50 protein-coding genes and 1 riboswitch (2 of these 51 only partly in view) are annotated in these 57,671 nt (G+C 39.5%); of the genes, 18 read left to right on the top strand and 32 right to left on the bottom strand.

Annotation, left to right across the window (positions count from 1 at the left end):
- Window positions 1-304, bottom strand: partial view of a glucuronate isomerase gene (uxaC, locus tag KZP23_RS19655; protein WP_226333469.1) — the 5' portion only. It extends 1,118 nt beyond the left edge of the window; the window shows 304 of its 1,422 coding nt (coding positions 1-304); the start codon lies at window positions 302-304; its stop codon lies beyond the left edge, outside the window.
- Window positions 305-689: 385 nt separating this feature from the next.
- On the opposite strand from uxaC, the gene KZP23_RS19650 reads away from it, so the two are divergent.
- Window positions 690-1,703 (top strand): LacI family DNA-binding transcriptional regulator, encoded by a 1,014-nt coding sequence (locus tag KZP23_RS19650; protein WP_226333468.1) that lies wholly within the window; start codon window positions 690-692, stop codon window positions 1,701-1,703.
- Between the two features lie 53 nt (window positions 1,704-1,756).
- On the opposite strand, the gene KZP23_RS19645 is transcribed toward KZP23_RS19650, so the two are convergent.
- Both KZP23_RS19645 and KZP23_RS19640 read right to left on the bottom strand, forming a co-directional pair.
- Window positions 1,757-3,433: a RagB/SusD family nutrient uptake outer membrane protein gene (locus tag KZP23_RS19645; protein ID WP_226333467.1), complete on the bottom strand. Its 1,677-nt coding sequence runs from the start codon at window positions 3,431-3,433 to the stop codon at window positions 1,757-1,759.
- A 31-nt stretch (window positions 3,434-3,464) separates the two neighbouring features.
- On the bottom strand, window positions 3,465-6,482 hold the full coding sequence (locus tag KZP23_RS19640; protein WP_226333466.1) for a SusC/RagA family TonB-linked outer membrane protein: 3,018 nt from the start codon (window positions 6,480-6,482) through the stop codon (window positions 3,465-3,467).
- 335 nt (window positions 6,483-6,817) lie between these two features.
- Between KZP23_RS19640 and KZP23_RS19635 the strand changes: the two genes are divergently transcribed.
- Window positions 6,818-8,035, top strand: coding sequence for an MFS transporter (locus KZP23_RS19635; protein WP_394370944.1), 1,218 nt, complete (start codon window positions 6,818-6,820; stop codon window positions 8,033-8,035).
- A gap of 80 nt (window positions 8,036-8,115) precedes the next feature.
- On the opposite strand, the gene KZP23_RS19630 is transcribed toward KZP23_RS19635, so the two are convergent.
- The 3 genes from KZP23_RS19630 to KZP23_RS19620 form a co-directional block, all read right to left on the bottom strand.
- Window positions 8,116-9,051: a hydroxypyruvate isomerase family protein gene (locus tag KZP23_RS19630; protein ID WP_226333464.1), complete on the bottom strand. Its 936-nt coding sequence runs from the start codon at window positions 9,049-9,051 to the stop codon at window positions 8,116-8,118.
- Between the two features lie 201 nt (window positions 9,052-9,252).
- Complete coding sequence (locus KZP23_RS19625; protein WP_226333463.1) at window positions 9,253-9,858, bottom strand: alpha-ketoglutarate-dependent dioxygenase AlkB family protein; 606 nt, start codon at window positions 9,856-9,858, stop codon at window positions 9,253-9,255.
- Between the two features lie 216 nt (window positions 9,859-10,074).
- Entirely contained in the window at window positions 10,075-10,923 is an 849-nt protein-coding gene (locus KZP23_RS19620) for a bifunctional helix-turn-helix domain-containing protein/methylated-DNA--[protein]-cysteine S-methyltransferase (RefSeq protein ID WP_226333462.1), read from the bottom strand.
- A gap of 627 nt (window positions 10,924-11,550) precedes the next feature.
- On the opposite strand from KZP23_RS19620, the gene KZP23_RS19615 reads away from it, so the two are divergent.
- The 3 genes from KZP23_RS19615 to KZP23_RS19605 all read left to right on the top strand — a co-directional run bounded on the left by KZP23_RS19615 (window position 11,551) and on the right by KZP23_RS19605 (window position 15,207).
- Window positions 11,551-13,905, top strand: a complete 2,355-nt coding sequence (locus KZP23_RS19615) for a TonB-dependent receptor (protein ID WP_226333461.1) — start codon at window positions 11,551-11,553, stop codon at window positions 13,903-13,905.
- Between the two features lie 243 nt (window positions 13,906-14,148).
- Window positions 14,149-14,475 (top strand): hypothetical protein, encoded by a 327-nt coding sequence (locus KZP23_RS19610; protein WP_226333460.1) that lies wholly within the window; start codon window positions 14,149-14,151, stop codon window positions 14,473-14,475.
- An 18-nt stretch (window positions 14,476-14,493) separates the two neighbouring features.
- Window positions 14,494-15,207, top strand: a complete 714-nt coding sequence (locus KZP23_RS19605; RefSeq protein WP_226333459.1) for a DUF4198 domain-containing protein — start codon at window positions 14,494-14,496, stop codon at window positions 15,205-15,207.
- A 398-nt stretch (window positions 15,208-15,605) separates the two neighbouring features.
- Here KZP23_RS19605 and cobC read toward each other — a convergent pair whose 3' ends face one another.
- From cobC to mgrA, 8 genes are all read right to left on the bottom strand, one after another.
- Window positions 15,606-16,154, bottom strand: coding sequence for an alpha-ribazole phosphatase (gene cobC, locus KZP23_RS19600; protein WP_226333458.1), 549 nt, complete (start codon window positions 16,152-16,154; stop codon window positions 15,606-15,608).
- Window positions 16,139-16,945: an adenosylcobinamide-GDP ribazoletransferase gene (locus KZP23_RS19595; protein WP_226333457.1), complete on the bottom strand. Its 807-nt coding sequence runs from the start codon at window positions 16,943-16,945 to the stop codon at window positions 16,139-16,141. Before KZP23_RS19595 ends, cobC begins: the two co-directional genes overlap by 16 nt.
- Window positions 16,946-16,979: 34 nt before the next feature.
- Window positions 16,980-18,020: a nicotinate-nucleotide--dimethylbenzimidazole phosphoribosyltransferase gene (gene cobT, locus KZP23_RS19590; protein ID WP_226333456.1), complete on the bottom strand. Its 1,041-nt coding sequence runs from the start codon at window positions 18,018-18,020 to the stop codon at window positions 16,980-16,982.
- Window positions 18,020-18,751: a Dph6-related ATP pyrophosphatase gene (locus KZP23_RS19585; protein WP_226333455.1), complete on the bottom strand. Its 732-nt coding sequence runs from the start codon at window positions 18,749-18,751 to the stop codon at window positions 18,020-18,022. Before KZP23_RS19585 ends, cobT begins: the two co-directional genes overlap by 1 nt.
- Before the next feature lies 1 nt (window position 18,752).
- On the bottom strand, window positions 18,753-19,265 hold the full coding sequence (locus KZP23_RS19580) for a bifunctional adenosylcobinamide kinase/adenosylcobinamide-phosphate guanylyltransferase (protein ID WP_226333454.1): 513 nt from the start codon (window positions 19,263-19,265) through the stop codon (window positions 18,753-18,755).
- Entirely contained in the window at window positions 19,262-19,618 is a 357-nt protein-coding gene (locus KZP23_RS19575; RefSeq protein ID WP_226333453.1) for a DUF5522 domain-containing protein, read from the bottom strand. Before KZP23_RS19575 ends, KZP23_RS19580 begins: the two co-directional genes overlap by 4 nt.
- A gap of 3 nt (window positions 19,619-19,621) precedes the next feature.
- A complete protein-coding gene (locus KZP23_RS19570; RefSeq protein WP_226333452.1) occupies window positions 19,622-21,535 on the bottom strand; it encodes a TonB-dependent receptor plug domain-containing protein in 1,914 nt (637 codons plus the stop codon).
- Between the two features lie 107 nt (window positions 21,536-21,642).
- Window positions 21,643-21,842, bottom strand: a riboswitch (cobalamin riboswitch).
- Between the two features lie 266 nt (window positions 21,843-22,108).
- Entirely contained in the window at window positions 22,109-23,098 is a 990-nt protein-coding gene (gene mgrA / locus KZP23_RS19565) for an L-glyceraldehyde 3-phosphate reductase (RefSeq protein ID WP_226333451.1), read from the bottom strand.
- 383 nt (window positions 23,099-23,481) lie between these two features.
- On the opposite strand from mgrA, the gene KZP23_RS19560 reads away from it, so the two are divergent.
- The 8 genes from KZP23_RS19560 to KZP23_RS19525 all read left to right on the top strand — a co-directional run bounded on the left by KZP23_RS19560 (window position 23,482) and on the right by KZP23_RS19525 (window position 33,804).
- On the top strand, window positions 23,482-23,895 hold the full coding sequence (locus KZP23_RS19560) for a hypothetical protein (RefSeq protein ID WP_226333450.1): 414 nt from the start codon (window positions 23,482-23,484) through the stop codon (window positions 23,893-23,895).
- A gap of 1,302 nt (window positions 23,896-25,197) precedes the next feature.
- Window positions 25,198-25,455, top strand: coding sequence for a hypothetical protein (locus KZP23_RS19555; RefSeq protein ID WP_226333449.1), 258 nt, complete (start codon window positions 25,198-25,200; stop codon window positions 25,453-25,455).
- A gap of 266 nt (window positions 25,456-25,721) precedes the next feature.
- Complete coding sequence (locus KZP23_RS19550) at window positions 25,722-26,402, top strand: haloacid dehalogenase type II (RefSeq protein WP_226333448.1); 681 nt, start codon at window positions 25,722-25,724, stop codon at window positions 26,400-26,402.
- 320 nt (window positions 26,403-26,722) lie between these two features.
- Window positions 26,723-27,295 (top strand): TetR/AcrR family transcriptional regulator, encoded by a 573-nt coding sequence (locus KZP23_RS19545; protein WP_226333447.1) that lies wholly within the window; start codon window positions 26,723-26,725, stop codon window positions 27,293-27,295.
- 126 nt (window positions 27,296-27,421) lie between these two features.
- Complete coding sequence (locus KZP23_RS19540; protein WP_226333446.1) at window positions 27,422-28,747, top strand: TolC family protein; 1,326 nt, start codon at window positions 27,422-27,424, stop codon at window positions 28,745-28,747.
- A gap of 25 nt (window positions 28,748-28,772) precedes the next feature.
- A complete protein-coding gene (locus KZP23_RS19535) occupies window positions 28,773-29,897 on the top strand; it encodes an efflux RND transporter periplasmic adaptor subunit (RefSeq protein ID WP_226333445.1) in 1,125 nt (374 codons plus the stop codon).
- Window positions 29,898-29,918: 21 nt separating this feature from the next.
- Complete coding sequence (locus KZP23_RS19530; RefSeq protein WP_226333444.1) at window positions 29,919-33,077, top strand: efflux RND transporter permease subunit; 3,159 nt, start codon at window positions 29,919-29,921, stop codon at window positions 33,075-33,077.
- Window positions 33,078-33,414: 337 nt separating this feature from the next.
- Window positions 33,415-33,804: a LytR/AlgR family response regulator transcription factor gene (locus KZP23_RS19525; protein ID WP_226333443.1), complete on the top strand. Its 390-nt coding sequence runs from the start codon at window positions 33,415-33,417 to the stop codon at window positions 33,802-33,804.
- A 7-nt stretch (window positions 33,805-33,811) separates the two neighbouring features.
- On the opposite strand, the gene KZP23_RS19520 is transcribed toward KZP23_RS19525, so the two are convergent.
- Entirely contained in the window at window positions 33,812-35,032 is a 1,221-nt protein-coding gene (locus KZP23_RS19520) for an S-adenosylmethionine:tRNA ribosyltransferase-isomerase (RefSeq protein ID WP_226333442.1), read from the bottom strand.
- Between the two features lie 125 nt (window positions 35,033-35,157).
- Between KZP23_RS19520 and KZP23_RS19515 the strand changes: the two genes are divergently transcribed.
- The gene (locus KZP23_RS19515; protein ID WP_226333441.1) at window positions 35,158-36,246 is read left to right on the top strand and encodes an o-succinylbenzoate synthase; all 1,089 of its coding nucleotides are present in this window, start codon (window positions 35,158-35,160) and stop codon (window positions 36,244-36,246) included.
- A 52-nt stretch (window positions 36,247-36,298) separates the two neighbouring features.
- Here KZP23_RS19515 and KZP23_RS19510 read toward each other — a convergent pair whose 3' ends face one another.
- Together KZP23_RS19510 and KZP23_RS19505 are read right to left on the bottom strand one after the other, a co-directional pair.
- Window positions 36,299-36,490 carry a cold-shock protein gene (locus tag KZP23_RS19510; RefSeq protein WP_186756632.1) on the bottom strand — a complete coding sequence of 64 codons (192 nt, stop codon included), beginning with the start codon at window positions 36,488-36,490 and terminating at the stop codon, window positions 36,299-36,301.
- 464 nt (window positions 36,491-36,954) lie between these two features.
- The gene (locus KZP23_RS19505) at window positions 36,955-38,019 is read right to left on the bottom strand and encodes a lactonase family protein (RefSeq protein WP_226333440.1); all 1,065 of its coding nucleotides are present in this window, start codon (window positions 38,017-38,019) and stop codon (window positions 36,955-36,957) included.
- 451 nt (window positions 38,020-38,470) lie between these two features.
- Here KZP23_RS19505 and KZP23_RS19500 point away from each other — a divergent pair, with 451 nt between their 5' ends.
- A complete protein-coding gene (locus KZP23_RS19500; protein ID WP_226333439.1) occupies window positions 38,471-41,020 on the top strand; it encodes a phosphoenolpyruvate carboxylase in 2,550 nt (849 codons plus the stop codon).
- A 55-nt stretch (window positions 41,021-41,075) separates the two neighbouring features.
- Here the strand turns inward: KZP23_RS19500 and KZP23_RS19495 are convergent, their stop codons facing one another.
- The 6 genes from KZP23_RS19495 to KZP23_RS19470 form a co-directional block, all read right to left on the bottom strand.
- Entirely contained in the window at window positions 41,076-41,564 is a 489-nt protein-coding gene (locus KZP23_RS19495) for a Dps family protein (RefSeq protein ID WP_226333438.1), read from the bottom strand.
- A gap of 324 nt (window positions 41,565-41,888) precedes the next feature.
- On the bottom strand, window positions 41,889-42,911 hold the full coding sequence (locus KZP23_RS19490) for a hypothetical protein (RefSeq protein ID WP_226333437.1): 1,023 nt from the start codon (window positions 42,909-42,911) through the stop codon (window positions 41,889-41,891).
- A gap of 11 nt (window positions 42,912-42,922) precedes the next feature.
- On the bottom strand, window positions 42,923-43,249 hold the full coding sequence (locus KZP23_RS19485) for a DUF3817 domain-containing protein (RefSeq protein WP_226333436.1): 327 nt from the start codon (window positions 43,247-43,249) through the stop codon (window positions 42,923-42,925).
- A gap of 29 nt (window positions 43,250-43,278) precedes the next feature.
- Window positions 43,279-43,869 carry a hypothetical protein gene (locus tag KZP23_RS19480; RefSeq protein ID WP_226333435.1) on the bottom strand — a complete coding sequence of 197 codons (591 nt, stop codon included), beginning with the start codon at window positions 43,867-43,869 and terminating at the stop codon, window positions 43,279-43,281.
- A gap of 86 nt (window positions 43,870-43,955) precedes the next feature.
- Entirely contained in the window at window positions 43,956-44,507 is a 552-nt protein-coding gene (locus KZP23_RS19475) for an acyl-CoA thioesterase (RefSeq protein WP_226333434.1), read from the bottom strand.
- An 82-nt stretch (window positions 44,508-44,589) separates the two neighbouring features.
- Complete coding sequence (locus KZP23_RS19470) at window positions 44,590-45,246, bottom strand: protein-L-isoaspartate(D-aspartate) O-methyltransferase (protein WP_226333433.1); 657 nt, start codon at window positions 45,244-45,246, stop codon at window positions 44,590-44,592.
- Between the two features lie 135 nt (window positions 45,247-45,381).
- Here KZP23_RS19470 and KZP23_RS19465 point away from each other — a divergent pair, with 135 nt between their 5' ends.
- A complete protein-coding gene (locus tag KZP23_RS19465; RefSeq protein ID WP_226333432.1) occupies window positions 45,382-45,975 on the top strand; it encodes a riboflavin synthase in 594 nt (197 codons plus the stop codon).
- A 63-nt stretch (window positions 45,976-46,038) separates the two neighbouring features.
- On the opposite strand, the gene KZP23_RS19460 is transcribed toward KZP23_RS19465, so the two are convergent.
- The 3 genes from KZP23_RS19460 to tamL are packed head-to-tail and all read right to left on the bottom strand — an operon-like array spanning window position 46,039 to window position 49,985.
- The gene (locus KZP23_RS19460) at window positions 46,039-46,623 is read right to left on the bottom strand and encodes a phosphatase PAP2 family protein (protein WP_226333431.1); all 585 of its coding nucleotides are present in this window, start codon (window positions 46,621-46,623) and stop codon (window positions 46,039-46,041) included.
- Between the two features lie 4 nt (window positions 46,624-46,627).
- Entirely contained in the window at window positions 46,628-47,533 is a 906-nt protein-coding gene (gene hemF, locus KZP23_RS19455) for an oxygen-dependent coproporphyrinogen oxidase (protein WP_226333430.1), read from the bottom strand.
- 34 nt (window positions 47,534-47,567) lie between these two features.
- Window positions 47,568-49,985 carry a translocation and assembly module lipoprotein TamL gene (gene tamL, locus KZP23_RS19450; protein ID WP_226333429.1) on the bottom strand — a complete coding sequence of 806 codons (2,418 nt, stop codon included), beginning with the start codon at window positions 49,983-49,985 and terminating at the stop codon, window positions 47,568-47,570.
- Window positions 49,986-50,000: 15 nt separating this feature from the next.
- Here tamL and KZP23_RS19445 point away from each other — a divergent pair, with 15 nt between their 5' ends.
- The gene (locus KZP23_RS19445; RefSeq protein WP_226333428.1) at window positions 50,001-50,744 is read left to right on the top strand and encodes a TrmH family RNA methyltransferase; all 744 of its coding nucleotides are present in this window, start codon (window positions 50,001-50,003) and stop codon (window positions 50,742-50,744) included.
- Window positions 50,745-50,757: 13 nt separating this feature from the next.
- Complete coding sequence (locus KZP23_RS19440) at window positions 50,758-51,762, top strand: bile acid:sodium symporter family protein (protein ID WP_226333427.1); 1,005 nt, start codon at window positions 50,758-50,760, stop codon at window positions 51,760-51,762.
- Window positions 51,763-52,004: 242 nt separating this feature from the next.
- Here the strand turns inward: KZP23_RS19440 and KZP23_RS19435 are convergent, their stop codons facing one another.
- The 6 genes from KZP23_RS19435 to KZP23_RS19410 all read right to left on the bottom strand — a co-directional run.
- The gene (locus KZP23_RS19435) at window positions 52,005-52,808 is read right to left on the bottom strand and encodes a queuosine precursor transporter (RefSeq protein WP_226333426.1); all 804 of its coding nucleotides are present in this window, start codon (window positions 52,806-52,808) and stop codon (window positions 52,005-52,007) included.
- A gap of 6 nt (window positions 52,809-52,814) precedes the next feature.
- Window positions 52,815-53,729: a ribonuclease Z gene (locus KZP23_RS19430; RefSeq protein WP_226333425.1), complete on the bottom strand. Its 915-nt coding sequence runs from the start codon at window positions 53,727-53,729 to the stop codon at window positions 52,815-52,817.
- A 2-nt stretch (window positions 53,730-53,731) separates the two neighbouring features.
- Window positions 53,732-54,109, bottom strand: a complete 378-nt coding sequence (locus KZP23_RS19425) for an STAS domain-containing protein (RefSeq protein ID WP_226333424.1) — start codon at window positions 54,107-54,109, stop codon at window positions 53,732-53,734.
- Window positions 54,110-54,173: 64 nt separating this feature from the next.
- Window positions 54,174-55,109, bottom strand: a complete 936-nt coding sequence (locus tag KZP23_RS19420; protein ID WP_226333423.1) for a phosphoribosylaminoimidazolesuccinocarboxamide synthase — start codon at window positions 55,107-55,109, stop codon at window positions 54,174-54,176.
- A gap of 121 nt (window positions 55,110-55,230) precedes the next feature.
- Window positions 55,231-56,538, bottom strand: a complete 1,308-nt coding sequence (locus KZP23_RS19415) for a toxin-antitoxin system YwqK family antitoxin (protein ID WP_226333422.1) — start codon at window positions 56,536-56,538, stop codon at window positions 55,231-55,233.
- A 23-nt stretch (window positions 56,539-56,561) separates the two neighbouring features.
- On the bottom strand, window positions 56,562-57,671 hold the 3' portion of the coding sequence (locus KZP23_RS19410) for an acetyl-CoA C-acyltransferase (protein WP_226333421.1). It continues 72 nt past the right edge of the window; only the last 1,110 of its 1,182 coding nucleotides appear in the window; its start codon lies beyond the right edge, outside the window; its stop codon occupies window positions 56,562-56,564.

Genomic DNA, 57,671 nt, shown 5'->3' with positions numbered 1-57,671 from the left:
TGGTGTAGGGGACGGTATAAGCCCATTTTTCAAACTTTTCTTGATCAGTGCCATTGCCGGTAATGTACTTTTCATTGATGCCCAGGGTCCTCATGGCGCGCCATTTATAATGATCGCCAGCTAACCATATCTGGGAAATATTTTCAAATTTTCTATTTTCTGCTAAGTCCTTAGGCGAAAGGTGGCAGTGGTAATCTATGATGGGCATTAGTTTCGCATAATCATGGTATAGCACTTTGGCCATATCAGATTGTAACAAAAAATCCTCTTGTATAAATTTAGTTGTTGTTTGGGTGGAATTCATAATATTCAAATGTTCACTTTGTTTTTTGAAAAGCTGCTGTCATATTCTTTTGATTAATACAGGGATAACTCCAAATAATTATTGGGTTTGGAGTGGACTTATCTTCCGATTAAATAAGAAATATCGATTTGAATGGGGTTTATAAAATAACATTTTTGAAACCGCCTAAACCTTAATTAGAAGCGCCATTTCAATAAGTAATAATAGCTAATGTTTGTTGGTTTTTTTAGAAATCGAGCCACTTTAATCACGGAATCGTTTTCGTATAAAAGCCCCAAGGTACAGTACAGTTTTGTCGTTGGGGATTTAAAATTAATTCATGGCAGAGATGTATTGGGGAATTAGTTTAAATTTGATATTGGATTAAACTATTTGTAATTGAATTATGGGTGGAGTAAACATCAAAATGTTGGCGGAGGCACTTCAGCTTGCCCCATCTACAGTTTCAAGGGCACTCAATGACAGTCATGAGATCAGTGAAAAAACCAAGAAACGGGTTTTGGCCATGGCGGATAAAATGAATTACCAACCCAATCCTTTTGCAAGGAGCCTCAGGGAGCATAGGAGTAAGACGATTGCCATGATCATTCCAGATTTGGTCAATAATTTCTTTTCCCAGGTCATCGAAGGAGTGGAAGAAATTACCCAGCAGTTTGGGTATCATTTGCTGGTCTATCATACGCATGAAAGTGTGGAGAGAGAAAAGGAGATTGTGAGTCATTTGTTGAATGGAAGGGTAGATGGAATCATGATGTCAGTATCCCATCAGACTAAAGAAACCGAGCATTTGCTTCGGGTGTTCCAAAAGGGGATCCCGCTGATATTTTTTGATCGGATTTGTAATAGTATTCCAACTACCAAATTTGTTACAAATGGTTATGAAAGTGGTTATGAAGGGACCAAGCATTTGATAGCGCAGGGCTGTAAAAAGATTGCCTTCTTATTGCTTTCAAAAGAGATATCAATAAGTCAACAGCGATTGAAGGGATATACAGATGCCTTGAAGGACAATGGTTTGGAGATGAATGAAGATTTGATCCTAATGTGTGGAAAAGAGGATCAACTCAATCATCAACTGATTAAAGATTTTCTAGTAGGAAAGGAAAGACCTGACGGGATATTGGCAGCAGTGGAGAAATTGGCCATTTCGACTTATTATGCAGCTAGTGAGTTGAAATTAACCATGCCTGATGATTTAAGGTTGGTTAGTTTTTCAAATATGAAAATAGCGGATCTGTTGAATCCCAGTTTGACAACTATTTCCCAGCCTACCCATGAATTTGGCCGACAGGCGGCGAGCCTTTTAATGAACAAGTTGACAAAGAAAAATGCGCCGGATTTCAAGGATGAAATAGTTGTTTTGCCTTCTACTTTGCATATAAGGAAATCCTCAAAATAAAAAATGGCCGCCCAATAATATGGGGCGGCCGATGGTTCAAGTTTTGAATTGAATTAATATCCTGGGTTTTGTGGGAAAGCATCATTGCCTCCCGCGGCCCTATCAATTTGATTTTGGGGTATTGGTCTCAATACATGGAAATCTTCTATATTAGGAGCTCCATTATCATTATAGCGTTTTACCCTTTCCACAAGGATTCCCCACCTTTTTAGATCTAGCCACCTTTTTTGTTCACCGAGAAGTTCTCTGGCGCGTTCTTCTGAAAGCAACTCAAAGGTCATTTCTGCCGGGGTGATTTCCATTTGGGCTTCCATTCCCGGCCAAGCAGCCCTTCTTCGAACGGTATTTATGGTAGCTGTGGCTTCAGCAGTTTTATCCTGCATCAATTGGGATTCAGCCAGTAATAAATACGTGTCTGCAAGTCTAAAAACCACATAATCTCTTCCTCCACCTTCTTGGGTCTTATCAGCTCTTCCAGGGTCCAAGTGTTTGTTTAAAGTAGGGTATAGTTTATCGGTATAGAGGCTTGGACTAAGTACCTGATAAGGTTTTTCGGCCCTTTCAGCTTCAGACATTTCATAGCCAGGGATATAAATGGCAGTATCACCTTCTGCAAATGTCACACTGGATTTAGACTGATCGAAGGTGGTATTATATGTTCCCGGTTTATTGGTTTTGAATACATGTTTGAAGGACTTGTTATACCTGCTGTCGATGTCCCTATTGGAGAAAATGGTGTTAAGGGTATATTCAGTAGGCCGATATCTTTTCCAAGGTCTACCATTGGCTACATCCCTTTCCATTCCAGGTTGCACATCATATTCCATCAGAAAATAAAGGTGGGTATTGTTACCGCCACCATTGTTCAGAGGATCCCGAGTATATTGTATGGAAAAAATAATTTCATCATTTATTTCATTTCCGAATTCATATACACTGGCAAAATCAGGTAAAAGCTGAAACCCATAATCATTGATGACTTTTTTGAAAAGGTCCTCGGCTTTGGTATAATCTTCAGTTTCCTGGGCCTCAGTACTGGCTTTGGTGAGATATACCAAGCCCAATAGATGTTCTGCGGTCGGTCTGGTGACACGTCCATAATCACTGGACTGCATATTGGGTTCCAAGTCCGGAATGGCAGATTCCAAATCATGGATAATGGCAGCATACATTTCAGGAACAGAGGATCTACTGACTTCTTTGCTGGGGACAACTGACTCGCTAAGCTGAAGGTCCACGCCACCAAAGAACTGGGTCATCAAGAAATAATGGTGTGCTCTAATAAATTTAGCTTCTGCAACTCTTTGGGCTTTGATGGATGCATCCATTCCGGTAACTTCTGGAGCCCTTTCTATAACGGCATTGCAGGTGTTGATACCTTCATAGAAATCGTCCCATAATTCTCTGACATGGCCATTTCTGGAGTCAAACTGAGAAGTATAAGCATTCATGAATTTCCAACTGCCATCGGATCCATTGGTGTAGGTGTCTGTTCCAAAGATGGTCAGATTATTCCCTCTTTCTGTCCCATAGAAGGACCTGAAAGAACTATATGCAGCGTTGACACCATCATTTAAGCCGCTTGGAGTATTCATATAATCATTTCCGATTTTCGAAATGACCTCTTCTTCAATAATTCCCTGACAGGAAGAAAAAGTTAAAATACTAGTTCCCAATATCCCTATAGCTGCCAGAGAGGATAGTTTGTTTTTGATTTTATGTCTATTCATTTTACTTCGTTTTTAAATCCAATAGTGCTGCTTAAAATTTGGCATTGATACCTAGGGTGAAAGAGGTGATTGCAGGGCTTATATTTTCATTTACTTCACCACCTCCAGTGCCTTGATCACCATCGATGAACACTTCAGGGTCGATTCCTTTGTGTTTGGTTCTGTATTCTGAGAAGATGAATGGTTGCTGTATACTGCTATATATTCTTAAGCTACTCATACCGATTTTTGAAGCAATCTCATCTGAGAAATTATAACCTATATTGATATTTCTAACCTTGATAAAGGTTCCGTCAAAATAAGACATGGAAGAGGCATATTTTGGACTTTCTTGGTTTTGGTTCGGTCTTGGGTAGTCATTGGTAGGGTTTTCCGGCGTCCAATAATTAACAGCTAGGTTATTATACCTGCCAAATAATGAATTGAAACTGTCGTGGAACCTGCTGCGTATCATAGCACCAAATCGACCGTAAATAAAGAATGATAGATCAAAGTTTTTATAATTGAACCGGTTGGTCATGCCTAGGACAAAGTCGGGGACTGCTGAGCCTAGGATTTGTCTATCATCAGCATTGATTTTTCCATCATTATTAAAGTCCTCTACCCTTATTTCACCGACATTGTCTCCATAAGCATTGGCTTCATCTTCTTGGTCGGATTGCCAGATACCGATTTTTTTATAATCATAGAAGACGGTCAAGGCTTCTCCGACAAATCTTCCTGCTGAAATATCGTCCCCATTGGGTAGTTCCAATATTTCTTCCCTGTTTCTATTAAAGATAAAATCAGTAGACCAGCTAAAATTGGTTTTGTCGATATTGACACTTGATAAGGTCAGTTCAATACCTCTGTTTCTGGTTTTGCCAATATTGGTCGTAAATCCTCCAAAACCAGTAGAGTTAGGCAAAGGCTGCGGAGCCAAAAGGTCTTCGGTAGTTGTGATATAGTATTCCAAACTACCAATGATTCTGCCAGCAAAGAAAGAGAAATCAGCCCCAAGATTAAATGTCGAAGAAGTTTCCCATCTAAGATTAGGGTTACCAATAGTGTTGGGACCGTAACCGTAAGCAGGGCTGTTACCAAATGCGTATGATGTTCTGTCCAGTAAAGGCTGGGTTTGGTAAGGGTCAATGGCTTGGTTTCCTATGGCTCCATAACTGGTTCGTAGCTTGATTTGGTCTATAAAGTCTGAAGTCCCAATAAATGGCTCATCGGTCAGGTTCCAGCCTAGGGCTACAGAAGGGAAATAACCAAATTTATTGTTTTCCCCAAACCTGGAGGAGCCATCTGCTCTCAAGGTGGCTGTCAATAAGTATTTGCCTTTAAAGTCATAATTCAGCCTGCCCATAAATGAAAGCAGGGTCCATTCGGTCAAATTGGTGTTGGCTGAGGTGATTTGACTAGCATCGCCAAGCCTATGAAATAGTTGAGAAGCGGCAGGTATTCCCAAGACGGCAATATCTGTTTCTTCATAATTGTCATTTTGAATGGATTGAAGTCCAGTAAATTTGAAGTTATGAATGTCATTTAGGCTTTTGGTATAGGAAATGATATTCTCTAGTGTATAGTTGAAACGGAAATTTTCGCTGATACTTCCCGTAGGACTTCCACCTCTTCTGGAGTTGGTCATAGATCCTGTGAAGCGGCCATTTCTATCTATGGTGATGTCAGGTCCGAAGTTTACGCGGTAGGAAAGTCCTTTGGAAATTTGCCATTCACCAAAGATGCTATTGAATATTCTATACCTTTTGGTTAGGTCCATATTGGCACCTGGAACAATTTCTGCCAGAGGGTTGGTCCTCAATCCATCAGATGTCGGTAAAAAGATAAGGTTACCTTCATCATCATAAGGTTTGCCAAGAGGATTTTCTTGCATGGCACCTCCAATAGGGTTAAAATTTTCTCCGTTTCTTTCACTATAAGAAACCAAGGTGGATGTGCCTATCTTGATTTTGTCATTGATTTTATGGTCAATATTGGCCCGAAAGTTATAGCGGGTAAAATCCTGGTTTTTTACCACCCCCTTGTCCTGAAAATAATTGCCCGAAACAAAAAACTGGGTCTTCTCACTTCCTCCTGATACGCCTACTTGATGACTTTGAATACTTCCTGTTCTTAGCAATGCCCCAATATAATCGGTGGTTCTGCCCTGAGCGATTCCTTCTAATTCTACCGGTTCGAATAGGGCTTCGTCAGCTTCTTGGGTAGCAGGTCCTTCGGGATAGTTGCCTGTTGCTCTTCTTGATTCTCTTTTGTATGCTGCAAAGGCAGGTCCATCAAATACCTCAATGGTTCCGAGTGATTGGTTCACTCCATAATAAGAATCCACTGAAACTACAGTTTTGCCTGCAGTACCTCGCTTGGTTGTTACCAAAACGACTCCATTTGCACCTCTGGAACCATAAATTGCCGTAGCAGATGCGTCTTTTAGCACTTCCATCGAAGTGATATCGTTAGGGTTGATATCATTGATGCCTCCTGCAATAGGGATGCCATCAACTACAAAGAGGGGATCATTACTCGCGTTGAAAGACCGACGTCCCCTGATCCTAACTTGGGGAGCTGCTCCAGGTTTACTCCCCGGAGAGGTTACGTCCACACCAGAGCTTCGTCCCTGCAAAGCTTGTCTTGCATCTGTGATGGGCTGTTCAGCTATTTCCTTTGCACCCACGGATGATATGGCTCCTGTAAGTTGACTTTTTTTAACTGTACCATACCCTACTACGACTACTTCTTCTAGATCAGAAAGGTCTTGTTCTAAGGTGATATTAATGGTGCTTTGGTTGCCTACTTGTACTTCTTCAGGCAGATATCCGATAAATGAGAACTGCAATGTACTTCCACTAGGGGCAGAGAGCTGGTATTTACCATCAATGTCAGCGGCTGTTCCAGTGCTAGTTCCTTTGATTAAAACAGCGGCTCCGGGGATGGGGAGTCCGCCTTCATCAGTTATGGTTCCGCTAACTTGGACATTTTGTCCAAAGGTTGGGACATACCAAACCAATAGTAATAGCATAAATGCTATTCTTGGGTAGAATCTGTTTTGCATAGTTATTATTAGGTTATTGTTAATTGAAATGAGATGAATATTTTCATCTGCATTTCTTTAAAACTAGTGATTGAAAAATACCATTTCAAGTCAGTGCTGTAAATAATTTACGGAATCGATTTCGTTATAAAAGTTTGTTTGTTTGGTTGAAATAGACTGAAAAAGTTATAAAATTGAATATAAACGGTATTTTTCTATCGTAAAATAGTATTGCTTTTCACACAGAAATGATGTCATTGAAAAATCCTATTTTAAAGTATAAATGGAGAATAGTTGCTTTATTGTTTATGGCAACTGCAATTAAGTATATTGATAGAAATGTTCTCTCTTTTACCATGATTGATACGAGTTTCAGAAAGGCCATGCTTGGTTTAGATACTGAAGGCTCCTTAAGTCAGGACCTAATTGATCAATTTAGGGTGAAAATGGGCTATGTTGATGCTAGTTTTAAATTCGCCTATGCAATGGGCTTTGTTTTGATGGGCTATTTGATAGATCAAATCAAGGTGAAAAGAGGCTATGGTCTTGCAATGCTTATTTGGAGTTTAGCAGGAGTTTTTACATCCTTCGTAAATAGCTTTAAAGGACTTGGAACCATGCGGTTTATATTTGGATTTGGGGAATCGGCCAATTTTCCCGCAGCCATAAAAACTATAGCGGAATGGTTCCCAAAAAATGAGCGTTCATTCGCGACAGGAATTTATAATGCAGGGGCAAATGTGGGAATAATGATTACCGTGTTTATGGTTCCGGTACTCATCATCCATTTGGGCTGGCGATGGTCTTTTCTATTGACTGGTTTATTGGGAATATTTTTGTTGATGGGTTGGTGGTGGATTTATAAGTCGCCGATGGAAAATAGTGGGATTCAAAATGAAGATTTGAAATTAATCAAGGTTACTGACGACGATAGTGAAGAGCATGTACCTTGGAGAAGTTTATTGAGAAAAAGAGGGACTTGGGCCATTGCAATTGGTAAATTTATGACTGATCCTATTTGGTGGTTTTACCTGACATGGTTACCCGATTTTTTTAACAGTAATGATGCTTTGGATAACAAATTGGAATTGACAGGCTTGGCATTACCTTTTATTTTCATATATTTCATATCTGATTTAGGCAGCATTTTATTTGGATGGCTTTCTGGTAAGATGATCAAAAGAGGTTGGTCAGTTAACAAAAGCAGAAAAACAATACTTTTGATTTGTGCATTACTGGTGCTTCCTTTGATTTTAGCGGCAAGGATTTCCAATTTGTATTTGGTAATATGCTTGGTTGCCATTGCTGCTGCAGCGCATCAGGGATGGTCAGCGAATCTTCTGACCCTATCCTCTGATATCTTCCCCAAAAAGGTGGTGGGGTCAGTAGTTGGTCTTGCAGGAATGATGGGGGCGATGGGAGGTACTTTGTTTGCGGCTTTTGCAGGTTTGGTCCTGGTAAAATGGGGCTACCTTCCGATTTTTGTCTTTGCCTCTGTTACCTATTTAATGGCATTGATATTGATACATATTTTAGTACCTGATATAGATAAAAAAGATACTTTGTATAAATAAGTTCAATTCCCAAATGAATATTAGCAAAGTAAAAATCCCGGGATATTGTCCCGGGATTTTATTTTTGTGTATAGATAGGATTATTTAAATGAATCAGCTTCGTGATAGGCTTTGATCAAGGCTGTTTCGCCTTCTTTTCCTGGAGAAGCATTTCCGTGCTCCATGCCACAGATCCCTTTGAATCCTTGAGCATCTATCCACTTAAAGACGTTTTGGTAATTGATTTCACCAGTGCCGGGCTCTTTACGGCCTGGGTTGTCACCGATTTGTATATAGGCAATTTCTTCCCAGCAGAGTTCCATGTTTTTAATCAGGTCACCTTCATTTCTTTGCATATGATAGATATCATAAAGGATTTTACAGGCAGGACTGTCTACGGCTTTGCAGATCAGATGACCTTGATTGGAGTGTCTTAAAAATAAGTCAGGATTGTCGCTCAAAGGTTCCATGACCATGGTCAAATTGTGTGGTTCGAAGACTTCTGAAGCCCTTCGGTATGCATCGATGACATGGGCAGTTTGTTGGTCAAGGGGTAATCTTCTCTCGAAATAGCCAGGCACCACGGTCATCCATTTAGCATTGACAATTTTGGCTACCTCCACCGCTTTTTCACACTCCTTTACAAAAGCTTCCTTGAATTCATCTTTTCCAGTAGTTAATCCAGTTTTCCAGTTAAAACCAGGGTCAATTACAAAGACCCCCATGGTCATATTGTTTTTTTCTAGGGCTGCTCCAATCCGTTTTTGGTCTTCAACCGAACGGTTCATCAGGCCATTGTCTTCAAGTGCAGTAAATCCTTGCTCAGCCATGAAGTTAATCTGGTCTACATAATCATTGCCTGCATGGTTCTTGAACATGCCAAAATGTGGGGCATAATTCATATTGAAAGCCCTTCTTTTGGGACTTTCGTTTTGTTTGGCTTCAGCAAGTGACATTCCACCTGTAAAAGTGGCCAACGCTCCGCTAAGAGCTGCATTTTTTAAAAAACTTCTTCTTTGGTTATTTAGGTTTTTCATGTTATACAATAGTTTGTGCAGATATTTTAAAGGTTATTAATCACTTATTTTAATTTCAAAATCCGACTAATATATATAGGAATATAGCCTTTCACAAGGTATTTCTTCTATCATTGTTTTAAAAAGTTATGATTGGTTTTGATCAATTCCATGGTGCTCTGGAGAGATTTTGGTGGATAAATTGATAGTGCTGAATGAATTTTATTGGTCTACGATGGTTCTAAAAGTCAAACTGATCCTGGGCCTAGTGACCTTTTTGGTGGGGGGAAGCCTGTGCAGCCAATGGCTTTGGGTGCTCCCTTTCATGACCAAAAGACTGCCATTTTCTAAGAGTATAGAAACAGTTTGCTTGCTGTTTTTATGTTTGAGGGTGAATTTGCGCTCTGCTCCCAAGCTCAAAGAGGTGATTACTGTGTTTTCACCCAAGGACTTTTCGCTGTCGCTGTGGTAGGCCATTCCTTCTGTACCATTATGGTAGAGGTTGAGGAGACATGAATTGAAGATGACACTGGACTTTTCTTCTACCAAGCTTTTCAAATGTTTCAGTTCTTCTGTCCAGGGGAGGGCTTTCTTGCAGGTATTGGAATAACTGTATGTATAGGGTAGGTCGCCATACCAAGCAACCTTTCTTTTGGTGATATAATGCTTGCCATAAATTATGGCCTCATCATGTTGCCATTCAATATTGGACATTAACCTTTCAAAGAAAAACAGTGATTGTTGATCGCTAAGGATTTTTCCATAATAATGCACTGTCCCGTCATATGGTAGCAGGTTTGAAAGGCTGTTCTGATTGAATAGGTCCATAATTTGAGGTACGAGGTTTGAAGTGGGAAGTTTGAGGTCAGAAGAGGTGAATTTGAATTATTAAGTCCTAGGGAGGAGGAATGATGACTTCATGCTGTTTCAGGATATTTAGGGTTTCACTCCCATTGGTTTTGGTGTTGGAATTTCAAATTCCTAAAAGCTCTATTCACTTTCCATGATACTTAGGGTATTAGATTCAAAACCAGATTTTAAAGTCTAATGTCTTTTGTCTATCATTGCTGCTTCCCAGCCAATAATAGCTGTTTTTCTTGCTGGTCCCCACATATAGCCACCAAAGATACCACTGGCTTGGATAACCCGGTGGCAGGGAATAAGAAAGGCCACAGGATTACTTCCAATAGCTGTTCCCACGGCCCGGGAGGCTTTAGGATTGTTGATTTTCTCAGCGATTTGTCCATAAGTAGTAAGTTTACCCATCGGGATTTTCAAGAGGCTTTCCCAAACCTTCAGTTGAAAGTCGCTGCCCTTAAGGTGGAGTTTGATTTGATCCATTTTGGTCCAATCTTGCTGGAAGATACGCAGCGCATTTTGCTGTAACTGGTCTTCTCGATTTTTGAAACTGGCATTGGGGAAACGGCTAACTAAACCCTCTATTGTGTAAGGCTCATCTTCCAGAAAAGCCAAATAACAAATTCCTTTTGAGGTGGAAGCCACTAGAATTTCACCAAAGGGTGTTCCCGAAAAACTATAATTGATCTGCAAGTTGGTACCACCATTTTTATATTCTCCAGGGGTCATCCCTTCAATATTGACAAAGAGATCATGCAACCTTCCAGTTCCAGAAAGTCCAGCTTCCATACTGGCCTCCAAAAGGTTGGTATTGGTTTCTCTGAGGATCTTTTTGGCATGTCCCAAGCTAATAAATTGCAGGAACTTCTTTGGACTAACGCCTGCCCATTCCGTAAAGATGCGCTGAAAATGGAAAGGGCTTAGGCTAGCTTCTTCAGCTATTTCATTTAAGTTGGGCTGTTTTTTGAAGTTTTCTTGGAGATAGGAGAGGGCTTCTGCTACTCTTTGATATGTAATATCTTCTTGGCTTTTCATGTTTGATTATTCCTTATGGATCAAATGTAATAAGGAATCCAACAAGACACCACCCGAAAATTGCTGTGTTGATAAATATAAAATGATAAATAATAAGAATAAAAACTTAATCTGAATATCTGGTATTGAACCAATATATTTTACACTCCAAAACAGGCTCCTCAAGGCAGCACTGATCTCACAGAAATGATTGATTGGACCTACCTACCACTGGCTAGATGCCGGGAATCCCCGACGCAGGCTGGAAAGGCTGTGGGCAATCAGATGACTGGTGTGAATACGGTCCAATATTAATGAATTTAACATTTTTAACATTTATGCTTTAACCCATGTTAAACCCCAGATTAAGCCGTGTTTATCCCGTGTTTTAGCCGTATTTATCTTATTAGAAACTTAAGCTCGTCTTAGGCTTACCCCCACCTTAAGTCCTAGAAAAGCTAAGGAACATATTATCATGCTATTTAAAAACTACTGGTGCCTTTAAGGATATATATACCTAAAATTCCTTTTGACTATTGTTTGTTCATTATCATAGAAAAATACTATTTAAAATTAGTCTAAATAACTTTAAGGTTCCGGTTTTAGATTATAGATTTGCCTTTAATTAAAATTAATCTAAATAAGAACATGAAAAGACTATTACTTTTAATGCTTTTTCTATGTACCGGAGAGGTACTGTATGCCCAGTCTACGGGCACAATAACTGGCCTTGTCCAGGATGAGGTTGGGAATCCTTTACCTTATGCATCGGTGATCTTGGAAGGAACTTCATATGGGGCAGCTACAGGTGAAGCAGGGGACTATCAATTCACTGCACCGGCAGGGAATTATACCTTAGTAGTGTCAGAAGTAGGGTTTGCTTCTTTTCAGAAAAGAATAAGTATAAAAACTGGACAGGTCAATCAACTACCTGTGGTGGTATTGAAGGAAGCTCAGGAAGTATTGGGAGAGTTTACAGTAAGAGGCCAAAGGAGTGAATATAAAGTAGATAAAGCCTCTGGTAGTTTGCGCTTAAATACCCCATTGATAGAGGCTCCGCAGAATATTCAGGTCATCACAGCTCAGTCATTGGAGGACCAGCAGATTATGGATATGGCAGATGGTGTGTTACGGAATGTCAGTGGGGCCACACGTCTAGAGCATTGGGGTAACCTATATGCACGTGTAAACATGCGCGGCTCCCGGGTAGCTGCTTTCAGAAACGGTATGAATGTGACTTCTAACTGGGGACCTTTGACAGAGGATATGAGTTTTGTAGAGAATATAGAATTTGTAAAAGGGCCTGCTGGATTTATGATGTCCAATGGGAATCCAAGCGGTATATATAATGTAGTGACCAAAAAGCCAACCGGTCAGACAAAGGGGAGTGTTAACCTAACTTTGGGCAGTTTTGATCTGTATCGCGGTGCTTTGGATTTAGATGGAAGGTTAAGCAAAGATGGAAAATTACTTTATAGACTAAATGTAATGGGACAGTCCCAGAATTCTTTCCAGAATTATACCTTTCAAAACAGGTACAGTATAGCTCCAGTGTTAAGTTACCAGTTGGATGATAAAACCAAACTGACACTGGAATATGCTTACCAGCATGTCAAGATGTCCAATGTCGGTTCAGCTTATGTTTTTTCTACAGAGGGATATGGTATTTATGATCAAAGTTTTACCATTGCTGAGCCAGGTCTTGACCCTACTAAAATCGACGATCACAGTATTATGGCCAACTTGCAACATGATATTAATGATCATTGGAAAGTAACTGGACAGCTGGCTTACTTTAACTATAGTCAAGAAGGAAGTTCGATGTGGCTGAATGGTATAGAGGGCACTAATTTACAGCGGTATGCATCCATTTGGGATGCCTTGAATGAAAGTGCTTATGGACAGGTTTATCTCAATGGAGAGGTAAAAACAGGTGGAATCAATCACCGTGTTTTGGCAGGATTGGACATGGGAACCAAAGAATATTTGGCTGATTGGAGTCAATCTCATCAACTGGACACTGAGGAAATCCCATTTGATTTGGAAAATCCATCTTACGGCTACCCGGCAAATGGTTTACCGAAGTTTGATCGCAGTATGAGCTTAAAACAAAGGGCCAATACTTCTGTGATTTTACAATCTTATTCAGGATTTTATGCGCAGGATGAGTTGGGGTTCTTTGACAATTCACTAAGGCTGACCCTCGCAGGAAGGTATACCTACGTTTCGCAGAACTCTTACGGTACTACGGTAGAAGATAGTAAAATAACGCCAAGAATTGGTTTGAGTTATACAGTGGATAATCAGACCGCTGTATATGCACTTTATGATCAGGCTTTTGTGCCACAGTCTGGTGTGCTAAAGAACGGTAATCCGGCCAAACCAATAACGGGTAATAATATGGAATTGGGCTTGAAACGTGACTTTTTCGATGGGAAATGGAGTACAGGTCTTTCTATTTACAGAATTTTCAAAGACAATGAATTGGTTTCAGATCCTGAAAATCCTACGGCTCCCTATTCCCTTCAAATGCAAACCAGAACCCAAGGGATAGAGTTTGATGCTAGGGGAGAGTTGGCCCCAGGCCTGGTGCTAACGGCCAACTATGCCTATACCGATTCAGAGATTACAGAAGATGAGAGAGCAGGAGAATTTTCCCAAGTTGGGCAACCCGTAGCAGGTTTTGCTAAGCATCTCGCCAATGGTTGGTTAAGCTATTCGCTCCAAAATGGTAGTTTGAAAGGTTTTGGCATCAGTGCCGGTTTTACTTTCCAAGGAGATAGGACTACTTGGAACTGGCCTGGAGATGGCCAGATGGCACTCCCTGATTATTTTAAATTGGATGGAGGACTGTCTTGGGAAAACAATAATCTCATCATCAGGGCTAATGTCTTCAATGTGCTCAACAAGTATCTCTATTCTGGATCAGCCTATGCTACTTACTATTATTATCAGGCAGAGGCCCCAAGAAATGCCCGTTTGAGCGTTGGATTTAAATTTTAATCATTCAGGTTGCTTTCCATGCGGAATGAGAGGGCTGTTGGTCCGATGAAAAAGGTTAATCGGAAACTAAAACAAAACATATAAACTGATAATGAATTAACAGTATTCGAGAAAAGTGAAAATTTCAATATTCAATATAAGATTTTAAGTCCTGTGATGGGAGGGAGATGGTTTGTATATCCAAAATCAAGTATTCTTTCCCGCACAGGCCCAAATTAATTTTTCAACCTTAAGTGATGAATTATGAATTATTGCAGTCCTGAAGTATTGATGATGAAAGATGATTTCATTCTTACCAGATGTGAACACTGTGGTCGTATGGGGATGATGTTTGGCCAATGTATGGTTGGTTTCAGCGAAATAGACTTTAAGGGTTTTTGTCTGTATATAGATGAACTTTCATTTGATGGAAACTATAGTCCATTTTATGATGGAGTGGATAGGATTGTATTGGAAACATACCATATGGATATCCAATTTTCATTGCTAGAGGAGGACTTTTACAGGTTAAAATCTTATTTGCAGGAAGCACAAGTGCAAATAAAAATCAATGATTTATTAAGAAACTAACATTAAAAAAAATAACAGATGAAAACTAAATTCAGCTTATTATTGGCCATGGCTTTATTGATCAACTTAGGCAATGCTATGGCACATGCATTATGGATCGAAACAGCCATCAAAGGAAAAAAGGGAGAAGCACAAGAAATCAAAATTTACTATGGTGAGTATGCAGAAGGGGTGATAGAGCAAGTGGAAGATTGGTATTCAGATGTAAAGGAATTTGAGCTTTGGTTGATCGACCCTGAGGGTAACAAAACCCTTTTGGAAACTGAAGAAAAAAAGGATCATTTTACCAGTAGTTTTACTCCTGAGATGGATGGAGTGTACCGTCTTCAGATAGGACATGCTGCCCAGGATCTAGGAGGGGAGTATCTCTATCAATTCAATACTGCCACACAAGTAAGTGTCGGAAAAGTCAATGAGATGGGCCTAGAGGGAGCCAAAACAGATTTGGCTTTGCTCTTGTCTTCACCAGTTAATGGAAAGCTGAAAGAAAGCCTGTCATTTAAGACCTACTTTAAGAATAATCCTAAAGCAGGAGTGAAAGTTGCTGTGGCCAGTCCAGAAGGTTGGAGCAAGGAATATGAGTCAAATGAAGAAGGCGAAGTGACCATTGATACACCGTGGAAAGGGCAATACCTCATTGAAGCGACTTATACAGAAGAAGTATCCGGAGAGCATCATGGGGCCCCGTATGAATTTATCTGGAGATGTGCCACCCAAAGTATAGAAAAATAGGTTTGTAATTTTTTAACTGACTGACGACCCCATCAAAGTGAAGACTTTGGTGGGGATTTTTTTTAATAAATAGCTGTTCGGGATTCCAAATCCCGAACAGTTTCTAATAAGATCTAAAAGTCCTAATATGACCGAATCAATAGAGATTGACTTTGGAACTATTATCTTTTTCAATATTGATCTGATTAAGAGGCGATTGTTGAATAGTGATCTTACTATTGGTCATTTTTAGGTCAAATAATCCCGTTCTTATAATTTGAGGATTTTCTTTTTATGGTTTCGGGGATAGGGGTTTCTGATTTTCCTGTGGTTGGTGTCCTCTTTCTTGCACATGGCAGAAACTGATCAGTCAGAAGCTGGGTGGAATTTGCAATTCCGCCTATCGTGTAAAGATGGGGCTAAATAGATTGCACATTATCTAATTGAAGCCTAATTATTTCTCCATATTCCACTTTTAGGTCAAAGGAATCTTTTAAAGCAATATTATTGACATGTGCATGCATGGCCCGAATGGGCCCGGCATGCGTGACAATAGCAATAGGACCAGCCGGCAATTTGTTTAGTTCATTCAAAAAATCAATGCCTCTGTTTGAAAGTTTATGGTAGGATTCTCCATTGGGGCAGGGGGTATGGACAAAATCTTCCATCCATGGATTGAGTTCTTTATGAGGGATTTTATTCCAAGCTTTCATTTCCCAATCCCCAAAATCAAGTTCCTTGAGTCTATGGTCTTCTATTATGAAATTCCCAAAGAGTCCGACGGCAAGTTTTTTACATCTTTTTAAAGGACTGGAATAGATGGATTGGAAATTGATATTTTGGGGAAGGTTTTCTTCTACCAATCTTAAGTCCTTTTCAAAACTACTGGCCAACTCCAAGTCCGTTTGGCCATAGCAAATCCCCTTTTCTATGGCCGGTTGTGTATGCCGTATCAGGAAAATTTCCATATGATCAATAGACTCAGGTAAAAGATGACCTCGGTGATCTGTTGTACAGCTCCTAAGGTGTCTCCAGTAAAACCACCAATCCATTTATTGAACCAGCGGCCTAACCACCATTTTGTGATAAAGCAAGGAATCAATACTAGGAAAACGATATAATTTTGGAATAGTGCCAGTGGTAGAAGTCCGGTTATAGTAGCCACAAAGAGGTCCATATTATTGATTTTTTCCTTGGCCATTGGTTTAGATTTACTACCGATCGTATCGTTTAATTTGGCATATTGATGAGTTTTGAAAAAGGTCAAAGCCATATACCTACTGATGGCATGTCCTGATATAAAACAGGCTAGTAAAGACTGGTAGAACTCAAAGGAATAGGCATTTCCCTTGGCCCAATTGACCAATTCCATCAATGCCAGAAACTTTACAGGTAAAAGTATCAATAGTCCAAGTACACCATAGGTGCCCAACCGGCTGTCCTTCATAATGCTAAGGATCTTTTCTTTGGTCCAGCCTCCTCCAAAACCATCAAGTGTATCTGCAAAACCATCTTCATGAAAACCTCCTGTCAACAGCATGCTAATTCCCATGGAGAGGAAAATGGTGATTTTGACCGAAAGGAAATTCAAAAAGAGCAGTACGATCAAACCGGAAATTCCACCGACTATCCAGCCTATCATAGGGAAATATTTCCTGGATAGATTCAAATACTCCTCGGAGTGGTCTACCCAACTAGGACAGGGAATACGGGTATAAAACATTACTGCAGTAAAGAAAGCCTGTATCTCTTTCTTCATATGAAAATATTAAAGGTTTTAATCAAATTGGTTCTTAAGTCTTGCTTACGCCGGCACTTTCAAAACTGGCCATTTCATTTAGAAAGGTACAGGCTGCAGCAATAACCGGATAAGCAACAGCTACTCCAGACCCTTCACCAAGCCTCATTTCCAGATTTAAAACTGGTTTTGCTTTTAAGTAATCTAACATGGCCCGGTGTCCCTTTTCATTGGAACAATGGGTAAATATACAATAGGCTTTGATGGCAGGATGCATCTTATGGGCTAGCAATAGTGCAGCAGTGGAAATAAAACCATCTACCATGATGATCATCTTTTTTTCGGCTGCCTTTAACATAGCCCCACATATTTGAGCAATTTCAAATCCCCCAAAACTAGCTAAAATTGCCAATGGATCTTCACTACTAGTATGAAAATCAACGACTTTTTCTAAGGTTTCAAGCTTTTTCTTTAACTGCTCAGGATCGGTTCCAGTACCTAAACCTACACAGTCCTTTAGGGGGAATTTACAAACGGCCTGCATGATCAGAGCAGCGGAGGAACTATTGCCAATGCCCATTTCGCCAAAGCCAATGATATTGGTACCTAGCTCAAATGCCTTCTCCACCATATCAGCCCCTTTTGTCATGGCCATTTCGGCTTCAGCTAGGGTCATGGCGGCTTCCTGAAGATAATTTTTGGTTCCAAATGCAATTTTTGCGTCGATCAGCCCGGGTGCTTCTCCAAAATCATGGTTCACCCCAGCATCGATAACTTTAACTTCAATATTGTTCTGCTGAGCGATCACATTTACGGCAGCTTTGCGAGAAAGAAAATTCATGACCATCTGAAAGGTTACTTCCTGAGGATAGGGGTTGACCAAGCCTTCTTGGGCGATACCATGATCTCCAGCAAAAACCAAGATTTGAGGCTTTTTCAGTATTGGATTGCTACTTTGTTGTATCATACCGATTTGCAGGGCCAGCTCTTCTAATTGGCCCAAGGCGCCTATAGGCTTGGTTTTTTGATCTATTTTTTGTTGGAGTACCCCTTTTAATTGAGGGTTGTCAATTTTATCAATCTCAACTTTGATCATCAGTTTTTGGGAATAAGGTCAATATAGTGAAAGCCTGAAAGTTGTTTTTTTTCTTCTGTTTTGGGCAGGCAAGCGTCATTCAAGTCCTTAGGCGATTCATAACTTCTGAAAATTTTCTCTCCTAAATCAAATTCAATGGGATGATTGAAAATCGGGCCATCAAAAACAAAGGTGTGAAATTCACCATTTTCCCCGCATGGATCTACTGAAGAGGGGAGGGCTTTCAAGAAATCCTGATCAATTACTTTTCCTACAAATTCAGCGGGCAAAAGATCTGCTTTGGTGCAAACCACGATGGTTTTAAAGCCCAGATCCAAGAATTCTTGGATAAGCCATTTGGTGTCTTTTTTCCAAAGTGGAAAGTGGCCTTTAAGCCCCACTTCTGCCAATCGTTCTTCTCTATATTTTTTTAGGTCCTCCAAAAATATATCACCGAAAATACTATGGCTGATATTTTCATTTTTTAATGGCTCAAGGTTTTCCTTCATGATCCGGTCATAATCTGACATACTGGGCATTTCAGGCAGTCGAATTTCTTTAATCGGGAGCCCGATGGAGCTGCCTTGGGCATATAGTAATTCCTTGCGCACCCCATGCATGGATATCCGGTCAAATTGGGCATTAACTGTAGTCATCAATGATGTGACCTCGAATTTCTTCTCATGGAGTATATGGTACAGGGCCAATGCACTGTCTTTGCCACCACTCCAATTAAATATGCTTTTTATCATCTTATTTGAGCTCAATGGATAATCCAGAAACCATAAAGGTAGCTTTGTGGGCGTTCTTTGCAATGAATTGGTTGATCCAGCCTTGGAGTTCAGTAAATTTTCTGGCTACCGCTGTTTGTGCATGTATTCCCATGCCGATTTCATTGGATATGATAATGAGGTTGGTCTCATCAGAGGCATTTTGAAAAGTAATTTCAAGTTCTTTTTTGCAGGACTCCAAGCAGTAACTGATGTCATTTTTACTGTCTGCGTACCAGTTGGTGAGCCAAAGGGTTACACAGTCCATCACTATTGTTTTGTTTGAGATATCCACCTTGCTGAGGTATTTTTCCTCTTCGATGGTGGTCCAACGTTCATCCCTATCTGCAAGGTGCCTATCTACTCTTTTTTTGAAATCATCATCCCAAATTCTGGAAGTGGCCAGATAATAGGGGCTTTCAGAGAGTTGTTCCGCCAGTTCCTGTGCGTAGCGGCTTTTGCCGGATCTTTCACCTCCAGTAATATAATAGATCATGATTTATTGATTTTATCATAAGGACAATTCTTGCAACCATTTCCACAGCACTTTCCCTGTCTGAGCAGGTACCAAGCAGTGAAGACGTAAAAGCCTTGTTCATTTATGGTATAGTCTATACCTTCTATTAGTTGTTCCGGCAATCCCAGTTTTTGGATTGTTTTAACCTTTTGGCCATCCAGGGATGCGGTGTAATTGTTAATGCTGTTGATGGCTTCCGCTTTTAAGCAGCTAGGACAAAGGCAGCCTTTGCCATCTTCCAAGGGGAAAATAGGAGGAAAAGCACTGCACCAGCATTGGCTGGAACAGTGAAATTTGTTTTGACAATTGGGACAGTGCTTTTCTTTGACCATTATTTAAAATTGATAACTGGCACCAATATTAAAGTTTCTTCCTCTGGTGGTGTAACCATAAATCGCCGTAAATTCTTCGTCCAGTAAATTATTTATTCCGGCATATAATTTAAGCTTTTTATTTAGAACTGCTTGTTGGGCGTAGAGGTCTATTAGGCCATAACTATCCAATTCCAATTCTCCACCATAGCCCCAATCATAAATGGTTCTCTTGCTGGTGAAATTATATTTCAAGGAAACCACTGTATTGTCCGTTGGCTTGGCCAGGAAGGCCATTCCCCATTTGTTTTTTGGGATTCGGTAAAATGTTTCTGGTTTATCGGTACTTACGTGGGCATAGTTTCCGTTTATCTCGAAGAACTGGTTTACTTTCCACGAAAGATCAGCTTCAAATCCTTCCACCCGTCTTTCGTTAGTAGTATTTTGGTATTCGCCTCTCACATAATTGCCCTCTTCATCGTAGATAGAAACGAAGTCAATCGGGTTTGATTCATCCCTTGTGAAATGTACCAAGTTCACAGTGAAGTCTTTGCCAATATAGAAGGATATGCCCTGTTCATAATTGATGGATTCCTCAGGTTGAAGCTGGGTATTTCCGTAAAGAGGGGAATTCAATTGGTATAGCGTGGGAGTGACATAGGAGCTGGAAACCGAGGCAAGAATTTTCATGCTTACCCTATCAGAAATGGCTGTTAAATAAGATGGGTTCAGGTTGTAAACGAATTTGCTGTTGTATTCCGAATGCGTATTTAATCGGGCTCCACCATGAAGGTTAAAGCCACTGTTGGATTCGTAGAATAAACTTGCATAGGGATCGACCAAAGTGAATTTATTCTCATCAAAGTTCAATTCACCAGGCTGTTCGTAAGAGAGTTGCTGCAGGTTTACACCCCAGAGACCTTTTAGGCCATTTAGGATTTGATGTTCTTGGGTCAGGTCGAGCTGCAAGTTTCTTCCTTTGTATTCACTTGGAAAGCTACTGATAAATTCCCTTTCATTGATATTATAAATTGACTTGAGTTTGATCGTTCCCTTGCTATAGGTATAGCTAGGCGTTAAGCCTATTCTAAATTGCTGATTGGTCTGTTGGTTATCAGCGTCGGTGAAAGTATTGTCGTCATAATCAGCCTCCATATCATCATAGGCAGAAACAAAGTCCAATTGAAATCGGTCTGAAAAGGCATAACCCAATTTCAATAGGGCATTTTGCCTTTTCATGCCGTCTTTCCCAAATGGAGTAGGGGATTGTTCTTCGGATGCAGATGAAAATCCATCTGAAAGGTAGGTGCTTCCTGAAAGCATATAATTAAATTTATTGCTTTTACCGTGAAGGTTAAGCCCTCCTCTGTAGGTGCCATATGAACCTCCATTGATATCCACAGAACCTGCCAAGGTTTTATCCTGTAGTCCAGATTTAAGTTTAATGCTGATAACTGCAGCGGAAGCTCCTGTTCCATACAGTGTGCTCAATCCACCCTTTAAAACTTCAATGGATGCTACTTGGTCCAAAGATAGTAACCTGAGGTCATAGGTAGAGGCTATTCCAGAGGGATCATTGATAGGGACACCGTCTATGAGAATTAGGGTGTTTTTACTGCTAGCACCTCTGACAAAATAATTGATGTTGGTACCTGGTGAGCCGAAATTACCTTCTATTTGTATTCCGGGGACTTCATTGAGCAGGTCGGCGACAGTTTTGCCTGCATTTTGTTCAATGGCTTCTTGATCCAGTTTGTAAATAGACTTTCCGGATTTTTCTATTGGAATTTCAAATTTCGTACCTGTAACTACTACCTCTTCTAATTCAGTAGTGTCTTGGGAAAATGTTTGGGAGGGAGAGAAATAAAGGCCCGCCAATACTATTGAAGCAGCCAATTTTCTCCCTTTTTTTGTAAAGGGAACAATACTTTTGTTCATAGCGTAATGATGAATATTAAGAGTTTGACACTATGAACTTTCTGGGAAAACTGATAAAAACACCCTCAGCGCTAAGAATGATTTTTCATGGCTTTTCACCCGAAAGCTCTGAATAACAGTTATTGGCAGGTCTTCTGACTTACTTCACTTTTGACGGCCTTCCCGTCTGCCTAGGCGGACAGTGGCTGTAGATGCCAAAAGCTGCATTGAAGTTTACAGCTGCGGGTACAGTTTCGGACTTACACCGAATTCCCTATTAAACCCATCCCCGAAATAGGAGACAGGTACCAAAAACTTGTGCAAAGGTAGTTATTTTTTAGGAATCAGCTTAAAAAAATAGTTTTAGTATAATTTTAATGGAGGGATTAAAAAAAAGCATCCATGTAATTTCATAGATGCTTTTTAGAATATGAATATCCGCAATTGTACCAGTTAAGGTCAAAAGAGGTTCTAAACGAATGCTTAAACTAAAACAAAAACTGCTTCGGTCTTCAATCTTCCGACCACTTCATCAAAGGATTTCAGGTTACTGGCATTAGCGGATAATCAGGATTTAGAATAAATGATGACTGATTATTTCAGGATATCCTCAATTTTACTAAGTTCTTCATTTGAAAAATCCAGTCTATTCAGACATTTCAGAGAATCTTCCAACTGGCTGGTTTTGCTGACTCCGATAAGTACGGAAGTTACCCTATCATCTTTTAATAACCAAGAAAGGGCCATTTGTGCCAAGCTCTGCCCTCTTTCTTGGGCCAGTTCGTTCAAAGCCTTTATTTTTTGAAGTGTGGTCTCAGTAATATCGGCCTCTTTGAGGAAACCGTGTGCTTTTGCAGCCCTGGAATCTTCAGGGATTCCTTTCAAATATTTATCGGTCAGCATCCCCTGTGCCAATGGAGAGAAAGGAATGCAGCCTACACCTTCTTGTCCCAAAACATCCAGTAGACCACCTTCTACCCAACGTTCAAACATGGAGTATTTAGGTTGATGGATAAGGCATGGAGTGCCCATTTCCCTAAGGATATTAATGGCTTTTTGTGCATCATCTGCCTTATAATTGGAAATTCCCACATATAAAGCCTTGCCTTGTTGGACGATTTGATGTAGTGCGCCCATGGTTTCTTCCAGTGGCGTTTCTGGATCAGGTCTGTGATGATAAAAAATATCCACATATTCCAGTCCCATTCTTTTCAGACTTTGGTCAAGACTGGAAATCAAATATTTTTTCGATCCCCAATCGCCATAGGGACCATCCCACATCAAATAACCGGCTTTTGAAGAAATGACCAATTCATCTCTAAGACCGGTAAAATCTTCTTTAAGTATTTTGCCGAAATTTTCTTCAGCAGAACCTGGAGGCGGACCATAATTATTGGCCAGGTCAAAATGGGTAATGCCTGAGTCAAAGGCCAGTTGCAATATTTTACGGGAGTTTTCCAAAACATCCACATGGCCGAAATTATGCCAAAGCCCCAAGGAAAGTGCAGGTAGTTTAAGTCCACTTTTTCCACAGCGACGATAGGTCATGTTTTTATATCGATCGGGATGAGGTAAATAGCTCATAAGGTTTATTGTGATTTTGAAATTTTACAAAGGATGCAATATAATCAGAAAGGTCCAGCTTTTCCCCATCTTGCGAGAGCGTAAACAATAAATTATTTATAAAAATAAATGTTTAAGAATTTAAGACTGAATAGCGGCATGATCGATATGAGACCCTAAAAATAATGGTATGTTTGTAAAAATCTTTAATGGTTTGAAGTATAAAAAACATTATTTAAAATACGTTTTAATATATAAAAAATGAAAAAACATTTGTTTGTTTGAAATTAAATACAGACATTAGATATATAGAAAATCAAAATAACCAGCGCGTAGAAAGTGAGCCAAATGGTTAAATTTTTGTTTCATTAATTGTTTTTGATATGCTATTAGAACAAAGGAGAATGAATCCCAATTTTCTTCCCTCATATGGAAAGAAAACATTCGAGAGGAATCTAATACCGCTATTGGATTGGATTCCGATGATGCAAAAAGAGTTTGATAGGGTAGAAAGAATAATAGGGAATGAACTTAGACCGGAGGCAGCTTATTATTATTATGATTTCTACGATTTGGCGCAGATTATTAAGAGGAAGTTGCTTGAATGCCCAGCTATTGAAGTGTCTGATTTGATCGCGGCAAAGGCTAAGCTTGATTTTGGTTCAGAAGTTTTTCCTGAATGTAACAGGGAGGCTTTATGGGGACTATTAAGTGCTGCTGTACAAATTGACCATGCTAATCACTCCTATTTAGAGAATAAAATAAAGGATAAAACTGTTTTGAAACTGCTTAATGCAATTAAAAATTCTTTTCGTTGATTTTTTTAATATGTCAAACTTGGTGAGAAAGGTTCGGGGAATTTTCCCGAACCTTTTTAATGATTACTATTCTCTTTTTGCTTTAAGAACGGCTGGTCAAAACGGATCAGTCCTAAAAGTTGGGGTCAAGCAATATTTCCGGGGGTGAATAGTTTTCAACTTAAATTTTGTTTACCCTTGTCAGGTTAAGTGTAGTTGAAGTAATCAACCTGCCCAGACAGTCAATTGTGTAAAAGGATGAATAAACAGATATCTGTGTTCATCTTTGTCCATCTGTGGTTAATAAATAGCGCATATCAAAGCTATAATAGACCGTTTTTCCCTGCTTTTCGGCTTGGTCCAACCCTAGCCCAAACTAATACCAAAGTAATACCAGAGCTGGGGCAAAGCTGTATCAAAGCTGGGGTAAAGCTGGGGCAAAGCTGGGTTTAGCCCTCTTTTTGTTCATAAACTCCCTTTCTGGTCCAGATTTGCAATTTGGATCCATAAATAAACGGCATTAAATAGTGTGTATCAAAGCTAAAATAGACTGTTTTCCTCCAGCTTTTCGCCTTTGTCCGTAAAAACTGGTAGCTGTGTGATGGAGAGACGGGAAGCAAGGGCTTTTTTGACAAATTATTTCATTTCTGGAAATTAATAATGATGTTTTTAATAGGACTATTTCCCTGGACTTAACTTTATCATAATAGATGTGTGTCTGCTTTGCTGCAGGTAGCCCCATGTAAACGTGAGGGCCTGACCTGTAAGCTGGCTACTCGCTAAAAACAGTCACTGACTGTTTTCTTTACGCATGGAACTCCACGGTGCGAGCTAGCTCATTTTCTTAACGATCTTCTCAATCGTTCCAAAACTGAATGCTCCAAAGGTCAAATAATAGATTTCGCTGGATATTTTGTTTATTAGAGGATACGTGAAAAGGTACCGATACACATATAATAATTTGTTCAAAAAATGGAATTTTAAAGCTGGTAGAAAAATACCCTAATTATGGTATTTTTTATTCAAAAATATCTTTTATGAGGGTTAGAAGCTGAGCAAATATGTTGATAAGTTGTTGATAAAAAGAAAGGTACCGATGGTTTTCGTCATTGTTTTTGTAAAATACTCTTTCTACTTTTAGATGAATTAATGCACTTCGGCTGCTTTATTCTAATTATGACGTTAAATTTTCAACTGTGTTTTGCTGCCAACCTGTAAATCAGAAATGATCCGGTCTTGAAATAGAGTGGTCAGCTAAAGGGCCTTTTTAAGGAATTGTTTGTGTCTGTATATTGCAATAAAAAATCATTAAAATTATAGTATATGCTAATTTCATCTACAAATGGATTTCTCTCAATAGTGAACTGTCCTTCAGATGGAGACCATGTTCTGGTAAGGGCAACAAAAAAGGTTGTGTTGTCCCGGTTGTTCGATGATAGAAGAATTAAGTTTATTGAAGAAGAAGGGTTTGATTTTGGTGTTTCGGTTTGTAAGCAAGAGCTTGCTGATATTTTGGTCAAAATGGTTAAAAGTATAGATTATACCAATTTTAGATCAGACTTCTCTACTGTGGACGCCTAGTTGTTGCAGTAATCTATTTTCAATTGAGAATTATAGTGCGTTTTTAAATTTCCATTCCTTGTCTTGTATTAAGGAAGGAGACCTGTTTTATATTTTTACAGCTTGATTTTTCCTGATTATAATTGGGGCTTACATTTTATTATCCTTTTTAAAATCGTAAATTCATGAGCGGTCATTCACCGATATTTTGAATGGCAGAGAAAGTTTTTCAATCTGCTGTTTGGTGTGGTGATCTTATTGTTGATAGCCGATAAAATAGCCTTAATATGCGTATTTCACTTGCCTTTGATGTACATGGAACCTTGGTTGATGCTTCTAATGTGATCAATTCATTGGAGAAATTTATGGGGAGACAAGCTGCTGAAGTTTTAGAGACATGGAAATACAAGCAGCGTGAATATGCTTTTCGACATAGGCTTATGGAAGAAGATGTAGATTTTACGGTTTGTTCTGAACAGGCCTTGGAATATGCTTGTCTGTATCATAAATTAAATATAAAAGATGGGGAAAAAGCAGAAATAATGGAATATAGCAAGGCATTGCCTGCTTATCCTGAAGCCCTTGCAGCGCTAAAGGCCTTAAAAAAATTAGGGTTTCGCTTGTTTGCTTTCTCCAATGGGCCGCAAGATGAGGTAAGGACTTTGCTGGCCCAAGCAGGCTTGGCTTCCCAGTTTGAAAATATTTATAGTGTTCAGGGGACGAAGACTTTTAAGCCGGATCCGGAGGTTTATGAGAATTTTTTGAGGTATAATCATACAGGCCATCAATTTACCTGGTTTATTTCAGGAAATTCCTTTGATATCATCGGAGCAAAAAATGTTGGACTTAAGGTGGTTTGGGTGCAGCGATCACCGGATATTGTGATGGACCCTTGGGGAGTAGAACCAGATATGACGGTGAAGATTTTGACTGATTTGGTGCCATTTTTTGAAGGTAAAAATAACTAATAATACAGGGTGTTGGTAATGAGATGATTATCAAAAAGGTTGTGTGCAGCTGGAACCTTTTATCCTGAATCCTGCTTTTTAATGAACTGAATATTCAAGGATGTAGAGATAGAGAGTGGAGTATTCATTTAAGTTAGTTTAAGGTAGGGTTGAGGTGGATAAAATGGTTGGTTTTCCAGTGAAAAGATCATTTTTTGTTCTTGTAATTCAGTGATTTAAGCTTCTTTTGTCAATTTGTGTTTCTAAAATTTAAATATCATGGAACTAATTTCTCTTTTTGTTGATTGAATGTTCATTCGGTTTTATGGAGAAAAGATTTGATGAGTAAGAAAGAACAAATATTAGCGGCTACCCTTGATTTGATTAAAGACCATGGTTTTCATGGCTGCCCCATGAGCATGGTGGCCAAAAACTCAAATGTAGCAGCGGGAACGATTTATCATCATTTTGAAAATAAGGATGATCTTATTTTAGAATTATATCATTATGTAAATCAAAAATTGGTTGACTTAGCAGTACGGGGTGATGATCCTAATAAGGATTTTAAATCTCGATTTATGGACTTTTGGCACAATTTGAAAAGCTTTTATTTGCAGGAAAAATCCATTCATGGTTTTATAGAGCAGTTTATGAATTCACCTTATAATTCTGAGGAGGTTCAAATGGGCAAGAATAAATGGCATGATTGGTTGCATGATTTTTTTTCAGAGGGAATTAATACTGGTGTATTGAGATCAGGTGTCAAGCCAGCCATTTTGGCTATTCTGGTTCATGGAAGTGTGGTCAGCTCGGTTAAAGTAAGCCTTAACCAAAGTAAAAAAGTGCATCGTGACCAACTTGACCTAGGGGAGATCGCCGAAGTGGTCTGGGATGGAATCAAGTTCCAAGGCTGATATTTTAAGATCCAAAATAATCCAAAAATTTTGAAGGATAGTAAATGTCTTGATCCAGTGATCCAGGATGGAAAACTATATAGTAAAATAGATAAATCAAGTGTTTTAAGTATAAATTTTATGAGGATGAGTAAATACCTACTTCTGTATTTAGTTGCAGGAGCTTTATTATTTCCGAATGTCAGCTCAGCGCAAGACGTGGTGGGCAAGACTAGCCAAGCGGCTCTTACGCTGGAGCAGTGCATTCAGTATGCCTTGGACAATGGGCCGGGGATGCAACAGGCGATTTTGGATGAAAAAATAGGCGATCGTGAAATCAAATCAAGTTTGTCCGGTTGGTATCCTCAGGTTTCTGCGAATGCTTCTCTCAATGATAATATTAAATTGCAGCAACAACCAATAGGCGGGGAAGTGATTACTTTTGGGCAAAAGTATAATTCCGGAATATTACTTCAGGTTGATCAGCAGATTCTAAACAGGGATCAAATATTTGCGGGAAGAACTTCTAAGCACATCAAGAAACAGTACGAACAAAATATTGAAAATATTGAAATAGCCACTGTAGTCGATGTGAGTAAAGCATACTATGATATTTTATTGTCTTTTGAGCAGCTCAAGATACTTGATGAAAATCTTCTGAGACAGGAAAAACAGTATCATGATGCAAAAAGTAGATTTGAATCTGGCTTAGTGGATAAGACCGATTATCAGCGGGCCGCAATCACACTTTCCAATATTAAAAGTGATCAACGTAGGGTAAAAGAAAGTGTCAGTGCCAAAAAGGCATACCTTAAACAATTGATGGGGTATCCTACGGACGAGGACATTGCCTTGCGTTATGATTATGCCCATATGGAAAGCGTGGCGCTAGCCGACACCAGCAGGAGCTTGAGACCTGAGAACAGAATTGAATACAGGCAACTCCAAACGGAAGCCAATCTTGCACAATTGAATACAGGCTACCAAAAATGGGCTTACCTACCCAATATTTCAGCCAATTATAATTATAACTGGTTGTATTTTAATAATTCATTTTCGGATTTGTATGGTCAGAATTATCCCAAATCATCTTTGGGATTGACCTTGGCTTTTCCAATTTTTCAAGGGGGGAAACGACATCAGGAAATCCGCATTGCAGAGCTGCAACAGGAGAAAATCAATGTGGCTAAGAATGACTTGGAAAAGCAGATTAATACTGAATATCAAACTGCTTTGGCACAATACAAAAGTGATTTGTATGAATGGAGAACCATCAAATCAAATATGGATTTGGCGGAGGAAGTATACGATATCATCAAATTACAATATGATGAAGGAATAAAGGCTTATGTGGATTTGATAGTGGCTGAAACAGAACTCAGAACGGCACAACTTAACCATTATAACGCCATGTTCAATTTACTGTCAAGTAAAATCGACCTTGACAGGGCATTAGGAAACATAGAGATATAAAACAATGACAATAATTAAGCGGGAAATGAAACAGTTCTTATGGATAATTTTTAGTGCCGGTATGGTAGGGGCAATAAGCTCTTGCGGAACGGAGGCTACTACCCAGTCTAATCAACCATCGGCCGTCGCCGTTAAGGCCACAAAAGTGAAAAGTGAGCATGTGACTGGCCTGGATCAATACCCTGGTACAGTAGTGCCTTTGAATGAAATTCAAATCAGGCCTCAGGTCAGTGGGTATATTACGAAGATTTTTGTGGAAGACGGTCAGCAAGTAAGTAAGGGGCAAGCATTATATGAGATAGATAGAAGTAAGTACCAGGCAGCCTATGAGCAGGCCAAGGCCAATTTAAAAAGTGCCCAGGCCAATCTTGAGCGTGTCAAAAAGGATTTGGCGCGATATGAAATATTGGACCAAAAAGAGGCTATTGCTAAGCAACAATTGGATTATGCCAAAACAGATATTTTGACAGCGGAATCACAGGTGGCTTCTGCAGAAGCGCAAGTGAAGAGTGCAGAAACAGACTATAATTATTCTGTCATCAGGGCTCCTTTTTCAGGTACCATAGGAATTTCCCAGGTTCGGCTGGGAGCTCAGGTTAGTCCAGGACAAACTTTGTTGAATTCACTATCTTCCGATGATCCTGTTTTGGTTGATTTTGTGATCAATGAAAAGGATATCAGAAGATTCAGCAAAATGCTCAAAGATGAAAATCTAGCCGATTCCACTTTTACCATTAAGTTTGACAAGAACGATGTTTATTCCTATCCAGGGAAGTTGACGACCATGGACAGGGCTGTAGGAAGACAGTCCGGTACGATTAATTTAAGAGTAGAATTTCCAAATCCAGAAAAAGAGTTGATTGCTGGTATGACGGTCAATCTCCAAGTGCTCAACCAAGATATAGGAGAGCAGGTTACCATTCCATTTAAAGCAGTTACCGAGCAAATGGGCGAATATTTTGTGTATGTCATTGACGAGGAAAATACAGTTCATCAACAGAATGTTGCTTTGGGAACCAAGTTCGGGACTGATATAGTAGTTAGAAATGGGGTAAAACCTGGACAACAAATCGTGGTGGAAGGAATACAAAAGCTTCGTGAAGGTGCAAAAGTGAGAACAGAATCAGCAGCAGCCCAAGTAAGCAATTAATCGCTCAAAGCAGAAAATTTTATGATATCAGAAGTTTTTATTAAGCGCCCGGTGATGGCGATGGTGATCTCTATAGTCATTTTGCTAGTAGGAGCCATAGCCATCGTGAATTTACCGGTGACACAGTACCCTGATATTACCCCGCCGGTAGTGTCAGTATCAGCGAATTATACAGGTGCAGATGCTCAGACAGTGGAGCAAACTGTAGCCACGCCAATTGAAACCCAGATTAATGGTACTCCAGGCATGGCTTACATCAGTAGTAATAATACCAGCACAGGTCAGATGAACATGAATGTGACATTTGATGTGGGGACTGATATTGATATTGCTACCCTAGATGTTCAAAACAGGGTGAGTATTGCAGAACCGACACTTCCTGAAGCGGTAAAACGTCTAGGGGTGGTGGTAAGAAAGCGGAATCCAAGTATCATGATGGTGATCAGTATGTACTCTCCGAATGGTACCCATGATACCAAATTCCTTTCTAACTATACCAATATATTTATCAAGGATGCACTACTTAGGGTAAAAGGTGTAGGAGATATTAATGCCATTGGTCAGGATTTCAGTATGCGGGTTTGGTTGAAGCCTGATAAATTGGCCCAATATAATATTTCTTCCAAAGAGGTTTCAGCAGCTATTCAGGAACAAAATTTACAGGTAGCAGCAGGTACGGTAGGTGGTATGCCACAGGTCGATAGTCAGACTTTTGAGTATCCAATTACTGTAAATGGGAAGTTGGAAAGAAAAGAAGACTTTGAGGATATAGTAGTAAGGACAAATCCAGAGGACGGTACATTGGTTTACCTGAAGGACATTGCTAGAATTGAATTTGGTGAATTTAATTATGGAAGGTTCTCATTGGTCAACGGAAAGCCGGCAGCCATCCTTTTGGTTTACCAAGCCCCTGGAAGTAATGCCATTGACACCGCAGAAGGGATTTATAAGGCCCTAGATGAAATGAAGGCATCTTTCCCTGCAGACATGGATTATGTGGTGCCTTTTGAGTCAGTTTCTGTGGTGCAGGTATCTATAGACGAAGTATTGCATACCTTGGTGGAGGCCCTTATTTTGGTGATTGTTGTGGTATTCCTTTTCTTACAAAACTGGAGGGCAACTCTTATTCCAATATTGGCGATACCAGTTTCAATTGTGGGGACATTTGTGTTCTTCATTCCTTTAGGGTTTACCGTAAATACCCTGACCATGTTTGGTTTTGTTTTGGCCATTGGTATTGTAGTGGATGATGCCATTGTGGTAGTGGAAGCAGCGCAGCATTACCTGGATTCACAAAGAATATCAGCCAAGGAAGCCACCATGAAAGCGATGAAGGATATTACCGCACCTGTAATTGCTATTGCATTGATTTTGGCAGCCGTGTTTATACCAGTAGGTTTTATACCGGGAATTGTGGGCAGGATGTACCAGCAGTTTGCCATTACCATTGCGATTTCTGTATTGCTTTCGGCCTTTGTGGCCTTGACCTTAACTCCTGCATTGTGTAGCTTATTGCTCAAGCCTAGTGAGATCAATAGGGAGTCCAAAGGGTTGAACAGGTTCTTTTATAAATTCAATACCTGGTTCGAAAAGGTTACATCCTCTTATGGTTCAGGGGTAAAGAAAAGCATTAAAGCAACACCATTGGTACTTATACTTTTGGCTTGTCTCTATGCAGGAACTTTCGGTCTTTTCCAATCCAAACCTACGGGCTTCTTACCAACGGAAGATGAGGGAAGATTGTTCGTTTCTCTGGAACTTCCTGAAAGTTCCTCAACTTCCAGAACCAGGGCCATTATGGATCAGATGTCTGAAATGATTACATCTACGGATGGAATTAGAAACGTTACTGGTATAGGAGGTTTGAATGCGATCAATTTCTCCTTTAAATCCAATAGTGGTACCTTCTTTATTCAGATGGACCCATGGGAAGAAAGAAAAGATCCTTCCAAACAGCTATTCGGGTTGATTGGGCAGTTGAACCAAAAGTTTTCTGCCATAAAAGAGGCCAATATTGTGGTGGTTCCACCACCTGCGATTCCTGGTCTGGGGCAAACCGGTGGTTTTAGCTTTATGTTGGAACAACGCGCTGGAGGAGATGTAAAGGAATTTGAACAAGTACTTGGACAGTTTTTGGCCGCAGCCAACCAAAGACCTGAAATCGCTATGGCCTACAGTTTCTTTACTGCTAAGACTCCTGGATATCATGTTACTGTGGACAGGGAAAAGGCTAAAAAACTGGGGGTAGCAGTGTCAGATGTTTTTTCTACCATGTCCACCTATATGGGAAGTTCCTATATTAATGATTTTACCCGCTATGGACGTAATTTCCGTGTGGTAGCGCAGGCAGATACTACTTATAGAATGGATATAGAGGATTTGGAACAGTATTATGTGATGAATGGTAAGGGAGAATCTGTTCCATTAGGTGCTTTGGTAGATTACGAAGTGGTTGAAAACGCTTCCGTTATTAGTCACTATAACTTATTTAGGTCTACAGAGGTGAATGGGAATGCAGCGGTTGGATATAGTAGTGGGCAAGCCTTGGCCGCTTTGGAGGAAGTGGCAGCGGAAGTGTTACCGGCTGGTTATGGATATGATTTCTCAGGATTGAGTAGAGAGGAATTGTCATCAGGAAATACCACCATTTTGATCTTTGCATTATCCATTATCTTAGTATCGCTATTGTTGGCAGCCTTGTATGAAAGCTGGTCAGTGCCGTTTTCTATCCTATTGGCCCTTCCTTTGGGTGCCTTCGGGGCGATTTTGGCACTTACTTTTCTGCCCAAATTGGATAATAACGTTTATGCTCAGATTGGTTTGGTAACCCTGATTGGTTTGGCGGCTAAAAATGCTATTTTGATCGTGGAGTTTGCCAAAGAAAGGGTTGATGCAGGCATGCCGTTATTGGCAGCAACAATTGAAGCGGTTAAACTAAGATTAAGGCCTATAGTAATGACTTCCTTGGCCTTTATCCTCGGTGTAGTTCCTCTGGCCCTCTCAAATGGGGCTGGTGCAGTTGCTAGACAGACGATAGGTTGGACAGTGATTGGTGGAATGCTAGCAGCTACCTTCCTTGCGATTTTTGTGGTACCTGTCTTATATGTGGTCATCACAAAGATCGCGTATGGTAAGAAGAATCTAGCAGCTTTGGAAAAAGGAGAGGCGTTAAAAGGATAAAAGAAGTAATTTTTAAGATTTTAAATAGCCTAAGGATGGAATGTCTTTAGGCTATTTTTTTTAATATTTATTAAAAAAAATGATTTTTAAATACATAAATATGTATATTATTTTTTATCTTTATATAAGATTGAAAAGTATAGAAGGCCTTATTGAAAATAACAGATCGTTTTTGCTTGAACTCTGAAACAGTAATAATAAGATGCGGGATGAATTTTTCGTTCCAGTATTTTTTATTTAAAGGGGGACTTAAATGTGATGAATATAAAAGCGGCTGATAAAAACATCTCCAAAGTCAAAAAAGAAAATTATGGGGGAAATCATATCACATCATGGAATGGCAACAAACAAAAAACACTCAAAATTAGAGAAAAACCACTCCGATCACGACGAACTTTTGATAAAAGACGCACTTTTCGTTCGTGATAAAGGTTGCCTAAGACGGGTAAAGTTTAAAAATATACTTTGGCTAAAGGGGGATGGAAACTATACCACTTTAGTGACCAAGGATAAGGTATATTCCCTCAGGAATATTCTGAAGGAATTTGAAGCAATATTACCTGAGGATGAATTTGTTCGGATCCACAAATCTTATCTTGTCCGACTTGATAAGATATCCACTATTTCACCTAAGGAAGTCACCATTGAAATGGAAAATGTACCTGTAGGAAGAACTTATTATCAAAAGTTAATCCACGGAATCAATAAATTAGGTTCTGGTGCTTGATCTTATCCTATTTTTTGTGATGCCATAATAAACTACTGTCACCGTAACTCAAGAACCTATAGTCTTGGGACAGGGCCTCTTTGTATATGTTTTTCCAGTGATTTTTGGTAAATGCCGCTACCAGTAATATCAATGTAGAACCAGGTTGATGGAAGTTGGTCAATAAGCCATTACAAACTTTAAAGTGGTATCCAGGCATAATGAATATTTCGGTGCTGCCTGTAATCTCTTCTATGTTTTCACTTTCCATATGATCCAATATAGCTTGGAGACTTTCTTTCACGCTGGGCTTTTTAGCATGGTCTTGGTAAGGGTATAATTTGGGGATTAAGAACAATTTATCCTTTTCGTTTAATAACTTGACACCATACCAATATATGCTTTCGAGGGAGCGCATGGAGGTAGTACCTACTGCAATAATATTTCCATCATGATCTAGAAGATTTTTGATATTTTCTTTTTTTACGACCACTTGCTCATTATGCATAGGGTGGTCAGTTACATTTTCGTCCTTGATGGGCTGGAAGGTGCCAGCACCTACATGGAGGGTCAAATATTCCTTTTTGGTGCCATTTTCAGAGAGCTGATTTAAGATATCATCCGTAAAGTGAAGTCCTGCTGTGGGCGCTGCTACGGCTCCTTCTTTTTGGGAGTATACAGTTTGGTACCTGGGTTTGTCTTCAGAGGTTGCTTTTCTGTTTAAATAGGGGGGCAAGGGGACTTCTCCTGATGCTTCAACAATGGACGCAAAAGGAGTGTTAGGCTTGTCCCAAGATATCTTAACATACCTAGCTTCCCTGTCCACCAAGGTAGCCGATACTTTGACCTCTTGATCATTGATAATGGCCAAGCCTTCTAGGGACTCATTATCTTTCCATTTTTTTAAATTCCCAATCATAGCTTTCCAAGTGACTGGTCCCTCATGGATCATAATTTCATTGATGACTTGATTGGGAGCGATGGGTTGTAATAGAAATATCTCAATTTTAGCACCTGAAGCCCTTTTAAAGATCAATCTGGCGGGGATTACCTTTGTATTATTGAATACCATCAGGGAATTGTCAGGAAGTAGTTCTGGAAGGTTAAAAAAACGATGATGATTGATTTTCCCTTCTTCAAAGTGAAGTAATTTGGAATGGTCCCTTTTTTTGAGTGGGAATTTGGCAATTCTTTCGTCAGGTAATTCGTATTGGTAGTCAGATAATTTGATTTCAGGCCTGCTTTCCATAGGAAGAATAATATCAGTAGTTTGGTATTCTTAATGAAGAACAAGAAAGAAATTTGTACAATTCCTTTAGTTTTGCTCTTCAGGAGTGCAAATATAATTGTTTAGAAATAGGAGAAGAAATAAACATGTCAAATACGTTTAGGTTGGATGTTGCTTATAAAAAGCACAGATTGGATTTCAGGTTTGATGCAGGTACTTCAAGGGGAGTATTAAAAAGTAAAGACACTTATTTTGTCAGCGTGGGCAAGGAAGGAGAGGAGAGCGTCAAAGGCTGGGGAGAAGCAGGGCCGCTTCCGAAGTTGAGCATAGATGATATACTGGATTTTGAGGAGATATTGAACGCTTATGTGGGAAAATTGAAGAATGAGGAGTTTAAATGGTCCCAGGAGGGGATTTTGGATTTTTGCCATTCTTTTGTTTCTGACGAACATCCCAGTATACGGTTTGCATTTGAGACAGCATTATTGGATTTATTCCATGGAGGGAAGAAGCAAATACTCGAAAATGCTTTTTACTCCGAAAATCAATCCATTGATATCAATGGATTGATTTGGATGGGAGATGTGAATTTTATGCTCCAGCAAATAGAAGAAAAACTCAAGGCGGGATTTTCCTGTATAAAAATGAAAATCGGGGCCATAGACTTCGAGCAGGAACTATCGCTTTTGGCACATATAAGAAAGAACTTTAGTGCGGATGAAATTACACTCAGGGTGGACGCAAATGGGTCATTTAGTCCCAGTGATGCTTTGACTAAGCTAGACCGTTTGGCAAAGTTTGATTTACATAGTATCGAGCAGCCAATAAAGGCGGGCCAAACAGAAAGTATGGCCGAACTTTGTGAGCAAAGTCCATTGGATATTGCCCTTGATGAAGAGTTGATAGGGGTAGGTAAATCCAGTGATAGGAAAAGGTTGTTGGAGATCATTAGGCCTCCCTATATCATTTTGAAACCAACTTTGGTGGGGGGAATCAAGGATACAAAAGAATGGATTGCATTAGCGGAAGAGCTTGGGATAGGTTGGTGGATGACTTCTGCGCTTGAAAGTAATATTGGCTTAAACGCCATAAGCCAATTGACTTCCAGTTATAATACCACCTTGCCGCAGGGGCTTGGAACAGGGCAATTGTATCACAATAATATTGCTTCCCCGCTGGAAGTAAAGGAAGGGAAAATCTTTTATAATCCTGAAATAGCTTGGGACAAGGCATAAAAAAAGCTGCTAATAAAAAGCAGCTTTCGGTAATGTCATTAAATGTTATATCTTAAGATAATTTTACATTCACTGCATTAAGACCTTTTCTTCCTTCTTTAAGGTCGAAAGTAACGTCGTCATCTTCTTTGATTTCGTCTACCAATCCTGAGATATGAACGAAGTATTCTTTAGAAGACTCATCGTCAATGATAAAGCCGAATCCTTTAGATTCATTAAAAAATTTAACTTTTCCTGTGTTCATGATAATAATAATAAATGATAATATTAATTGATTTGCTTCAAAGGTAATGATACTTTTGACATAATATACATGCAGCTAAATTTTTTTTTGCTTTTTGAGCAATATTTAATATTTACTACAAACCGATCCTATTGGTGTGATGCCAATTATTATTTTTAGAATAAAAAATGGAAGTGTGTTTTGTTTTGATTTTGGAGATTTGATCTATGGTAGAAAGGGAAAAAGTGTTTGGTATTGGGTTATTATTGGGTGAGGAGTTTTGTTGATTTCTAAAAAGCATCTAAGTGCCATTTCTTATTATTTACTAGTAGTCAGTTGTTTATGTTGATTGGGAAGAGAGGAGGAATAGCTGTCAATTATAAATTTTTATTGGGATTCAAAATACCTGAAGAATAAAAAGTAGAGGGATGAACAGCTATAATTTTCAACTAATTTATCCCTTTACTTTTATCGATCAGTAAGGCCTATTTAACCATAAAGAAATAGACGGGTTTGTGAATGGTGATTTTGCTGTCCAGTTGCTTAATGATGCCAGTGCTAGGATTACGTTTGAAGGCATAGATGTCATTCGAATCTTGGTTGCCAGAGAAGAGGTATTCCCCGTCCGGAGAAATGGCAAAATTTCTAGGGGTTTTGCCACCGGAAGAAACCTGCTGTATTTTATCTAGGGTTCCCGTGTTTTCATCTATTTTGAAAACGGTAATTTCATTAGCATCACCACGGTTGGATGCATATAAGAATTTTCCATCATTGGAGATTCTTATTTCCGCTGCTCCTAATGCACCTTCGAAGTCTTTAGGAACAAGGGGATATGTGTCTAAGTGAACGATTTTGTTTTCTTCTAAATTGTAGTCATATAGCCCTACTTCAGAAGTCATTTCATGTATCAAATAAATTTTATCACCTGCTTGATTAAATACCAAATGTCTAGGCCCTGATCCTTCTTTTACTTCAAAATAGGCAGGAGTAGAAGGGCTGAGGGGGTGCTCATTTTTTGGGTCAAAATCATATATGTTGACCTTGTCCGTTCCAAGGTCAGCTACAAAAACCTGTTTGCCATTGGGATGAAATACCAGGCTGTGAACATGGGGAGCTTCCTGACGATTGGGATCAATACCTTTGCCGTCGTGACTGATTTCTTGGACAGCTGCAGCTAGGGAGCCATCGGCATTGATAGGGATTACTGCTAGATTTCCGCTGCTATAATTTCCGGCCATGATGTATTTTTCAGTCGGATCAAGCGTGATGTAGCAAGGACCGCTACCAAGTGTAGATGAGCTGTTGATTTTTTTAAGCAAGTTATTTGCCTCATCAAATTTGTAAGCACATACACTTCCTCCTTCTTCTCCACCAATTTCCTGAACCGAAAACAATAAGTCCCCTTTTTTGTTTGATATGACAAACGAAGGATTCTTAATCTCTCCTTGAAGCAAAAGTGAATCAAATTTATCAGTTTCGGGATGGTAGCCTATGAGATGGATTCCCTGTTCAGGGCTAGATGTGTAAGTGCCCAGCCAAAATTTAATCATAGGAGTGGGGTTTTTAGTGTCTGATGTGCTTTTCTTGGTTTCTTGTCCACAAGACCAAAGGCAGGTTAGTATCAGAAAAGCTAGTGGTTTGATAAATGTCTTCACGTTTTGGATAGATTTATATGAAATTATGAAGGTAAATATATATTATGATTGTCCCTAGGCATAGAACTTGAGGAAAAAATGATAAATTTATATATAGCTTTTTGGTAGAATATATTTGGGTGAACTTAGTGAAATAGGTTCGAATATTTATATAACTATACTTTTGATTAAAAATGCTGACTGATTGATAAAATGTCGGAAAAATGGCTGTTTTTTTGATTAAAATTTAAAAAATAGTCGGTTTTTGTGAATTATTTTCTTTAGATTGCAGTGTTTTTGATCAAAATGTATTTGTACTACCATGTTTTGATTAAGTTGAAATTTTAATAAAACATTACTTTAAACCATGTCAAATACCTACCAGACTGAGGTGGCCAAAAGGTTTACCATTTATAACAGTTTATTTCTTGATTTACCTTTCGATGATATTTATCGTACGGGGACATTGCTCCCGATATTGTCATCGGCCTGTCATAAGGGTTTTGAAGAAGGTAAAACACCTAAAGAGATTATTAACCAGTTTTTTGAGGGCATGATGTCTTCTCATTCAATGAAAGAGAAGCATAATTTGTTGTTCCAATTGGTTCAGTATGTGGAAAGACAGGTTGTATTGTTTGATTCAATTGAGGACGCTGCTTTTGAGAAAATCAATGATGTAAAGGGGCAAGGGACCATGAATGCATTGATTTCAAGGGCTGAAAGCGATAAAAAGAAAGAAGAATTGATAGAAAAGCTAAGAACTTTTTCTATCAGACTTACATTAACTGCTCACCCAACCCAGTTTTATCCTGGTAATGTATTGGCCATCATCACTGATTTGGAGACTGCTATCAGGAATAACGATCTGGGCAGCATTGATTCTTTGTTGAGGCAATTGGGGAAAACCGCATTTATCAATAGGGAAAAGCCTTCTCCTTATGAGGAGGCTGTCAGTCTTTGCTGGTTTTTAGAGCATGTTTTCTATAAGAGTATTCCAGATATCCTGGCTCGAGTTTTGAGAAAATTGGATATCCCTCTACATGAATGGGACAACCCTGACTTGCTGAAAGTTGGATTCTGGCCGGGTGGTGATAGGGATGGTAATCCTTTTGTGACCCATCAAATCACCATGAGTGTTGCGGACAAGCTCCAAGAAACTATTTTGAAATGTCTATACAGGGACATTAGGAAAGTAAGAAGAAGATTGACTTTCACAGGGGTAGAACCATTGATGCTTGAGGCAGAGAAGGGGATATATAAAACTCTTTTCAGTGGCGAAAAAGTCTTCAAATCCAAAGAAGAGCTTTTGGAGGTCTTGCTAAAAGCCCGAGATATCATCATTGAAAAGCATGATGGTTTGTTCTTGGATCTTTTAGATGAGTATATTCTGAAAGTAAATGTCTTTGGCTTCTACTTTGCCAGTATGGACATGAGACAGGACAGCCGTAAGCATGAGGCTTTATGGGAAGAAATCATCGAGGTAACTGAAGGGAAGGATGCTCTAGCTGCATACAAAGACGCAACAGAGAAAGAGAAGATCGAGAAGATTCTCAACTTCAAAACATTGCCAAGTCCTCAGAGTCTTAAGGATGAATTTCATCAGGAGATGTTGGAGAGCATTGCTTCCATCAGCTATGTACAGGATAATAATGGTACAGAAGGACTTCATAGGTATATTATTTCCAATTGTCAATCTGCACTGCATATACTTCAAGTATACCAGTTGAACAAATTGACACTTGCACCAAAAGGCAATCTTAAATTGGATATCGTTCCATTATTTGAGACTATCGATGATTTGGCCGCTGCTCCAGGAATTATGGAACAGTTGTATACCGATCCTGTGTATGCTAAGCACCTTAAATCAAGAGGTGGCAAGCAGACCATTATGTTAGGATTCTCTGATGGGACCAAAGATGGAGGTTATATTAGAGCTAACTGGTCTATTTTGAGAGCTAAAGAAGGCCTGACATTGATGTCCAGAAAGTATGATGTTAGTGTCATATTTTTTGACGGAAGAGGGGGGCCTCCTGCTAGAGGTGGTGGAAATATGCATAATTTCTATGCCTCTTTGGGTGACCAAGTGGAAAATGAGGAAATCCAAGTTACCATTCAGGGACAGACCATTTCTGCGAATTATGGCAAGCCGGTTTCTTGTACCTATAACCTAGAACAACTGTTAAGTGCTGGATTGGAAAATCATTTGTACCCTACAGTGGATAATAGACTGACGGAGGATCAAAAGGCTCTTATTGATGAAATGGCTGATATCAGTTATCAGGCATATAAAGAATTCAAGAGCCATCCACAGTTTGTTCCTTACTTGGAGAAAGTAACGCCGCTTAAATTCTTCGGAAAGACCAATATTGGATCTAGACCGCTGAAGAGAAGTAAAGGAGAGGGGATGAAATTTGAAGATTTGAGGGCCATTCCTTTTGTGGGCTCTTGGGCGCAAATGAAACAAAATATTCCTGGATTCTATGGTGTAGGTAAAGCCATCGATGAGATGGAAAAAAGGGGTAAGAAAGATCAAGTGGTTAAGCTTTATCAAGACTCATTGTTCTTTAGATCCCTCATGGGGAATTCCATGCAATCACTCGCCAAATCATTCTACCCTGCTACAGCTTACTTGAAGGATGATAAGACCTATGGAGATTTCTGGGCATTGATGCACGAAGAATATCAAAGATCCTTTGATAAGATTCTAGAGGTTTCTGGAATGTCAACACTTCTTGAGGACAATGAAGTGAGCAAGAAGTCAATTGAAATACGTGAAAAGATAGTATTGCCTTTGATAACTATTCAACAATTTGCTATTCAGGAAATGCTGGATGCAGGCAAAGAAAATACCATCTTACAGAAATTGATATTGAGAACAATGTTTGGAATTATCAATGCAGCCAGAAACGCGGCTTAATTCCAAGAAAAAATAAGGCAAAAAAAATCCCCGGTTCTAAAACCGGGGATTTTTTTTATTTCAAAAACGAGGTCAACATCCAATGGTGGAGTTCTATACTTTTGATCATGGCGATCAACATATCTTCTGTGGCTGAATCACCGAGCTCTGCTACATTTTCGGCACATTCATTCATGTTTTCGGCCAATATTTCAAAATCCTTCAAAACTTCTCTTACCATATCATCAGACGGTAAGTCTGTTCCTACTTCTTTGATCTCTGAGTGTTCAAGGTATTCCCTGATCAAACTCAGTGGTGTCATGCCAAATACTCGGATTCTCTCGGCTATCAAATCAATATTTTCATAAGATTCTGTGTACAGCTCCTCGAATTTTTCATGTAAATCAAAGAAGTCTCCACCAGTGACATTCCAATGGAAGTTTCTGAGCTTTTGATAGTGGACATGGTAATTTGCCAGCAATTTATTTAATGAATTTACGATCTTTTCTGATTCCTGTTTGTTGTAACCTAATTTCTTAAAAACTCTTTTTTCAGTCTGAATCATCTTCGTTTTTATTTTTGGTTCAAAATTTAATTATTGGGCTCAATCCTGATTGAGGGTACAATGATTTGCATCTATCTCTTCATCAATAATTGCGATGAAAATGAACCGCATAACCAACCTAAATAAAGCATATACTATGCCAAGGAATATCTTTTAAATGATATCTGTAGACTTTTGAAAGTTTGACTCAAGAATTCTGCGAATTAGGGTTTAGGGGGCTGCCAACTGCAATTTTAGATCAATCAGCAATAGGAGGAATAAAAATGCTTAGATTGTTTTGGGAAAAATAATAAGCATCGAATGATATAGCTAATTAAGCTATGATTATTTATGTAGGACTTGTCTTAGGCTCAGCCGAAGTATTTCTCCCATGTTTTTACAATCCAGGAATGCACTGGTTTTATAATGTTTGGAGAGATCTTTTTTTAGGTTGTCGATGTTTTCCGGGGTGGAAATAGTGTCCCTTTCCATACTATACAGGATGTCTTCAATTTCTTTGGTTGAAGTTTTTAACCTATGGGCGATTAAGGCCCTTTCTTCTCGTTGGTATTGGGCCATGGATTCTGGTGTGATATGTTTGATGCCCAACTGGATCAAGGTATTGTTTTGCTTAAAATATTGAGGGAGATAAACTGATTTTTTGCCTTCATATGATTGTTGGTCAAAATCAATGGCCCTTATCCTATAGTGGATTTCCTCAAAATCAGGGGTTACGTCTACGACGAAATTAGAAGAGTGCATATCTCCCAATAGGCGTACAAAACACCTTTCATTGAACTTTACAAATTCCTTAGATATTCGAATAGGGTTGAGCAGTGGATCGTGTATGTGCTGGCGCATAAACTGCTCGCCCGGTATTCCCGCAATATGTTCTTCTACAAGGGTATCCTTGTAGACGAGATAACCCATTCTGTTGGGGGAGAGTAGATGCTCTAATTCCAAACCATATACCCTGGAGGCATCAGCCATCTTTACATAAAAATAATCAAAGTTGTCATTGATGCGGTTTACAATCCTTACCCTGAAAGGCTGGGTATTGCCGTAAGTACATATGTCTACACGATCAACATACAAGTGTTGCATGACACTCATGTCCCCTTCGGCTTTTAGGATAGCGTAAATTTTCTTAAGGTTATAATGGATGTCTTCCCGGTCCTGCTCATTATAAAAAACGGTTTCCCATAAGGTATCATTTCCCTTGGAATCATAAAGAGAAATAGAGCTCACATAGCGTAATAATTCCTTATAATGGATAGGGATATCTATTTCCCTTCCATACTTGATCAGGTACCTTCTGAGCCCTCTATTGATTGGGTAAATATGTTTTTTTCTTTCGATCAATTTCAATTAGTAACTGCTTATTCATTAGTAACCTCAATATCTCTTAATTGATTCTTTATTTTGCGATCAAATAGAAATGGACCAAATGGAAGGACTGATGCAATTAAAGCAAATAGGGTTCTTCTAAATGACCAGTTGAGTATGGTTTTCGTAGGGAAGACCAGGTAAACATAGGCCATGAATAATATGCCATGGGCCCACCCAACATACTTTACAGCCAATGGCATGTCTAGTGTATATTTTAAAGGCATGGCTATAAATAGTAAAATAAGGAAGGAGGCGCCTTCTGCCATACTGATGTACCTGAATCGCTTTAGGGCATTTATTTTTTTCTTGTCCTGCATGGATATATATTTTTTTGCTTTAGCCTTGATTATTTGTTGATATTAAAAAACACTTGAAGGCTTTTCCAAAGTTTCCTTTTTAGGTTTTCCTCTTCAAAAATGATCTGCAGGTCATCGGCAAATATATATTCAACGTCTTTTTCAGTAGTCACTTCATAATTGGCTTCTTTAAGATGGGCCAAAGGGTGATTCAATCTGCCAAATACCAACACCTTATGTGGGTTTAGCTTTTTGATGGCACTATGGTCCAAAGATTCCAAGTGAGTGGATGATACCAAGGCAATATCCTTTAAGGAGTGGGAAACGGCCCTTAGGATTTTTAGTAGAAAATCCTTGAGTTCGTCAGGTAGTAGATTCCCTTGGTATATGACCATTAATCCTTTACCGAACTCTCCCTCATAATCAATTGTAGCGGATAGGGAGGATTCATTGTTTTCTACAGCTAAAGTGCCTTCACCTTGACTTGCTAGAGGCTCATCCGCCTTTGAGTTTTGGGAGGGTAAATCAGTCTTGTATTTGTTGAATTTTCTTGCCAATAACAATTCTTTGGCTTCTTCAGGAATAAGGACAATGTCCTCTTCGATGAACAATCCAAGCTTAAATAGATCAATTTCTTCCATATGGCTAAAATGCTTAAAAATACATCGACAAACAACCCAATAAACGGTATTTCATTAGATATTTGAACAAAATGGGCTCAAATAAATTAGTTCTTTGAAGATTGGTTTTTGCCCAATGCGTCTTCGAATCCAAATATAGATTTCAGTTCAACAGCGTCTTTGGGATCCATTCTTTTAGCCAATACCAAGCGCAATTGTCTTCTTCTTAGGGCACCGGCAAAAAGTTCTTCTTCCTCCTCATTGGTAGGGGCTAATTTTGGTACTTCTATAGGTCGACCATTTTGATCCACAGCCACAAAAGTGAAGAAAGCCCTATGGGTTTTTGTTTTTATATTGGCAGGTATGTCTTCAGCCCACACCTCGATATATACCTCCATTGAGGAATTAAAGGAGCGGGTAACTTGAGCCTTAAGGGTGACCACGTTCCCTAAAGCTATGGGGTGTTGAAAAGAAATACTATCTGCAGAAGCGGTCACTACGATGCGGTTGGAATGTTTTTGGGCTGCTATTGCGCCCACAATATCCATCCAATGCATTAATTTGCCCCCCATAAGGTTGTTTAAGGTATTGGTGTCATTGGGCAATACCATTTCCGTCATGATTACTTCAGACTCTTGTACTTTCTTTATCTTGGTCATTTAGTGTTTGTTTTTCACGAAAATATAAAATATTTTCTCAATAAAGGTTAAAAAAATACTTGTTTTTGGAATATTGTTCGGATTATTCCCACCCCTCTTTTCCCAGTAAGGGGACAAAGGCGAAATTGCTATAGGATTCTTGGCTTACTTGCTTGGCGGTTTTTTTGATGAACTTCATCATTTTTTGGGTTTTTCTATCACCTACAGGAATGACTAAAATCCCCCCAATTTTTAGCTGTTTTAAGAGAGAGTTGGGGACTACTGGAGCCCCGGCAGTGACGATTATTTTATCAAAAGGAGCTTGCTCGGGCAGCCCCAAAGAACCATCACCTTGGTAGAAGTTGATATTGATACCAATTTTGGGCAGGAATTTTTTGGTTCGTTGGTACAGTTTTTTATTGTATTCGATAGAGTGGACTTCTGCTCCTAGTAGATACAAAATGGCTGCCTGGTATCCCGATCCCGTTCCAATCTCCAAAACCTTGTCACCTGGTTGGACATTGAGTAATTCTGTTTGGAAAGCTACGGTAAATGGTTGGGAGATGGTTTGACCTTCACCAATGGGAAAGGCTTTATCATCATAAGCATGGGAATGCAAGGCACTGTCAAAAAAGAAATGTCGGGGTATGGTGCCGATGGCATTCAGCACTTTTTTGTCCATGATACCCTTGTTTTCAAGTGTTTTGACCAATGCTTTTCTTTGGCCTTTATGAGAATAGCTGTCCTCCAGTTTTAACATGCTTGATGTATGAACTTATTTTAAGTGAATCTTCTTTTTAATGCTAAGTTAATGGATTAAATGGCTTAATTTTAATTCTCAAAGGGCAATTTAGTTTATTGCCTGATATTATGAACTTTAAATTTGCAGACTCTCATGTTTACAGGTATTGTAGAAACCATGGGTGAGATAAAAGAAATCACCCAGGAAGGTACCAATATTCATTTTGATATAAGCTCCGCTATTACAGGAGAATTAAAAATAGATCAATCTGTTGCCCATAATGGTGTTTGTCTTACTGTGGTGAAAGTAGAAGGTGAAAATTATAGGGTGACTGCCATTGATGAAACCCTTCAAAAAACCAGTTTAGGTGAGTGGGAGGTAGGAAAAAAAGTGAATTTGGAGCGTTGTATGCCTGCCAATGGACGTTTTGATGGACATATTGTGCAGGGCCATGTTGATCAAGTAGGTTTTGTTCAGCATATTTCTTCTAAAGATGGTAGTTGGCTGTTTGATTTTTCCTTTGATGATACCAAAGGGAATGTGACCGTAGAAAAAGGTTCTATTACCATTAATGGCACCAGCCTCACTTGTTTCAATTCAGGTCCAGGAAGATTTTCTGTAGCGATTATCCCCTATACTTTTGAGCATACCAATTTTCATCAACTGAAAGTAGGGGACAAGGTCAATTTGGAATTTGATATTGTGGGCAAATATATCCAGAGAATGATCAAAGGATATGATAATTAATTTATGCCTTGTTGAAAAAATATAAAAGCCAGGATATTATGCTTTACCTGGCTTATTTTTATTTTATTCATCCATTTTTTCTACTTTTCGAATGGCTGTCATTTTTATCTTGATGACCAACCACCATGAAAACCATCCAGCGAGGAGTCCCACGATAGCTCCTACGATGAGATCAGCAGGATAATGCACACCGAGGTATAACCGGGTGTAGCTTACGATAGCCGCCCAAAGAAACATCCAGCCAAAGCCAGGTACTTTGCGTTTGAAGGTGAGCCAGAGGTAAGTAGCCAAAGCAAAGGTGTTGGAGGCATGTGATGAGGCAAAACCAAACATCCCCCCGCATCTTTTGTAGTTGAACATGATGCCTTCCCACCTTGGGTCATGACAAGGGCGTGGCCGTTCAAAGAAAGGTTTCATAAATCCGGAGGTCGTTTGGTCACTAATCAGGATGGCCAAAAAGATCCCAATGAATATCCAGATGCTGCTTTGCCCCAGCTTTTTAATAATAATATAGACCAAAAAAGCATATAAAGGAACCCACACTAAGGTTTTAGTCATGGCATACATTACCGGGTCAAGCCAATCAAAGTGAAAGGAGTTCAGGAACAAAAAAAGCTCCTCATCCCATATTTTTATTGTCTCTATCACTTCATTATAAACTTAACCAGTCAATCCCTTTTTTCAAATATTCCAAAGTTTTGGCCTCTGCTGTGCCCTCTTCAGGGATGTTCATATATTCCCATTCTGCTTGTGGAGGCATGCTCATCAATATGCTTTCTGTACGTCCATTGGTGTCCAGTCCGAATTTTGTCCCAGCATCCCACACAAGGTTAAATTCTACATAGCGACCCCTTCTCAATGCCTGCCATTTCCTGTGTTCATCATTAAATGGCAACAGGGCATTTTTGGCCATAAAGTAGCGGTAAATTTTAGGGAAGATATAGCCGATCGATTTCACAAAATCAAAGGTAGATGCAAAATCATTTTCATCAGTAGCCGTCAAGCGGTCAAAGAAGATGCCGCCAATGCCGCGCGTTTCGTTTCTGTGGGCGATATAAAAATAGTTATCTGCCCATTCCTTGAATTTTGGATAAAAATCCTTGTTGAATTGATCACAGGTGGATTTTAGTTCGGTATGAAAATATTTGGCATCTTCCAAATCGACATAATGTGGCGTAAGGTCAATACCCCCTCCAAACCAATAAGTACCATTGCTCATTTCAAAATACCGGATGTTCATATGGATGATGGGAACCAATGGACTGTCAGGGTGAATGACAATGGAAACGCCGGTGGCATAGAAATCGGCCTGCTCCAGTTTTAGTTTTTTCAGGATCTTTTCGGGTGTTGGTCCATGTACGGCAGAGAAAGCCACACCACCTTTGGCGATGATATTTCCGTCTTTAATGATGCGGGTTCTACCGCCACCGCCCAATTCGCGGTCCCAAAGATCTTCAATGAATTGGGCTTTGCCATCGCCCAGTTCAAGTTCTTTGCAAATATGGTCTTGTATAAGTTTAAAATCTTCTGAAATCTGTTCTTTGCTGATTTTATGCATAGTCATTAATTGATCAAATTCTAAAATTAATGGATTAGAAAGGATATCCAATACCAATATTGAATACTGTCTGTCCTTTTTCACCCAATGGATTCTTGAAGGAGAGTTGATCCAAAATGAACCTTTCTCCCTTGGGCCTTGCCGGGTCGATGGCCTTTATTCCCATATCCAATCTTAATACCAAAAAGTCAAAATCCATCCTAAGTCCCAAGCCTGTACCAACAGCGATTTCGCTAATAAAATCTTTTGCTTTAAACTGGGCTCCTTCTCGGGTCGGATCTTCTTTTAAGGTCCATATATTTCCGGCATCGATAAAAAAGGCCCCATCAAAATAACCGAACAATTTTCGTCGAAATTCAAACATGGCTTCCATCAGGATTTCACCGGGCTGTTCATAGCGGTAATCAAAATAACCTTCTTCATTTTTAATTGGGGTATATGAGCCTGGCCCGAGACGTCTTGGTTGCCAAGCCCTGATGCTGGTGCTACCTCCCGCAAAAAAATACTTTTCATAAGGCAATACGCCATTACTTATTCCGTAGGGAATGGCCAGGCCTGCATTAAGACGATAGGCGAAAGTACTTTTTCTGCTGAGTGGAATAAATCTTCTGAAATCTGATTGGAATTTTAAAAACTGGAAATACTGCAAGCTTCTGTTTTCGAAGTTGGCTTTGTTAAGGAAATTGATCGAAGTACCACCACTTTCCATAAATAAGCGAAGTAAGGAGGAACGGTTTCTTTGGAAAAGACCATACTGGTTGAAGTTGATGATTGCCTGCCCTGAAATACTACTCACATAGGATGACTGAAAAGAGTTGATCAGGTTATTGCCTAGTTCCTGCAGTTCCAGTAGCCTTTCTTCGAAGGTTGGATCAAGGTTTGAGCGGATCAGGTTGGCATCAAGGGCATTGATGGTATATTGCTGTCTCTGGTTTCTTGTGGCCCAGCTATAGGCGATGATTGTGTTGAAGCCTTCTCGTACATATTCTGGTCGATTCACATAATTGTATCCCACAAGCGTCCTAGTTCTGGGATTATAACGGCCAAATTGGTTGAGGGCCTTTCTATTAAAGGGAAAGAGGAATTGAGGGAAAATTACTGATGCTGAAGTGTTGAGTTCCCTACTTCTATACACTCCTCCAGCTGTAGTAGCCGATGCTACCCCTTCTAATCCAGCCCTGAAATTGAATTCAAAAATTTCCAATCCACGGAAAAGGTTCCTGTTCCTTAGGGAGTGGCTGAAGAAAGGACCAGGAAGCTGCTCTGTTATACTGGCACCCAGCTGATTGGTGATTTGATATTTTTCGTTGGGTTGGGTGTAGATTCTTGTTGTAATATTGTTTCCAAGGGTGTCAAAGGCAATATTTACGAACCTGAAAATGTCCAAATTGGCCAATTGGCGCTGGGTTTCCAGTACTTCAGAACGACTGTAAAGGTCTCCTTTATTGATAAATACCCTCGAGTCAATGATCTTCTCAGAGTAGCGGTCTCTGTACATGATATAAGTTATGTCATCATATTCCCGCGTGACTTCTTGATCCAAAATGACATCTGTTGGTGTCGAAATATTGAAAATGACCGAATCAATGGTATATACTTTATGGTCTTGGGAAAAGGCTGGTTTTCTGATGAGTTGTTCTATTGAAACTGTTTTGTCTACAGTGTCTTTATAGACATTGTACTCTATATAGGATTTTGAAAAAGTATAATAGCCATTGTTTTTGAGCAACTCTTCCACCCTCTGCCTTTCTTTCGTCAGGTTTTCTTGGTTATACTTGGTTTGGGGAATAATGAGTTCATTCCTTTTATTTTCCCTGAGCAGCCGATAGATATTTTCATTATCGGACCGGGTATAAAGGCTATCAATGATATAAGGCTCTTTTTCTGAGATATTATAGGTGATAAAAGCCTTTTTCTTATTTCTTTTAATAGCAGTGCTGACCTTTGCATCAAAAAAACCATGGTTTACCAGGTAATTGTTCATTTCCCGTTCAGTATTATAAGTTTTTGAGCTGTCGTAGATAGATTTGGGATTACCTGTTCTCATAAACCAGTTGCCGTAGTCTAGCTTTTTGTTCAGGTCTTCTATCTTATTGTTAATTTTATAAAACCTTCTTTGGAGCTGATTATTGCCTGGTTGTTCTTCAAGCAGGGTTTCCAATTCATGTTGTTGTTGGATATAATCTGCTTTCTTCTCGGTAAGCTTTAGGCTGTCATAATTCATTTTCCCGATATTATAAATGAGTACACCGGGAGAAATATTAAAGATTGGAATGCGGGTATTAGGGGTTTGTTTGATGAGTTCTCTTAACTTTGCTTCATTGCTGGCTTGGATTCCTTTCAGGTCAACATCATATACCAAGTACTCATTTTCATCCAGTCCCTTGGTCAAGGAACAGGAGGTCAATAAAAGTATGCATAGTATAAAGTTTATATATTTGGTTTTATTCACAATGTTTCGACCTTAATGATCAGCAAAAATACGCTTAAGTTTATTAAATCCTTACAACAGAAAAAATTCCGTAAGCAAGAGAATGCTTTTTTTGTCGAAGGTGCCAAAAATGTAACGGAATTATTACAATCTGATTTTGAAGTTAAGCAACTTCTTTATACAGAAAAATTTTATGCAAAGCATACTGATTTGGTAGATGACTTTTCTGGCCAAAGCTTTTTGGTGTCTTCTAAAAATCTTGAATCGGCAGGTGCTTTCAAGACCAATGATGAGGCCTTGGCAGTGGCCAAGATCAAGGAAAATGAATCATTTGAGGTAAAAGAAGGAGAATTGGCCATAGCTTTGGACGATGTCCGTGACCCGGGGAATTTGGGAACCATTATCCGGATAGCCGATTGGTATGGGATCAAGAAGCTAGTTTTTTCTGAGCAAACTGCTGATTTTTATAACCCAAAAGTATTACATGCCAGCATGGGCTCTTTTACACGGATTCAGTTTTTTTATACCTCACTGAAGACCTATTTGTCCCAACAAGATCAAACAGTTTATGGGGCGTTTTTGGATGGAGAAAATATACATCAGGCCCCTTTAAATGGGGAAGGCATCATCCTTATGGGCAATGAATCAAAAGGGATTTCAGCTGAATTGGAAGGCTTGGTAGATGGTAGACTGACTATTCCCAAGTTCGGTAGTGCAGAGTCTTTGAATGTAGCCATTGCTACGGCCGTGATTTGTGATAATTTTAAAAGAAAGATTTAATTCTATTTAATAGATGACCAAATTGAAACAAGTGATTGTTAAGGCCGGCTTAAATGGCTTTTTTTTGGCCTTAATCGGTACGATTTTATTAGCGAATTTATTTCCAGAATGGGGAAGCCCAGAGAGTGTGATTCCTTTTAAAGAAATAACCCATTATGGGGTGTCTTTTATCTTTTTCTTTTATGGTGTGAAAATGGACCCTGTAAAATTAAAGTCGGGTTTATCCAATTGGAAACTCCACCTGCTCATTCAGGTCACTACTTTCTTGGTCTTTCCGATGATCGTACTTTTAGTCAAAAGCATTTTTGGAGAGGAAGACAGTAATATATGGCTTGGAGCCTTCTATCTTTCAGCATTGCCTTCTACAGTATCCGCTTCTGTGGTGATGGTCTCCATTGCTGGAGGAAATATTCCTGCGGCGATATTCAATGCCAGTATATCCAGTATTGTGGGGATTTTTATCACCCCGGTATGGATGGAGTTGTTTCTGAAAGGAAGCCATATGAGTTTTGATTTGTTGGATACATTTTGGCAGCTGAGTTTGCAGGTATTATTCCCTGTGGTGGCAGGATTTCTCCTTCATAAGGTCTTGGGAAAAGCGGTCAACAGGCATGGGACATTACTGAAATATATAGATCAATCCATCATATTGATGATTGTGTTTTCTGCCTTTTCTGCAGCGGTGGGGCAAGGGATGTTTGAAGAGGAAAGTTGGGGCTTTTTATTGGGTTTAGGGGCTTTGATGCTATTACTTTTCACAGTGATGGCTTTGACCATGTTTGGAATAGGCAAGCTGTTGGGCTTTGATCGGGCAGATCAGATTACCGTTTTATTTTGTGGATCCAAGAAGTCCCTTATTCAAGGTGCCGCTATGGGAAAGGTCCTTTTTCCAGACCCAGTGACATTTGGTGTGATTTTACTTCCTGTAATGCTTTATCACGCCCTACAGCTTGTGATGGGGAGTATTCTAGCTCAGCAATTGGCGGAGAAAAATAAAGAGGAAGCGGTTACAAGTTAAACCCGGATTGTACATTAGTAATCGTAGTGAGGGCTGAAAATGCAAGAAAATCAGGCTGTTTGGAGACTGAGGCATCCGCCGTGCCTGTCTGCTCAGGCAGGGCGGATGGTGAACCTGTCTACCGCTAGGTAAAGTCGAAAACAGCAGCAAAGCATCTGATTTTAAAGCATTTTCAGTCCGTAATACTTGTGCGCCGCGGCGTAGATAAGCTAATGCATATTTCGGGTTAAATATAAGAGGAACTATAAAAAAGAAGTGTCGGAAGCTGCTTCCTCCATCATCCTTTCAGATGACTCCTTGCCCAGATATTTGTCGATGATATCATGAGCAAGATATAGTAATGGTGTAAGAATGATGGCCACAGTGAATTTGTAAATATAATTGATGATGCCCACAGCAATCAATTGCTCTATAGACCAGTTACCAAAAACATAGAATGCAATACCTAAGACCACAAAGGAATCGATCAACTGGGAGACCAAGGTGGAGCCCGTTGCCCTGAGCCATATCATTTTTGCTCCGGTAACTTTCCTTAATTTTTGAAATACAAAAACATCAATAAGCTGACCCAACAAGAAGGCTGTTAAACTTCCAACAATGATACCCAAACCCTGTCTGAAGATGGTGTTGAAGGCATAATCTATATCAAAGGGAGCTCCATCTGGAGTGCTGCTGTTTACATCCAACCAAAATTGTGCAGGGGGAAGATTAGTAATAATTGAAATGGCTATGAAAATATAAGCAACAAAGGCAGCGGTCAGAAAGCTGATTTTTCTTACGCCTTTTTTTCCGAAATACTCATTGATGATATCTGTCGTGATAAAAACTACTGGCCAAAGCAGGGCTCCGGCTGTTAAATTAAAATCAAGGATATATTCCCCGAAAAAACTGATATTGGCAGGATTGAGGCCTAAAGTCGATTCAGCAGAGAATATTTTTACACCGATAATCTCTGCTAAAATAGCATTGGTGAGAAAGATGCCACTTAGAATAATGAAAAGATTGGTTTTTTTATTGTGGAAAGAATAGTCCAGTTGTTTTTCCATTTTAATTTAAACAGTATAAGTTTCACCTTCAATACTTAGTTCAGAACAGGGAAATAGATCTTTTGCCTCATCTAATAAAGGTTCAAGGTCCTGATATCTTGTGGAGTAATGGCCTAGAAGCAGTTTCTTCACACCTGCTTCTTTTGCGATAGTTGCCGCTTGCTTTGCTGTACTATGGTAGGTGAGAGCTGCTCTGTAGGCTTCGTTCTCCATAAATGTGGCTTCGTGATAAAGTAAGTCAGCTTCTTGGATATAAGGTACTAAACTCGGGTCATATATGGTGTCAGAGCAAAAGACATAGCGTCGCAAAGGAGGAGCCGGGTAAGCAAATTTATCTACTTTATAAATGATTTGTCCTTTTTCGTCCTTAAAGTCCTTACCATTTTTCAGGGTGTTAATGGCTTCTATACTCATAGGGTGGGCCAATAACTGTTTTTTGATTAGGTTTCTCTGACTTGCCTTTTCGATGACATAAAAGCCGGTACAGGGTAAACGGTGCTTAAGGGGAAAACTAAATACCTGATACCTTTTGGCATCCAATAATAGCTCCTTGTTCTCGGGATTAGTAGCTATGAACTTAAGCGGATAGTTTAAATGGGTATTGCCGTACCTTAACTGCGTGGTAATGATGTCATCCAGTCCCTTGGGGCCGAAAATGGTAAGCGGAGCTTTTCGCTTGTTTAAATGAAAAGTGGAGATCACTCCCATCAATCCAAGGTAATGATCTCCATGTAAATGTGATATAAAGATGTGTTTTATCTTAGAAGACTTAACCTTATATCTTTGTAGCTGTATTTGAGTGGCTTCTCCGCAATCAATCATCAATAGGTCATTGCCTACGTTGATTACTTGGGAAGTTTGATGCCTGTCGTGCGCAGGAACAGCTGAATTGGCGCCTAAAATGGTGACTGTGAATTCCAAATTTAGTTGCCCTCTTCTTCCTCACTTCCGTTGATTTCATGCATGAATATCGCATCCGCAGCCTCTTCTTGAGAGTCCACAATGGTAAGTACTTTATCTAGCATGGATATTTTAATAAGTTTGTTTACATGATCCTGAGGAGCAGAGATGATGAAGATGCCTCCATCTTCTGTAAATGTCCTGTGTCCTACAAGGAGTGCACTTAGCCCACTCGAATCAGCATATTTGACCTGACTCATGTCCAAGACCAAATTGTGGTATCCCTCTGCATGAACAGTTAATAGTTCTGATTTTAATGCAGGGGAAAGGGGAGAGTCAAGCTTTTCTTCTAATAGGGTGAAAACTACAAACTGTTCTTTTTTATCTACTGAGTATTTCATGTGATTTAACTTACAAATTTTGCCATTGGTCAAAATGGCCTAATTACTTTATGTATTTCTTCGCTTATATGTTTTCTGCAATGGCGGTTTTTATACGATCCATCATATCACTGTTGTCTGCCTTGACAAAGGTTTCACCAGTTATTTGTTCATATAACTCAATATAACGCTCCGAAATATCATTTACAATATTATTAGGCATATTAGGGACACTTTGTCCCTCTTTGCCTTGGAAGCCATTGGAAATCAACCATTGTCTGACAAATTCTTTAGAAAGTTGCTTTTGGGCAAGGTTGGCTTCTTGATTGGCCTCATAGCCTTCTGCATAGAAGTACCTGGAAGAATCAGGGGTATGTACTTCATCAATTAATAAAATTTCTCCATGGTATTTCCCAAATTCATATTTGGTATCTACAAGGATCAATCCCATTTCGGCTGCCATTTCTGTTCCTCTTAGGAACAGTGCCCGGGTATATTTTTCCAGAATGCTATAATCTTCAGCGCTTACAATTCCTTTGGCCAAGATATCTTCTCTGCTGATATCTTCATCATGACCTTCATCAGCCTTGGTGGTAGGGGTAATGATAGGTTCAGGAAGTTTGTCGTTTTCTTTTAGTCCTTCTGGCAAGCTTACGCCACAAATACTCCTTTTTCCATCTCTATATTCACGCCATGCATGGCCGGCTAAGTATCCCCTTATAACCATTTCTACTTTGAAAGGTTCACATTTTTTGCCAATGGTTACATTGGGATCTGGTGTAGAAGTTACCCAATTGGGTACAATATCAGCAGTAGCTTTTAGGAATTTGGCTGCTATCTGGTTGAGAACTTGTCCTTTATAAGGAATAGGAAGGGGGAGCACAACATCAAAAGCAGAAATTCTGTCTGATGCCACTACGGCAATCTTATCCTTAAACATATAAACATCCCTAACTTTCCCCTTATAGAATCCAGTCTGTTCTGGGAATTCAAATTGGGTTTCTTTTATTGCTGTATTCATGACAATGCTGTTTTTATTTTTCCAACTGGTAAAACCAGAAAGGAGGCTTAGTTCGACCAATAAAATATTAAAGGACAAAAATAGGGGTTAGCATGTTTTTAACCTTTCTTTCTCCCCAAAATTATTTGATTAATTTACCTTCTTTATTGAAAATTTCCGTCTTTAAGATAGCACCATCCTGGTCAAAGTATGTCCACTCTTGGTATTTTTTGTTGTACCAGTAGGAGCCTTCTTCTTTAAGCAGGCCATTTTCTGTATAATGTTTATACGGTCCCATCCGCCAATCAAGGTCAAAAGTGGTTATGGACTTTAGTTTCCCATTAGGATAATATTCTTTTTCTTCGCCATGTTTGAGACCAGCCTTGAAATTTCGCTCTAATAATATCTGTCCATTTTGGTCAAAACGCTTATAGCTGCCATCCCATTGGCCCTGTTTATAGGGGATGATTTCTATGGTATTCCCTTGATCATCATATACATTTACTATTCCCTCTGGCAGTTTATTGCTGAACTTGATGATTTTGTGGACTGCTCCGTTTTCATGAAAAAACTCATGTGATATTTTTTGGCCATCTTTATTATAAGCAATGGTTTCAGCTTTTTTTCCTGAAGGGAAATTGATTCGTTGCTGACCGAAAGGTATGCCATTTTTATATTCAGCTTCTTCCCTGAGACTACCAGTATTATAGAAAGACTGGAATTTGCCTTCCGGTTTGCCATTTTTGTATTGGCCTTTTTGGGCCACGGTTCCATTTTCAAAATAGCTGATGAATTCACCGTTTTGCTGGCCACTTTTATATATGGCTTTTTCTTCTAATTTGCCACTTGGAAAATAGGCGACTAATTCCCCTTCTAACTGACCGTCTTCATAATGCTCAAGAGAAGAAAGCTGACCGTTTTCATAGAAAGTCTTGAAAACACCATCCAAGACACCATGATCATAGTTGGCAATATTCATGACCTCTCCAGAAGGGAAGTATTGGATGCTCTGACCGTGAGGTTTGTTGGCAAAAAAGATTGTTTTTTGTTTTATGGAGCCATCAGGATAATAGGTATTCATTTCTCCTTCAAGCATATCAGCAGCAAAACGCGCTATTTGGATTAGGTTTTCATCCAAATCATAGGAATAGGATTCTCCTTCTCTTTTGTCATCTTTGAAATTGACCACTTTAAGAGTGTCCCCTTTTTCTGGAGAAAAATAAACAAAGAGGCCTTCTCTTTTTCCGTCTTTCCATTGCCCGGAAGTCTGTAGGGCTCCATTTTCATAGTATAGTTTATAGGGACCTGTGATGTGCCCATCCACCATTCTATACTCTTCCTTGATTTGGCTTTTTTCCAGATCATAATAAGTAGTAATCTCTTCTTGGCCAAAAAGTATGCTGCTATTGGCTAAGAGTAGCATGAGGACCGGAAGAAATTTAATATTCATAGAGGATTTTGAAAGATGATACTTTATCTAAGGTTTTGAATGACCATGGCTGAAGCACCACCGCCACCATTGCAGATGCCTGCTACACCAATTTTCCCTTTTTTATGTTGCAATACTGAACTTAAGGTAGCCAAAATTCTGGCTCCAGATGCACCTAATGGATGTCCTAAGGACACAGCACCTCCAAATACATTCAACTGATCCGAACTTAGGTTCAACTGCTGTTGATTGGCCAGCGCTACTGCGGAAAATGCCTCGTTGATTTCATAATAGTCAATGTCAGCGCTGCTCAAACCTGCATTTTCTATGGCTTTCGGAATGGCTAGGGCAGGGGCCGTTGTAAACCAAATTGGATCTCTTGCGGCATCTGCAAATCCCAATATTTTGGCGATAGGCTGTAGTCCTAACTCCTCAGCTTTCTCTTTACTCACCAATACCAGCGCCGCGGCACCATCATTCATGGTTGATGCATTTGCTGCGGTTACCGTACCTTCTTTATCAAAAACAGGCCTTAGGCCAGGGATTTTTTCGAAAATCACATTTTTGAACTCCTCATCTTCATCGATGATGATACTTTCACCCTTTCTTCCCTTCATTTCCACAGCAATCACTTCATCATTAAAATAACCCTTTTCCCAAGCTTGTGCAGCGCGCTGATAGGATTGTATGGCGTATTGGTCTTGTGCCTCTCGGGAGATATTCATGTGTTTGGCTGTGTTCTCAGCGCAATTGCCCATGGGGAAATCATAATAGACTTCATGTAAACCGTCTTTTGCCAGACCATCTATCAGTTCACCATTACCAAATTTATATCCAAAACGTGCTTTGGGAATATAATAGGGGACATTGGACATGCTTTCCATTCCTCCAGCAACCATGATGTCATTTTGACCGCACATGATGGATTGTGCAGCAAACATAACGGATTTCATTCCTGAAGAACAGACTTTGTTGACCGTAGTACAGGGTACATTATAATGGATGCCAGCACCTAAGGCTGCCTGTCGTGCAGGGGCTTGTCCCAAGTTGGCGGAAAGAACATTTCCCATGATGACTTCCTGTACTACCTCAGCTTCAATATGGGCTGCCTTTAGTGCCCCTCTAATGGCCTGAGCACCCAATTCTGTCGCACT

The organism is Echinicola marina (assembly GCF_020463795.1).
In the GTDB taxonomy this organism is placed as follows: Bacteria; Bacteroidota; Bacteroidia; order Cytophagales; family Cyclobacteriaceae; genus Echinicola; species Echinicola marina.
The sequence above is the reverse complement of the archived record's forward strand: the minus strand, read 5'-3'. Positions and strand labels throughout refer to the sequence as shown.

Bases quoted from the DNA above. Each gene is read 5' to 3' on its own strand.
- KZP23_RS19650 (WP_226333468.1), top strand. From the start codon at position 690: ATGGGTGGAGTAAACATCAAAATGTTGGCGGAGGCACTTCAGCTTGCC.
- KZP23_RS19645 (WP_226333467.1), bottom strand. From the start codon at position 3,433: ATGAATAGACATAAAATCAAAAACAAACTATCCTCTCTGGCAGCTATA.
- KZP23_RS19640 (WP_226333466.1), bottom strand. From the start codon at position 6,482: ATGCAAAACAGATTCTACCCAAGAATAGCATTTATGCTATTACTATTG.
- KZP23_RS19635 (WP_394370944.1), top strand. From the start codon at position 6,818: ATGATTGATACGAGTTTCAGAAAGGCCATGCTTGGTTTAGATACTGAA.
- KZP23_RS19630 (WP_226333464.1), bottom strand. From the start codon at position 9,051: ATGAAAAACCTAAATAACCAAAGAAGAAGTTTTTTAAAAAATGCAGCT.
- KZP23_RS19625 (WP_226333463.1), bottom strand. From the start codon at position 9,858: ATGGACCTATTCAATCAGAACAGCCTTTCAAACCTGCTACCATATGAC.
- KZP23_RS19620 (WP_226333462.1), bottom strand. From the start codon at position 10,923: ATGAAAAGCCAAGAAGATATTACATATCAAAGAGTAGCAGAAGCCCTC.
- KZP23_RS19615 (WP_226333461.1), top strand. From the start codon at position 11,551: ATGAAAAGACTATTACTTTTAATGCTTTTTCTATGTACCGGAGAGGTA.
- KZP23_RS19610 (WP_226333460.1), top strand. From the start codon at position 14,149: ATGAATTATTGCAGTCCTGAAGTATTGATGATGAAAGATGATTTCATT.
- KZP23_RS19605 (WP_226333459.1), top strand. From the start codon at position 14,494: ATGAAAACTAAATTCAGCTTATTATTGGCCATGGCTTTATTGATCAAC.
- cobC (WP_226333458.1), bottom strand. From the start codon at position 16,154: ATGGAAATTTTCCTGATACGGCATACACAACCGGCCATAGAAAAGGGG.
- KZP23_RS19595 (WP_226333457.1), bottom strand. From the start codon at position 16,945: ATGAAGAAAGAGATACAGGCTTTCTTTACTGCAGTAATGTTTTATACC.
- cobT (WP_226333456.1), bottom strand. From the start codon at position 18,020: ATGATCAAAGTTGAGATTGATAAAATTGACAACCCTCAATTAAAAGGG.
- KZP23_RS19585 (WP_226333455.1), bottom strand. From the start codon at position 18,751: ATGATAAAAAGCATATTTAATTGGAGTGGTGGCAAAGACAGTGCATTG.
- KZP23_RS19580 (WP_226333454.1), bottom strand. From the start codon at position 19,265: ATGATCTATTATATTACTGGAGGTGAAAGATCCGGCAAAAGCCGCTAC.
- KZP23_RS19575 (WP_226333453.1), bottom strand. From the start codon at position 19,618: ATGGTCAAAGAAAAGCACTGTCCCAATTGTCAAAACAAATTTCACTGT.
- KZP23_RS19570 (WP_226333452.1), bottom strand. From the start codon at position 21,535: ATGAACAAAAGTATTGTTCCCTTTACAAAAAAAGGGAGAAAATTGGCT.
- mgrA (WP_226333451.1), bottom strand. From the start codon at position 23,098: ATGAGCTATTTACCTCATCCCGATCGATATAAAAACATGACCTATCGT.
- KZP23_RS19560 (WP_226333450.1), top strand. From the start codon at position 23,482: ATGAATCCCAATTTTCTTCCCTCATATGGAAAGAAAACATTCGAGAGG.
- KZP23_RS19555 (WP_226333449.1), top strand. From the start codon at position 25,198: ATGCTAATTTCATCTACAAATGGATTTCTCTCAATAGTGAACTGTCCT.
- KZP23_RS19550 (WP_226333448.1), top strand. From the start codon at position 25,722: ATGCGTATTTCACTTGCCTTTGATGTACATGGAACCTTGGTTGATGCT.
- KZP23_RS19545 (WP_226333447.1), top strand. From the start codon at position 26,723: ATGAGTAAGAAAGAACAAATATTAGCGGCTACCCTTGATTTGATTAAA.
- KZP23_RS19540 (WP_226333446.1), top strand. From the start codon at position 27,422: ATGAGTAAATACCTACTTCTGTATTTAGTTGCAGGAGCTTTATTATTT.
- KZP23_RS19535 (WP_226333445.1), top strand. From the start codon at position 28,773: ATGAAACAGTTCTTATGGATAATTTTTAGTGCCGGTATGGTAGGGGCA.
- KZP23_RS19530 (WP_226333444.1), top strand. From the start codon at position 29,919: ATGATATCAGAAGTTTTTATTAAGCGCCCGGTGATGGCGATGGTGATC.
- KZP23_RS19525 (WP_226333443.1), top strand. From the start codon at position 33,415: ATGGCAACAAACAAAAAACACTCAAAATTAGAGAAAAACCACTCCGAT.
- KZP23_RS19520 (WP_226333442.1), bottom strand. From the start codon at position 35,032: ATGGAAAGCAGGCCTGAAATCAAATTATCTGACTACCAATACGAATTA.
- KZP23_RS19515 (WP_226333441.1), top strand. From the start codon at position 35,158: ATGTCAAATACGTTTAGGTTGGATGTTGCTTATAAAAAGCACAGATTG.
- KZP23_RS19510 (WP_186756632.1), bottom strand. From the start codon at position 36,490: ATGAACACAGGAAAAGTTAAATTTTTTAATGAATCTAAAGGATTCGGC.
- KZP23_RS19505 (WP_226333440.1), bottom strand. From the start codon at position 38,019: ATGATTAAATTTTGGCTGGGCACTTACACATCTAGCCCTGAACAGGGA.
- KZP23_RS19500 (WP_226333439.1), top strand. From the start codon at position 38,471: ATGTCAAATACCTACCAGACTGAGGTGGCCAAAAGGTTTACCATTTAT.
- KZP23_RS19495 (WP_226333438.1), bottom strand. From the start codon at position 41,564: ATGATTCAGACTGAAAAAAGAGTTTTTAAGAAATTAGGTTACAACAAA.
- KZP23_RS19485 (WP_226333436.1), bottom strand. From the start codon at position 43,249: ATGCAGGACAAGAAAAAAATAAATGCCCTAAAGCGATTCAGGTACATC.
- KZP23_RS19480 (WP_226333435.1), bottom strand. From the start codon at position 43,869: ATGGAAGAAATTGATCTATTTAAGCTTGGATTGTTCATCGAAGAGGAC.
- KZP23_RS19475 (WP_226333434.1), bottom strand. From the start codon at position 44,507: ATGACCAAGATAAAGAAAGTACAAGAGTCTGAAGTAATCATGACGGAA.
- KZP23_RS19470 (WP_226333433.1), bottom strand. From the start codon at position 45,246: ATGTTAAAACTGGAGGACAGCTATTCTCATAAAGGCCAAAGAAAAGCA.
- KZP23_RS19465 (WP_226333432.1), top strand. From the start codon at position 45,382: ATGTTTACAGGTATTGTAGAAACCATGGGTGAGATAAAAGAAATCACC.
- hemF (WP_226333430.1), bottom strand. From the start codon at position 47,533: ATGCATAAAATCAGCAAAGAACAGATTTCAGAAGATTTTAAACTTATA.
- KZP23_RS19445 (WP_226333428.1), top strand. From the start codon at position 50,001: ATGATCAGCAAAAATACGCTTAAGTTTATTAAATCCTTACAACAGAAA.
- KZP23_RS19440 (WP_226333427.1), top strand. From the start codon at position 50,758: ATGACCAAATTGAAACAAGTGATTGTTAAGGCCGGCTTAAATGGCTTT.
- KZP23_RS19435 (WP_226333426.1), bottom strand. From the start codon at position 52,808: ATGGAAAAACAACTGGACTATTCTTTCCACAATAAAAAAACCAATCTT.
- KZP23_RS19425 (WP_226333424.1), bottom strand. From the start codon at position 54,109: ATGAAATACTCAGTAGATAAAAAAGAACAGTTTGTAGTTTTCACCCTA.
- KZP23_RS19420 (WP_226333423.1), bottom strand. From the start codon at position 55,109: ATGAATACAGCAATAAAAGAAACCCAATTTGAATTCCCAGAACAGACT.
- KZP23_RS19415 (WP_226333422.1), bottom strand. From the start codon at position 56,538: ATGAATATTAAATTTCTTCCGGTCCTCATGCTACTCTTAGCCAATAGC.